This is a genomic window from Bacillus aerolatus, assembly GCF_009183655.1.
GTDB classification, from domain to species: domain Bacteria; phylum Bacillota; class Bacilli; order Bacillales; family Domibacillaceae; genus Pseudobacillus; species Pseudobacillus aerolatus.
This window is the reverse complement of the sequence record NZ_WEIO01000011.1, coordinates 55,985-113,655: the sequence shown is the minus strand read 5'-3', so window position 1 is coordinate 113,655 and position 57,671 is coordinate 55,985. Positions and strand designations below refer to the sequence as shown.

Annotated in this window: 52 protein-coding genes and 1 pseudogene (2 of these 53 running past the window's edge); 17 read left to right on the top strand and 36 right to left on the bottom strand. The window is 43.2% G+C overall.

Annotated features, from left to right (window positions below; all coding sequences use genetic code 11):
* Positions 1-920, bottom strand: the 5' portion of a protein-coding gene (locus F9802_RS16525; protein ID WP_318636121.1) for a diacylglycerol/lipid kinase family protein. The gene continues 241 nt to the left of window position 1, outside the view; 920 of the gene's 1,161 nt are visible here — the first part of the coding sequence; the start codon lies at positions 918-920; the stop codon falls past the left edge of the window.
* A gap of 235 nt (positions 921-1,155) precedes the next feature.
* Between F9802_RS16525 and F9802_RS16520 the strand changes: the two genes are divergently transcribed.
* From F9802_RS16520 to F9802_RS16510, 3 genes are all read left to right on the top strand, one after another.
* Positions 1,156-1,683, top strand: coding sequence for a helix-turn-helix domain-containing protein (locus F9802_RS16520; RefSeq protein WP_152153925.1), 528 nt, complete (start codon positions 1,156-1,158; stop codon positions 1,681-1,683).
* Positions 1,684-1,768: 85 nt separating this feature from the next.
* Positions 1,769-2,563: an HAD family hydrolase gene (locus F9802_RS16515; RefSeq protein ID WP_152153923.1), complete on the top strand. Its 795-nt coding sequence runs from the start codon at positions 1,769-1,771 to the stop codon at positions 2,561-2,563.
* Positions 2,564-2,654: 91 nt separating this feature from the next.
* Positions 2,655-3,083 (top strand): hypothetical protein, encoded by a 429-nt coding sequence (locus F9802_RS16510; protein ID WP_152153921.1) that lies wholly within the window; start codon positions 2,655-2,657, stop codon positions 3,081-3,083.
* 33 nt (positions 3,084-3,116) lie between these two features.
* Here the strand turns inward: F9802_RS16510 and F9802_RS16505 are convergent, their stop codons facing one another.
* Entirely contained in the window at positions 3,117-4,781 is a 1,665-nt protein-coding gene (locus F9802_RS16505; protein WP_152153919.1) for a thiamine pyrophosphate-dependent enzyme, read from the bottom strand.
* A gap of 148 nt (positions 4,782-4,929) precedes the next feature.
* Between F9802_RS16505 and F9802_RS16500 the strand changes: the two genes are divergently transcribed.
* Positions 4,930-6,141 (top strand): CdaR family transcriptional regulator, encoded by a 1,212-nt coding sequence (locus F9802_RS16500; protein WP_152153917.1) that lies wholly within the window; start codon positions 4,930-4,932, stop codon positions 6,139-6,141.
* Between the two features lie 102 nt (positions 6,142-6,243).
* Here F9802_RS16500 and F9802_RS16495 read toward each other — a convergent pair whose 3' ends face one another.
* Positions 6,244-7,770, bottom strand: coding sequence for an aldehyde dehydrogenase family protein (locus F9802_RS16495; RefSeq protein ID WP_152153915.1), 1,527 nt, complete (start codon positions 7,768-7,770; stop codon positions 6,244-6,246).
* A 13-nt stretch (positions 7,771-7,783) separates the two neighbouring features.
* Positions 7,784-8,959, bottom strand: a complete 1,176-nt coding sequence (locus F9802_RS16490; protein ID WP_152153913.1) for an LL-diaminopimelate aminotransferase — start codon at positions 8,957-8,959, stop codon at positions 7,784-7,786.
* Positions 8,960-9,203: 244 nt separating this feature from the next.
* On the opposite strand from F9802_RS16490, the gene F9802_RS19800 reads away from it, so the two are divergent.
* Positions 9,204-9,377 carry a hypothetical protein gene (locus tag F9802_RS19800; protein WP_191992025.1) on the top strand — a complete coding sequence of 58 codons (174 nt, stop codon included), beginning with the start codon at positions 9,204-9,206 and terminating at the stop codon, positions 9,375-9,377.
* A 37-nt stretch (positions 9,378-9,414) separates the two neighbouring features.
* On the opposite strand, the gene F9802_RS16485 is transcribed toward F9802_RS19800, so the two are convergent.
* The 10 genes from F9802_RS16485 to F9802_RS16440 form a co-directional block, all read right to left on the bottom strand.
* Positions 9,415-10,047, bottom strand: coding sequence for a response regulator transcription factor (locus F9802_RS16485; protein WP_152153911.1), 633 nt, complete (start codon positions 10,045-10,047; stop codon positions 9,415-9,417).
* Positions 10,044-11,126, bottom strand: coding sequence for a sensor histidine kinase (locus F9802_RS16480; protein WP_152153909.1), 1,083 nt, complete (start codon positions 11,124-11,126; stop codon positions 10,044-10,046). The genes F9802_RS16485 and F9802_RS16480 overlap by 4 nt, the downstream gene beginning before the upstream one ends.
* Complete coding sequence (liaF, locus tag F9802_RS16475; RefSeq protein WP_191992024.1) at positions 11,123-11,866, bottom strand: cell wall-active antibiotics response protein LiaF; 744 nt, start codon at positions 11,864-11,866, stop codon at positions 11,123-11,125. Before liaF ends, F9802_RS16480 begins: the two co-directional genes overlap by 4 nt.
* 197 nt (positions 11,867-12,063) lie before the next feature.
* A complete protein-coding gene (locus tag F9802_RS16470) occupies positions 12,064-12,708 on the bottom strand; it encodes a PspA/IM30 family protein (protein WP_152153905.1) in 645 nt (214 codons plus the stop codon).
* Between the two features lie 12 nt (positions 12,709-12,720).
* Positions 12,721-13,080: a lmo0954 family membrane protein gene (locus tag F9802_RS16465; RefSeq protein ID WP_152153903.1), complete on the bottom strand. Its 360-nt coding sequence runs from the start codon at positions 13,078-13,080 to the stop codon at positions 12,721-12,723.
* Positions 13,081-13,351: 271 nt separating this feature from the next.
* Positions 13,352-14,425: an ABC transporter substrate-binding protein gene (locus F9802_RS16460; protein ID WP_152153901.1), complete on the bottom strand. Its 1,074-nt coding sequence runs from the start codon at positions 14,423-14,425 to the stop codon at positions 13,352-13,354.
* Positions 14,418-15,224, bottom strand: coding sequence for an ABC transporter permease (locus F9802_RS16455; protein ID WP_152153899.1), 807 nt, complete (start codon positions 15,222-15,224; stop codon positions 14,418-14,420). The genes F9802_RS16460 and F9802_RS16455 overlap by 8 nt, the downstream gene beginning before the upstream one ends.
* Before the next feature lies 1 nt (position 15,225).
* A complete protein-coding gene (locus tag F9802_RS16450) occupies positions 15,226-16,029 on the bottom strand; it encodes an ABC transporter permease (protein ID WP_152153897.1) in 804 nt (267 codons plus the stop codon).
* A complete protein-coding gene (locus F9802_RS16445) occupies positions 16,019-17,125 on the bottom strand; it encodes an ABC transporter ATP-binding protein (protein WP_152153895.1) in 1,107 nt (368 codons plus the stop codon). The genes F9802_RS16450 and F9802_RS16445 overlap by 11 nt, the downstream gene beginning before the upstream one ends.
* 19 nt (positions 17,126-17,144) lie before the next feature.
* Positions 17,145-17,687 carry a helix-turn-helix domain-containing protein gene (locus F9802_RS16440; protein WP_152153894.1) on the bottom strand — a complete coding sequence of 181 codons (543 nt, stop codon included), beginning with the start codon at positions 17,685-17,687 and terminating at the stop codon, positions 17,145-17,147.
* Between the two features lie 211 nt (positions 17,688-17,898).
* On the opposite strand from F9802_RS16440, the gene F9802_RS16435 reads away from it, so the two are divergent.
* The 3 genes from F9802_RS16435 (at position 17,899) to F9802_RS16425 (ending at position 19,386) form a co-directional block, all read left to right on the top strand.
* Positions 17,899-18,516, top strand: a complete 618-nt coding sequence (locus F9802_RS16435) for a TetR family transcriptional regulator (RefSeq protein WP_152153893.1) — start codon at positions 17,899-17,901, stop codon at positions 18,514-18,516.
* A 220-nt stretch (positions 18,517-18,736) separates the two neighbouring features.
* Positions 18,737-19,075: a DMT family transporter gene (locus F9802_RS16430; protein ID WP_152153892.1), complete on the top strand. Its 339-nt coding sequence runs from the start codon at positions 18,737-18,739 to the stop codon at positions 19,073-19,075.
* Positions 19,072-19,386: a DMT family transporter gene (locus F9802_RS16425; RefSeq protein ID WP_152153891.1), complete on the top strand. Its 315-nt coding sequence runs from the start codon at positions 19,072-19,074 to the stop codon at positions 19,384-19,386. Before F9802_RS16430 ends, F9802_RS16425 begins: the two co-directional genes overlap by 4 nt.
* A gap of 225 nt (positions 19,387-19,611) precedes the next feature.
* Here the strand turns inward: F9802_RS16425 and F9802_RS16420 are convergent, their stop codons facing one another.
* From F9802_RS16420 to F9802_RS19795, 13 genes are all read right to left on the bottom strand, one after another.
* The gene (locus F9802_RS16420) at positions 19,612-20,991 is read right to left on the bottom strand and encodes a putrescine aminotransferase (RefSeq protein ID WP_152153890.1); all 1,380 of its coding nucleotides are present in this window, start codon (positions 20,989-20,991) and stop codon (positions 19,612-19,614) included.
* Positions 20,992-21,014: 23 nt separating this feature from the next.
* A complete protein-coding gene (locus F9802_RS16415) occupies positions 21,015-22,472 on the bottom strand; it encodes an aldehyde dehydrogenase family protein (protein WP_152154036.1) in 1,458 nt (485 codons plus the stop codon).
* 263 nt (positions 22,473-22,735) lie between these two features.
* On the bottom strand, positions 22,736-24,865 hold the full coding sequence (locus F9802_RS16410) for a sigma 54-interacting transcriptional regulator (RefSeq protein ID WP_152153889.1): 2,130 nt from the start codon (positions 24,863-24,865) through the stop codon (positions 22,736-22,738).
* A gap of 108 nt (positions 24,866-24,973) precedes the next feature.
* Positions 24,974-25,222, bottom strand: coding sequence for a hypothetical protein (locus tag F9802_RS16405; RefSeq protein ID WP_152153888.1), 249 nt, complete (start codon positions 25,220-25,222; stop codon positions 24,974-24,976).
* Positions 25,223-25,442: 220 nt separating this feature from the next.
* Positions 25,443-26,738: a Glu/Leu/Phe/Val family dehydrogenase gene (locus tag F9802_RS16400; protein WP_152153887.1), complete on the bottom strand. Its 1,296-nt coding sequence runs from the start codon at positions 26,736-26,738 to the stop codon at positions 25,443-25,445.
* Between the two features lie 439 nt (positions 26,739-27,177).
* Complete coding sequence (gene glaH / locus F9802_RS16395) at positions 27,178-28,119, bottom strand: glutarate dioxygenase GlaH (RefSeq protein WP_152153886.1); 942 nt, start codon at positions 28,117-28,119, stop codon at positions 27,178-27,180.
* Between the two features lie 291 nt (positions 28,120-28,410).
* Positions 28,411-28,719, bottom strand: a complete 309-nt coding sequence (locus tag F9802_RS16390) for a DUF3870 domain-containing protein (protein ID WP_152154034.1) — start codon at positions 28,717-28,719, stop codon at positions 28,411-28,413.
* A 37-nt stretch (positions 28,720-28,756) separates the two neighbouring features.
* On the bottom strand, positions 28,757-29,971 hold the full coding sequence (gene lhgO, locus F9802_RS16385) for an L-2-hydroxyglutarate oxidase (RefSeq protein WP_152153885.1): 1,215 nt from the start codon (positions 29,969-29,971) through the stop codon (positions 28,757-28,759).
* Between the two features lie 32 nt (positions 29,972-30,003).
* Complete coding sequence (locus tag F9802_RS16380) at positions 30,004-30,678, bottom strand: GntR family transcriptional regulator (protein WP_152153883.1); 675 nt, start codon at positions 30,676-30,678, stop codon at positions 30,004-30,006.
* Between the two features lie 883 nt (positions 30,679-31,561).
* A complete protein-coding gene (locus F9802_RS16375) occupies positions 31,562-32,779 on the bottom strand; it encodes an alanyl-tRNA editing protein (RefSeq protein ID WP_152153880.1) in 1,218 nt (405 codons plus the stop codon).
* Positions 32,780-32,972: 193 nt separating this feature from the next.
* Complete coding sequence (locus tag F9802_RS16370) at positions 32,973-34,466, bottom strand: peptide MFS transporter (RefSeq protein ID WP_191992023.1); 1,494 nt, start codon at positions 34,464-34,466, stop codon at positions 32,973-32,975.
* Positions 34,467-34,861: 395 nt separating this feature from the next.
* Complete coding sequence (locus F9802_RS16365) at positions 34,862-35,800, bottom strand: manganese-dependent inorganic pyrophosphatase (RefSeq protein WP_152153876.1); 939 nt, start codon at positions 35,798-35,800, stop codon at positions 34,862-34,864.
* Between the two features lie 294 nt (positions 35,801-36,094).
* Positions 36,095-36,241 carry a hypothetical protein gene (locus tag F9802_RS19795; RefSeq protein WP_191992022.1) on the bottom strand — a complete coding sequence of 49 codons (147 nt, stop codon included), beginning with the start codon at positions 36,239-36,241 and terminating at the stop codon, positions 36,095-36,097.
* A gap of 141 nt (positions 36,242-36,382) precedes the next feature.
* Between F9802_RS19795 and F9802_RS16360 the strand changes: the two genes are divergently transcribed.
* Positions 36,383-37,687, top strand: a complete 1,305-nt coding sequence (locus F9802_RS16360) for an MFS transporter (RefSeq protein WP_152153874.1) — start codon at positions 36,383-36,385, stop codon at positions 37,685-37,687.
* On the opposite strand, the gene F9802_RS16355 is transcribed toward F9802_RS16360, so the two are convergent.
* The 6 genes from F9802_RS16355 to F9802_RS16330 form a co-directional block, all read right to left on the bottom strand.
* The gene (locus tag F9802_RS16355) at positions 37,682-38,341 is read right to left on the bottom strand and encodes a uracil-DNA glycosylase (RefSeq protein ID WP_152153872.1); all 660 of its coding nucleotides are present in this window, start codon (positions 38,339-38,341) and stop codon (positions 37,682-37,684) included. The two genes, F9802_RS16360 and F9802_RS16355, sit on opposite strands and share 6 nt — an antisense overlap.
* 58 nt (positions 38,342-38,399) lie before the next feature.
* Complete coding sequence (locus F9802_RS16350; RefSeq protein ID WP_191992021.1) at positions 38,400-38,831, bottom strand: DUF4064 domain-containing protein; 432 nt, start codon at positions 38,829-38,831, stop codon at positions 38,400-38,402.
* 140 nt (positions 38,832-38,971) lie between these two features.
* The gene (locus F9802_RS16345; protein WP_152153868.1) at positions 38,972-40,948 is read right to left on the bottom strand and encodes a TRAP transporter permease; all 1,977 of its coding nucleotides are present in this window, start codon (positions 40,946-40,948) and stop codon (positions 38,972-38,974) included.
* Positions 40,949-40,971: 23 nt separating this feature from the next.
* Positions 40,972-41,973, bottom strand: coding sequence for a TAXI family TRAP transporter solute-binding subunit (locus tag F9802_RS16340; protein WP_152153866.1), 1,002 nt, complete (start codon positions 41,971-41,973; stop codon positions 40,972-40,974).
* 146 nt (positions 41,974-42,119) lie between these two features.
* On the bottom strand, positions 42,120-43,496 hold the full coding sequence (locus F9802_RS16335; protein WP_152153864.1) for a sigma-54-dependent transcriptional regulator: 1,377 nt from the start codon (positions 43,494-43,496) through the stop codon (positions 42,120-42,122).
* A gap of 1 nt (position 43,497) precedes the next feature.
* Positions 43,498-45,540: a transporter substrate-binding domain-containing protein gene (locus F9802_RS16330; RefSeq protein WP_152153862.1), complete on the bottom strand. Its 2,043-nt coding sequence runs from the start codon at positions 45,538-45,540 to the stop codon at positions 43,498-43,500.
* Between the two features lie 360 nt (positions 45,541-45,900).
* On the opposite strand from F9802_RS16330, the gene F9802_RS16325 reads away from it, so the two are divergent.
* Positions 45,901-46,518, top strand: coding sequence for a TetR/AcrR family transcriptional regulator (locus F9802_RS16325; protein ID WP_152153860.1), 618 nt, complete (start codon positions 45,901-45,903; stop codon positions 46,516-46,518).
* Positions 46,515-47,021: a GNAT family N-acetyltransferase gene (locus F9802_RS16320; protein WP_152153858.1), complete on the top strand. Its 507-nt coding sequence runs from the start codon at positions 46,515-46,517 to the stop codon at positions 47,019-47,021. Before F9802_RS16325 ends, F9802_RS16320 begins: the two co-directional genes overlap by 4 nt.
* A 24-nt stretch (positions 47,022-47,045) precedes the next feature.
* Here F9802_RS16320 and F9802_RS16315 read toward each other — a convergent pair whose 3' ends face one another.
* Both F9802_RS16315 and F9802_RS16310 read right to left on the bottom strand, forming a co-directional pair.
* Positions 47,046-48,179 carry a TcaA second domain-containing protein gene (locus F9802_RS16315; RefSeq protein ID WP_152153856.1) on the bottom strand — a complete coding sequence of 378 codons (1,134 nt, stop codon included), beginning with the start codon at positions 48,177-48,179 and terminating at the stop codon, positions 47,046-47,048.
* Between the two features lie 12 nt (positions 48,180-48,191).
* Positions 48,192-49,253, bottom strand: a complete 1,062-nt coding sequence (locus tag F9802_RS16310) for a DUF5105 domain-containing protein (protein ID WP_225435384.1) — start codon at positions 49,251-49,253, stop codon at positions 48,192-48,194.
* 445 nt (positions 49,254-49,698) lie between these two features.
* On the opposite strand from F9802_RS16310, the gene F9802_RS16305 reads away from it, so the two are divergent.
* The 6 genes from F9802_RS16305 to F9802_RS16280 all read left to right on the top strand — a co-directional run bounded on the left by F9802_RS16305 (position 49,699) and on the right by F9802_RS16280 (position 57,426).
* Positions 49,699-51,078, top strand: coding sequence for a sigma-54 interaction domain-containing protein (locus F9802_RS16305; RefSeq protein ID WP_152153854.1), 1,380 nt, complete (start codon positions 49,699-49,701; stop codon positions 51,076-51,078).
* Positions 51,079-51,179: 101 nt separating this feature from the next.
* Positions 51,180-52,496, top strand: a complete 1,317-nt coding sequence (locus tag F9802_RS16300; protein WP_152153852.1) for an aspartate aminotransferase family protein — start codon at positions 51,180-51,182, stop codon at positions 52,494-52,496.
* 15 nt (positions 52,497-52,511) lie between these two features.
* Positions 52,512-53,897, top strand: coding sequence for a YjiH family protein (locus F9802_RS16295; protein WP_152154030.1), 1,386 nt, complete (start codon positions 52,512-52,514; stop codon positions 53,895-53,897).
* Positions 53,898-54,153: 256 nt separating this feature from the next.
* Positions 54,154-55,509 carry an arsenic transporter gene (locus F9802_RS16290; RefSeq protein ID WP_152154028.1) on the top strand — a complete coding sequence of 452 codons (1,356 nt, stop codon included), beginning with the start codon at positions 54,154-54,156 and terminating at the stop codon, positions 55,507-55,509.
* 395 nt (positions 55,510-55,904) lie between these two features.
* Entirely contained in the window at positions 55,905-56,213 is a 309-nt protein-coding gene (locus F9802_RS16285) for a PadR family transcriptional regulator (RefSeq protein WP_152154026.1), read from the top strand.
* A 19-nt stretch (positions 56,214-56,232) separates the two neighbouring features.
* Positions 56,233-57,426: a chromate transporter gene (locus tag F9802_RS16280; protein ID WP_152154024.1), complete on the top strand. Its 1,194-nt coding sequence runs from the start codon at positions 56,233-56,235 to the stop codon at positions 57,424-57,426.
* A 102-nt stretch (positions 57,427-57,528) separates the two neighbouring features.
* Here F9802_RS16280 and F9802_RS16275 read toward each other — a convergent pair.
* Positions 57,529-57,671 (bottom strand): annotated as a pseudogene (locus F9802_RS16275) (efflux RND transporter permease subunit); its annotated part runs 562 nt beyond the window's last position; the annotation flags it as partial.

The window sequence follows — 57,671 nt, the reverse complement described above, 5'->3', positions numbered from 1 at the left end:
TTCACTTCTGCTTCTGGCGCCATTTTCTCAAAGCCGCCGACGGAATTCGTCAGAGCGGCGAGAAAAAGCAAAGCTTCTTCTTCATACTGATTGTCATTTGTCCGGATTCGTAAATCGAATGACTTTTTATTGACGAGTGTTTTCGCCCCCTCCAAAAAATAAGCTAACGAACCGAGGGCCGTTTTTTGCCCGGATGACACATCTGCAGTTGATTCAGCAATATCGCCGAGAGCAGCAATATTCAAAAAGTAGCGGTAGTTGATTTTACCGATGTCGACTTTTTTCAACTTTCCTGTTCCAATCGCTGTGATGGCTTCTTCTGCTTCAAGCGGTATGTTCAGTGCCCTGGCAAAATCATTCACTGTACCGAGCGGAACGATGCCGAGAACCGGCCTATGACCTTTTTCAGCTAGGCCATTAATGGTTTCATTCAGTGTACCGTCACCCCCAATAGAAATGACTAAGTCATATTTATTCGCGCAAGCCTCTTCAGCAAACGCTGTAGCATCGCCCCCTTTTTCCGTGAACCGTACATCTGTTTCATACTCCATCTTTCGCAATTGCTGCTGAACTTTTTCCACGTACACTTCCGCTTCTTCTTTCCCTGAAGCGGGATTAACAACAATCATTGATTTCCTCAACTGTAGTTTCCCCCGTTCACTCTCTTCCATGTTTCCCAACTCTGCCCGCGACTTTCGCTGGCGATAAAAAAGGGACGTCCCCATCTCCCTGTTTAACAAGAGTTCCATTTCTTCCAAGTCTTCTCTTGTGACCACTGGATCCTTTTCCGACCAATTTACGATATAAATAAAATAAAATTGATTAATAATCCGGAAAATTACATTGGAGTTTGGAAATTTATCATAAACCGCTTTAATGTTGTAACGGCGGGAATAAGTCCATTTCGTTAACTTCATCATCAGCCCACCTGTTTTTGTTAATTGTGCTACTTGTATATACCCTTTATACAGTTTTTTCAACTCTAACTGCAGGCAAACATGTCTCTTCTTTTTTCCTCGACAAAACTACTGATCAATCAACAAAACTAGTGAAAGGAATTTGCGGATTCGTATGGAAACTAGTTAATAACAGTCTATTGTCCCGGAAGCAGCCACTCGAGAAAGTCACAGACGACTATTTAACGGAGGGATGAAAATGGAACAGGCTTATTTCAGTTCAGAAGTAGCAAAAAGCCTTGGAGTCGGCGCCAGTACGTTGCGAAAATACTCATCTGCCTTAGAAGCAGCCGGGTACCACTTTGATAGGGGATTGAATAATTCCCGCGTCTTTTACCAAAAAGATATTATAACAATCCAGCGTTTGCTGCGATTAATACAAGATCAGAACATGCCACTTGAAGCAGCCATTGAATTGGCCATAAAAGCGGAACTGCAAAAATATGATCAAACACCTGCTGAAACGAGCGAATTATGCGAGCGGATCGCCCGGCTTGAACAGCAGCAGGAAACGTTGATTGAGGTGAACAAAGAACTTGTGAAAGAACTGGCCCAATATCAACGGTGGATGAAAGAAAAACTGGAACACCAGGAAATCGCTATCCGCGATCGCCTGCTTTTAAATAACATGCAGCCCGCAGCTATTAAAAGAGAACCTCCGAAATATCGGCTCCCTTCATTATTTTCCATATTTAGAAGCAAAAAGAACGAAGCCACATTTAATTAAGCGGCTTCGTTCTTTTTTGCAGGAGTTTTTAAGAGTTTGTCGAATACAGTTCAACATTACGCTATAAAAGGGAGTACTCATCATCATGAAAAAAGCCGTTTTTTTTGATTTAGACGATACACTTGTGAATGACCGCAAAAGCATTCAAACAGCATTTGATGTAACATGCGGCGATTTAGAACAAAAATACGGAGTGAATGGAAAAACAATTGAGTCATCTGTCAGGGAAGCAGCCCGGGAACAATATGAGCGCTATTCTTTTTATCCGGTCACTCTTCACCTCGGTATTAATCCGTTTGAAGGTCTTTGGGGCGACTTTGGCGATGTGCACCATTGGCAGCTGCGCCAAATGGGTAAAGACATTAGCGATTACCAGTTTCAATCGTGGGAAAAGGGGTTAAAGGCGGTCGGCATCGAAGGAGCAGCCGACTGGGCGAAAGAGCGCTTCCGGGAAGTGCGCCGATTTTCTCCATTTTTATATGATGACACGTATGCCGTACTCGATCAGTTAAAAGAAAACGGGGTTCGTTTGTTGCTTTTGACAAACGGCGCACCTTCTCTTCAGTTGGAAAAGCTAACAATGATTCCGGAGCTGCCGTCTTATTTTGAGCATATTGTTATTTCCGGAAACTTTGGATTTGGTAAACCGGATCCGGCCATTTTTGATCATGCGCTGAAACTGATGGACTTAACTCCTGAAGCAGTAATTATGGCTGGCGATAATTTAGGAACAGATATCCTTGGCGCCACCCGTGTCGGCATGGATTCGATTTTTATTGACCATGGTGACGGCCGGCAAGTAGAAGGAGCCAAACCTACTTATACCGTTAAGTCTCTTCGTGAATTAATGGACGTTTTCCAAACATTGGCAGACACTTAACAGGTTTCTTTCTCCTCAAAACGGGAATAGATTATAGAAGCTATTCCAATACACATTAAGAGAGAGAAAGAAAAAGGAGAGGGAGAGAATCATGACCAGCCATTTGCATCAAGCTTCTAAGCTAGATATTCAAGTCTTCGATGAACAAGGAAGCTTTCCATTTAAAGAAAAAAACTTGTCATCTAAACGCATATATGAAATTCACGATGAAACATTGCGGACACCGCTCGAAAAAGCAGAAGTATTTGAACAGCTGCTGAATATTCCTAATGAGTGTGAACTGTGGATTGTTCCGGTGACAACAGAAACGTCTGCATTGACGAAGTCCATTAAAGAAGAGAAAACGAGCGCTTTATTCGATATGCTCGCTTCCATTAGAGATAAAATGCAGTTTGACCGGACGTTTATCGTTGCTGAAAACAACCTTTGCGATAATGTGTGCAGCCAGTTAAAAGAGCTTGGCTATACATTTACGGAGAAAACAGAAGAAGAACTGCAACAAGTGCAAGTAGAATTTTAAAAGTGCCGGGCTTTTGCCTGGCACTTTTTTAGATCAATTAAACGTTTTCGCACTTAAATGAACAGCTTTCGACTGGCTGGCAGATAAAATCTCCGGATTCGTTAATACTTCAATGACGGCCGGACGCCCGCTCGCTTTTGCTTTTTCCAATGCCGGCAGAAAGTCTTCATTTTTCGTCACTTGCTCGCCGTGACAGCCAAATAATTTGGCCAGCTCAGCAAAATTTGCATTTGATAGTTTGGTTGCAATGACCCGATCTGGAAAGTGCTTTTCTTGATGAGCCCGGATCGTCCCATACATATTGTTATTTACCACGACAGCAATGACCGGAATTTGAAAGCGAACAGCTGTTTCAAGTTCCTGCATCGTCATCATAAATCCGCCATCCCCGGAAAAAGAAACGACCATTTTATCCGGGTGGGCTACTTTGGCGCCAATGGCTGCCGGAAGCCCGTAACCCATCGCTCCTGATGTCGGGCCAATGTATGTTTTTTCGCGGTCAAAGCGGTAATATCGCGATAACCAGCCGAAGAAATTGCCGGCATCACTCGTCAAAATCGCATCTTTTGGAAACGCCTGCATAATATCGTGCAGCAGGCCATCCATATCCACATACTGCTCGGCATAGTCTTTTGGAGCGGAAGAAAAAGTTAAATACGCCGCATGCAGCTTCTTGACTGCCTGCTCCTTCACTTCATCCTTCACTGGCTCCGCAAGCTCCAGCGCTTTTTGTAAAAATTGTTTCACGTCCGAGGTAATTCCGAGAATAGGAGAATACACTTTGCCAATGCTGTCAGGGCAAATATCTATTTGCACAAGTTTCGTCTGATCACCGAGCAATGTGTAATCCTGAGTAGTCACTTGCGAAAAACGGGTGCCTAAAGCAACAACGAGATCGGCTTGTTTAATATAGTTAAGCAGACCTTTCTCTGAACCAAAGCCGAGCCAGCCTGCATAATGCGGGTGGCTGTTTGGAAAAGCGTCAAACCGGCGGAAAGAAGTCACCACAGGAACGTTCAGTGTTTCAGCAAACCTGACGAGCAAATCAGCTGATTTCGTCCGTGTTACGCCCCCGCCGGCAATGACGACAGGGCGCTTCGCTTCCTTAATTTTCACGAGCGCTTCCCGGACAGACTCTTCTGCCGGCAGTGGTACTTGCTCACGCTGCACATGCTGTTCTATATATTCTGCTGTATCTTCAAGCATATCGTGCGGAAGCGACACGACGACCGGACCCGGCCGTCCAGACCTGGCCATATAAAACGCCCGGTGCAGCAGCTCGGGAATTCGTTCTGCCGATTCAATTTCCACTGTCCATTTGCACAAGTGACTGAAGAAAGAAGTAAATTCCACTTCCTGAAAAGCTTCTTTTCCTTTGAACGGCCGCTCCACCTGCCCAATTAATGCTACAAGCGGGGTTGAGTCCTGCATCGCCGTATGCAGCCCAATGGCCAGGTTTGCCGCTCCCGGGCCTCTCGTTGCCATGCACACCCCCACTTCACCCGATGCTTTTGCATAAGCTTCCGCCATAAAAGACGCTCCGCCTTCATGGCGGTTTGAAATGAGCTGGATTGACGGATGTTCATAAAGGGCATCGATCACTCCAAGGTAACTCTCGCCCGGTACACAAAAAGCTTTTTTCACCTTTTCTTCTTCCATTACTTTTACTACAGCCCGGCCTCCTGATAATTTCACCATCTTGATTCCTACTTTCCGCTTTAATTTATACATAAAATTCTAAATATTTTGTTTATTTTACCTAAAAATATGTTATAATTTGGGTAGTATTTTAGTTCTTTTAACTAGCAAATGAGCTATCACTTTTTGAAGCAAGGGGGTGCTGCCAGTGAAAATATTGGAGCATATTGCTCAAGATATCGCAGAGAAAACGAGTTCAGTCTTAGGCTATCCAATCAGCATTACTGATAATGAAGGGTACATCATTGGTTCGACTGATAAAGAAAGGCTGGGAATCTTTCACCGTCCTTCGCTCGACGTCATTAAAAAAAAGAGCTTAATTAATTGCCGCAATGAAGATATCAGGCAAATCCTTCCTGGTGTTTCCGTACCAATTACGATCAACAACAAAGCCATCGGTGTTCTCGGGATTGTAGGTGAGCCTGAAGAAGTAGAAAAATACGTTCATCTCGTGAAAAATCAAGTGGAAATGATGTGTCAGGATGCCTTTCGAAAAGAAATGAAGGAACTTGAATCCAAAATGGTAGAAGTGTTTATCCAGCAAATCATTCATTACGACACAGATGAACAGGATGAACGAATTATTCAATACGCCAAAACACTCGGTTATAACCAGGAAATACGCCATGTGTGTATTTTAATAGATATTCATCGTCCTTCACACACACAGGATAATCCGCCCGAACTTCATGATCCTTACTCGTTTCCTTACTTTCAAAGGGATGTATTGGACTTTATTCATTTAATCTTCCATGATTCGGAAGAAGACATCCTTTCTTTTATTAACATTGAACGATTAATTATCGTGAAGCCGATAGCTACAGAGCAAGCCTATTCCACCCTCGTCTCCTCCCTGGAACAAAGGCTTCATAAGCTGAACAACTTTTTGCAGGCGAAATATAATTTATCCGCTTCTATCGCAGTGGGAGATGTGCAAAAAGGTGTCAGCGGCATGGCTGAATCCTTTCGCAATGCGGAAAAGACGATGGTTCTTGGAAGAAAAGCAGATATGGATTCGAACATTTTCCTTTACAACGAAAAACATACGACCTTTCAGTTACTGCCCAAAGAAATTACACCAGAATTGCAGAAAAAGCTGCTGAGCATCATTCAGCCTTTGACCAGGCTGGACAACTACGATGTTCTGTCTTCCACTTTCCTGGCATATTGCCGGCACAATATGAATTTAAGTGAAGCAGCGAGAAACATGTTTATTCACCGCAACACCATTATTTACAGACTTGAAAAAGTGAATGAAGCCACCCATTTGGATACAAGCAGCTTTCAGGACTGCATGCTTCTTTATATGGCGATCAGCTGTTACGGAGAAACGAAAGAGTGCCCGGTCCGCACGCCATAAATTTATCTTATTTTTTTCAAAAACAAGCAGAAATGCATTCGCCGCTTTTCATGCGAGGCACTTCTGCTTATCTTTTGCATTCAAGGCGTGGCCTTGTTCAAATTAATAGTTATCAATTTGCGCCCGCTGGATTTTGCCGCTATAGTCGATATACACAGACTTCCACTCTGTATACACATCTAACGAAGCCACTCCTGAATCCCGATGCCCGTTTCCAGTTCCTTTCGTGCCGCCAAATGGCAAGTGAATTTCCGCTCCAGTTGTTCCTGCATTGATGTAGACGATGCCCGTATCCAAGTCTCTCATCGCCTGGAACGCACGGTTCACATCCGCTGTGAAAATGGAGCTGGATAAACCGAACTCAACACTGTTGTTCACTTCAATCGCTTCTTCCAGGCTTTTGACCGGAATGATGGAAGCGACCGGGCCAAAAATTTCTTCTTGGGCAATTCTCATGTCAGACTTTACATTAGTAAATAAAGTAGGTGCATAGAAGTTTCCTTTATCCAAACCGTTTTCAGTAACAATTTCGCCGCCCTTTAATAGCTTTGCCCCTTCGTCTTTACCGATTTTGACATATTCATGGATCTTCTCAAGAGACGAGCGGTTAATGACAGGGCCAACATCAATGGATTCATCCAGTCCGTCGCCAAGCTTTAACATTTCCATGCGTTTCATCAGCTTCTGCTCCAGCTCTTCTTTTACCGACTCATGGACGATAATCCGGCTGCACGCTGTACATCTTTGCCCGCTCGTCCCGAAGGCACTCCAGACAATGCCGTCTACAGCAAGATCAATATCCGCATCTTCCAGTACAGTTACCGCATTTTTCCCGCCCATTTCAAGCGATGTCCGTTTCAGCAGTTCACCAGCGCGTCCGTTGATTTTCTTCCCTACTTCGTTAGAGCCGGTAAAAGAAACAATGTCAACGTCCGGGTGTTCCACGATGGCATTTCCTACTTCACTTCCTGAGCCGTAAACGAGGTTCACGAGCCCTTTTGGCAGTCCCGCTTCCTCATAAATTTTGACAAACTCTCCCGCCAAAAATGGTGTTTCAGAAGCCGGCTTCCAAACGACGGCATTTCCTGTCACGAGCGCCGGCAGTGACTTCCAAGAAGCGATTGCGATCGGAAAGTTCCACGGAGTAATCAAACCGGCAATACCGACAGGAACGCGAACGCTCATTGCAAATTTATTGCGCAGCTCGGAAGGAACCGTATCCCCGAACATGCGACGGCCTTCACCTGCCATATAGAACGCCATGTCAATGGCTTCCTGGACTTCCCCCCTCGCTTCTGCAATGACTTTTCCCATTTCTTTCGTCAATACTTGTGCGAGCTCTTCTTTACGCTCTTTTAATAAATAAGCAACCTTATATAAAAAGTCTGCACGCTCAGGCGCCGGCACATTTCTCCACTTTTTTTGCGCTTCTTTTGCTGCCTGGACCGCTTTCTCTACATCTGCTTTCGTAGAGGCAACAACTTCGCCTAATACTTCGCCATTCACCGGATTCGTATTTTGAGTATACTTTCCTGACTCTGAATCTACCCATTCGCCATTAATAAAGTTTAAGTATTTTTTTACCGCTGTGTCTTTTTTAGCTGTTTCTTGTACTGTTTGATTGTTCATTATTTTTCCCCTCTCAATTCGTAATAATTGTCAGCTCTTTTTTCATGCGGTTAATCGCTTCCGTCAGCCGGTCTGTCGGCACCGAAAGCGAGATGCGGAAATACCCTTCACCCGCTGTTCCGAACGCATGGCCCGGAGTGATGATCACACCCGTTTTTTCCAGTACGGTGTTCGCGAATTCAGCCGATGTATACCCCCTTGGCACAGGTGCCCATATAAAGAACGTACCGCGTGCCGGCGCCGTATTTACACCAATTGAAGCGAGTGCATCTGTCATGGCTTTCATTCGTCCAGCATAAATGTCATTGCTTGCTTTCACGCAATCCTGGCTGCTCTTTAAAGCATGGGCAGCAGCTTTTTGAATAGGCGTAAATTGTCCAGTGTCTGTATTGCTTTTATAAACAGATAATGCCTTAATCACTTCTTTATTGCCGACAACGTAGCCGATCCGCCAGCCGGTCATGCTGTATGTTTTAGATAAAGAACCAAACTCCACAGCTGTTTCTTTCGCTCCTTCTGCCTGCAAAATGCTCGGTGCCCTATAATCATCAAATGTGACCATATTGTAGGCGGCGTCATGGGCGATGACGATTTTGTTTTTTTCAGCAAATGAAACCGCCCGCTGGAAGAAATCAATGTCTACAGTGGCAGAAGTCGGATTGCCTGGATAATTTAAAAACATGAGTTTTGCTTCGTTGGCGATATTTTCAGGAATATTCTGAAATTCGGGTTCGAAGTTGTTTTCCTTCAGAAGCGGCATCGTGAACAGCTGTCCGCCAGCGAGCGAAACAGCCATTCGGTACGGTGGATAGCCAGGATCCGGTGCCAAGACGATCTCTCCTGGATCAATGACAGACGGGACTAAATGGGCGAGCCCCTCTTTGGAGCCGATCAGCGCGAGAACTTCTGTTTCCGGATCTAAATCGACATTAAACTGCTGCTTATAAAAATCAGCTACTGCCTGCCTAAATTCAAAACAGCCAATGAAACTCGGATACTTAAAGTTTTCCGGATAAGCCATTTCCTCTATTAGTTTATCCCTAATATGCTTTGGCGTCGGAAGATCCGGGTCACCAATGCCTAAATCAATCACATCAACTCCCGCTTTTTGCATCATTAATTTCTTTTTTTTGAATTCAGCAAACATGTATGGCGGTATTTGAGCTATTCTTTGCGATTGATAGCGCATGACACTTGATCACCATCCTTTACATTCACGATCTTTTAAATAGTAAGCTCTTTTCTACTTTAACTTTATCTTCTTTCACTTTTATAAACTATGGGCTTTTTGTACAAAAATACCTGAAGAATAACCGTAAATATCCGTACACTTTTCACAAAGGTCTTTTTTCATCAAATAGTGATGAATGATAGGAACTTTTTTCTAACTCCATTCGTATATAAGGAAAAAAGACGCAAAGGATTGAGGAGACATGCCTAAAAAACCGGCAAAAAAGAAAAAAAGACGCCAGGAAGATTCCACGGCGGCTGATATATTTGATGCGGTATTTGGAAATATCTGTTACGAAATTTTATTTTGGCCTTTGCGAATGCTTTGGAGGCTCATCCGCTTCTTCTTTCGTTCCATCGGCGATTTGATTCCGTAATCAGTAACGCGCTGCACGAAAGACTTCTAAAGGCAGTTTATTGCACAAGCCGGTTTTGAAAGGCATAAATGACGGCCTGCGTCCGGTCGTTCACTTCGAGCTTGGACAAGATATTGCTGACGTGTGTTTTTACCGTTTTTAATGAAATATATAATTCATCAGCAATGTCCTGATTCGCTTTTCCTTGCGCAATAAGCAGCAGGATTTCTCTTTCCCGTTCTGTCAGTTCTTCATGAAGCGGTACTTTTTGACCCTGGCGCATGCGCTTCATCATTTTCCCCGTCACTTCAGGCTCAAGTACCGGTTCGCCTCCGTGCGTTTTGCGAATGGCTTCTGCAATCGCGCTCGCTTTTGACGTTTTTAAAATATAGCTGACGGCCCCTGCTTCAAGTGCCGGATACACTTTTTCGTCATCAAGAAAGCTTGTCACGATAATGATTTTAGCTTCGGGCCATTGCTCCACAATTCGCTTTGTCGCTTCAATGCCATCCATTTTCGGCATCACGAGGTCCATTAAAATAATATCCGGCTTTAACTCCAAAGCAGCTGCCACCGCTTTTTCCCCATCTTCTGCTTCTGCTTCCACTTTGATATCAGGCTGCGCCATTAAATAAGCGGATACACCAATGCGCACCATTTCATGATCATCTACGAGAAGAACCCTTATCATTCGTCCGTTTCCACCTCTTCTTCCAATTTTTCTGTTTGTGTTTGATCTGAATGCTGCTGTGCGAGCGGTACTTTTACTTCCAATTTTGTTCCTTTGGATGGCAATGAAATAATCTTTAACGTTCCACCAATTTCAATGGCACGCTCATGCATGTTTTGCAAGCCATAAGAGCCCATCTTCGTTGTTGTCGTATCAAAACCAATTCCGTCATCGCTGATCCGCAAAATAACAAAGCCATCACGCCACATGTTGAGCACGTCGAGACGGTTCGCCTTTGCATGGCGCAGCGTATTGGAGATTGATTCTTGGACAATTCGGAATAAGTGATCTTCCATACCACGGTCCATGCTGATTTCTTCTGTCTTCCAGTGAATGGCGAGCGGTACTTTTTGAGTCAATTCAACGAGTAAATCATCGATTCCTTCTTTTAACGATTTGCCGTTCAACGGTACAGGCCGCAAATGCAATAACAGCGCCCGCATTTCCAGTTGCGACTGCTGAATCATTTCTTCCACCATAGCCAGCTGTTTCGTTTCCATTGAAGGAACTGCCTCGCGTTTTTCATTAATGGCTGACATCATCATGGAAGCGGCAAACAGCTGCTGGGATACTGAATCATGCAGTTCACGAGCGAGACGCTGCCGTTCTTGTGACACCATTTCCTGAATGAGCGTTTCCTGGTTTTCTGCTTTTTCCTTGGCGAGGCGCCGGGCAGTTTGTTTTTGTTCAGCAACCGTCCGTTCCAGCTGCTGAAATTTTTGCTCGATACCTGAAAAATCAGCTGTCAACATCTTGTCTTTTCCTTCAGCGGCCTTCCCTGAAATAAGAGAATCGAGCCGCTGATCAAGCGTTTTTAAAGAAGACCATTGTCCCCATCCGTACAGCGCGCCAAATAAAAAAGCCACGCCGACAGCCACTGCTGCGACAAATACGGCAAAAGGAAGACCAAACAGCTCCTTTTCGAAATAATTCCGCCATCCTGGCTGCGGAAAACTTATTTCAAAAGCAGCGATCACGACAACTGTCACAAAAAGAACCGCCAGAAAAACTTGCCTGAATTGCTTCGCAAAAATGTTCATACCCGATTCACCTCCACATCGCCAATGACGGTGGAAATAAGGAGAACGATCGTTGTTTCTGCTCCTTCCTGTTCGCTGTGATGTTCATCTTCGAAATAAAATGTATCATTCCAGACTGGGATCGGAAAACGCTGAAACAAATGGACGTTGCCGACAAGCGTGGCAAAGCGGATGCGCACCGGGATTTCATAAGGAATATCTACTTTCACTTTTCCCATCATTTGTCTGACCGAGATGACAGCTGTTCCTTTCGGCAGCACCGTATTGCTTACATCAACAGTAATGTCGCCAAGCATGCCCTGGATGTGGATGTCTTTCCATTCATATGAATGCTCCGGCGTTGATTGAACAGAAAATAGTTTGTTTTTCAAAAAAGAATGCTTAATGGACTCGCCGGGATTAAGCGGCGTGGACGAGATATTTTCCGCTGACAGCGAAAAGCGAGCAGGCTCTTTTTTCGATTGTAAATAACGGTACAGCATATAAATAAGACCTGCCATAACGAGCATTCGCAAACTTGTCATGCTAAGAATCATCATGACAGTCATAAATAAACCGAACCAAAACAGCAGTTTGCCAAACCAGCTGGCGTTCCACTTTCTTCCGAAATACATCATGGCTATTCCGAAGAAGAGGGAAAATACGAAATCGCCATGAAAAAATGTCGCTTCAATTAAAACAATTAATAAAGCAGCAAGTAAAAACACAGTCAGCATATCCGTTCTTTTTAATGAAGGCATTCTTTTTTCCCCTTTCCTCGAAGCAGCAATGATAATAATGTGAAGCCACCCTAAACGAAAAGTGCCAAGCACCTCCGCCGCCATCTTTAGTATAAAACGCTTGGTAATATACTGTATTCAGGCTTGCAGAGGAGGAACCAGGCACTTGTGGGACAGCCTCCACGCTCTTCAATTGTTAATCATAGCATGTTTTACGCTTACTGTGCGCTCTTTTCTTTTAGCTGAAATTGCCGCTCCAGCTCTGCAAGACGAGCGTCCATTAAGGAAGATTCGTAGCGTTTGTTTACTTTTCCTTCTAATTCGTCAATATACTGTTCAAGTTCTTCAAACCGGCCAAACGGACGATTAGCTTCGGAACTTTCATCGAGCACTTTGCTCATGCTGTAGTGGGCTCTTGCCGCATTTTCACGGCCCATTAATTCAAGGCGGCGGACATTCATGTCTTTCAACTTATGCTTCATTTCTTCTGCCTTGCTTTCAAGCTTCATGATTTGCTCTCCAACAATGGCAACGGACTGTTCTAAACGGACGGCCCGCTCTTTATATACATCCGCTTCACGCACTGCAAACTCCTCAAGTTCCGTTTCTCCCGCTTCAGCAGCGAGAACAGCCTGCTTGCTCCGCTTCTCCTGCAGGCGGACAGCTTCCTGCCATTCACTCTCAAACTCTTTTTTCAATAATTGCTGGCGCTCCAACAATTTCACTACTTTTTCCGTTTCCTTCTGTGCTTCCCGCAAATATTGATTCAGCATGGCAATCGGATTCTTTTGCTCTTTTTTCTCCACGATATCAAACAACTCTGCTTCCACTGTACGTTTAATTTTTGTAAAAATCCCAGTCATATTTATCTCTCCTTAACCATTTATTTTTTTTAGTTGATTCCATTGTTTTTCAAAGTTCACGAACGGATCCTCTTCTTTCGCATCTGCCATCGGTTCATGATCGTCTTCTTGCCACTTTTTATAAACGATGTAAAGTACACCTAAAGCCGCAATGCCAAGCAGTGCCGGAACATTGCCGACTGCTGCCAAAAAGGCAATCAGTCCAGCTGCTCCCCAAAAGAATTTGATCGCTTTCGAGGAAGCTTGCCCATACTGTTTCCATGCCACATACATGATAGCTGCGCATAATACAAGTCCGAGCACCGGTCCCACACTTGCAATCGCGACTAAAGCAGCCAGCCCTCCAATACAAAACAGCATCACCTTTTTCATTTATTTTTCCTCCTTTCGATATCTTGATTTCATCTTACCTCGCCATCCCTTTTCTTATAACGAGCCGCAGATGGAACTTAGTCTCAGCCTTAAGACTGAGACTAAGAAAAGCGGAAGCGCCTTGATCAGCCCCGACAAGCACAAGACGAGCCTCCCAGAAAGGTGTTCTTTACCTTTCCGGGAGGGTTGGCTTGTGACCTCGAGGGGCTAGGCGCCTGGAGCTGGACAAGAAGAAAAGCGCCGCGAAACAAAGTTTCGGGCGCTTTCACTTTTACTTTTTATGCATTTTAAATTCAAGGAACAGTTCATTGTAGTAGGCAAGCATATTCGGTCCCAAGTTTTCATATACTTCAAGCCGTTCTGTTTGTTCAGGATCCGGATAAAAGCGTTCATCGCTGACAATTTCTTTCGGCATGTATTCGAGCGCTTTTTTATTCGGCGTGGAATAGCCAACGTATTCTGTGTTTTGTGTTGCTATTTTAGGATCAAGCATAAAGTTGATAAACTTGTGAGCAGCTTCTACATTTTTCGCTGTTTTCGGAATAACCATATTATCAAACCAGAGGTTCGAGCCTTCTTCCGGTACAACATATTCCAAGTTTTCCTTTTTCCACATGAGCTCTGAAGCGGTACCAGACCATACAACGCCGATCGTTGCTTCATCATTTTCCATCAGCATACGGATTTCATCTCCAACGATCGCTTTAATGTTAGGAGTCAGTGTATCAAGCTTTTCTTTTGCTTCAATAAGATGCTGTTTATTCGTATCATTCAGCGAATAATGAAGGGAATTCAATCCCATCCCCATCACTTCACGGGCACCGTCAACAAGCAAAATTTCGTTGCGCAGTTCAGGGCCCCACAAATCATTCCAAGCTGTAATTTCTTTCCCTTTCATTAAATCTTTATTGTAAAGAATGCCGACCGTACCCCAAAAATAAGGAATCGAGTACTTGTTACCCGGATCAAAAGCAAGGTTCATAAAGCGCTCATCTATAAATTTTAAATTAGGAATTTTTGAATGATCAACAGGCAAAAGCTGATTTGCTTTCTTCATTTTATCGATAGCGTATTCGGAAGGCACGGCAACATCGTACGCCGTGCCGCCCTGCTCAATTTTCGTCATCATCGCTTCATTCGAATCAAATGTTTCATAGATCACTTTTATCCCTGTTTCTTTCTCAAACTGATCAATCAGTTCGGCATCAATGTAGTCACCCCAGTTAAAAACGGTTAACGTATTGCCCGCTGTTTTCCCTTCAGATTCGTTCAGTTTAGAGACGGTATACATCAAGAGAAAAGCGACTGCAAACACAGCAACGAATGCACGTATTAGTTTATTCATTTCCGCCCCCCGCTCCAGCCGTCCGGCCGTTTCGTTTCGTAATAAAGTAATAGCCGATGACGAGCAAAATAGTGAACAAGAATAACAGCGTCGACAACGCATTAATATTTAAGGAAATGCCGCGGCGGGCCAATGAATAAATCTCAACAGACAACGTTGTAAAACCGTTCCCAGTAACGAAAAACGTGACAGCAAAGTCGTCAAGAGAGTATGTCAATGCCAGAAAGAAGCCGGCAAAAATCCCTGGTGAAATGTACGGCAAAATGACTTTTGACAATACGTCCCAGTGGCTTGCCCCCAAATCACGCGCGGCATCAATTAATGATAGACTCATTTCTTGAAGCTTCGGAAGCACCATGATGACAACAATCGGGATTGAAAAAGCGACATGGGATAATAACACAGATGTAAAACCAAGTTTAATGCCAATTATCGTAAATAAAATCAAAAAAGAAGCGCCGATAATGACGTCAGGACTGACGATTAATACGTTATTTAAAGACAGGAGCGCATTTTTAGCTGCTCTTTTTTTCATATACACAATCGCTAAAGCACCGAGCACACCAATAATCGTTGAGATAGCAGCTGATAACAGGGCAATAATGATCGTATTTAAAACGATAATGAGTAGTCTCGTATCCTGAAACAGCTCTTTATACCAATCGAGCGTAAATCCTTCAAAATCATTCATCGTGCCGCCGCTGTTAAATGAATAAAATGTTAAATAAAAAATCGGGGCGTATAAAACGATAAAGACAAAAGCTAAATATACTTTTGGCCATAATGACTTCTTTTTCATTTTATTGAACCCCCCGCTTTCTTGTTCCCGTCACGACCATGATCACAACCATCGTAATAATTAAAAATACAGCAATGGCCGAACCCATTCCCCAGTCTTGCGTGATAAGGAAATGCTGCTCGATCGCTGTACCGAGTGTAATGACCCGATTGCCAGCAATCAGCCGGGTAATCATAAACAGGGATAATGCCGGAATAAAGACTGCCTGTACACCTGATTTAACTCCATCAATTGTGAGCGGAAACACGACTTTTTGAAAGGTTATCCAGGCAGATGCACCAAGATCGCGCGAAGCATCGATTAACGTCGGATTAAGCTTATCAAGCGCATTGAAAATCGGCAGCAGCATAAATGGAATAAAGATGTAGACCGCAACAAACACAAAACTGAAATCCGTAAACAAAATTTGCCGGGTACCGATGCCCACTGCTTCCAAGAAGCTGTTTGCTGCCCCGTACGTGCTGAAAATGCCAAGAAATGCATAAGCCTTCAGCAGCAAGTTAATCCACGAAGGCAAAATAATTAACAATAAAAGCAACTGCTTATACTTTGATTTTGTTATAAAGTAAGCCGCAGGATAAGCAATCAGTAAGCAAAAAGCCGTAATTAAAAACGCATACCAGAAAGAACTTAAAATCATTTTGATGTACACAGGTGTAAACAGCTTTTCATAATTAGCAACTGTAAAATTCCCGTTCAAGTCAAAGAAAGAATAATAGACTACAAGCAAAATAGGCGTAACAACAAACAGTCCAATCCACAAAACATAAGGGATCAAATATAACTTACGAGCTCTATTTTCCATAACCGGCCCCTTGGTACGCTTCTAACCGCTTATCAAACTCTTCTTCCGTTTCGCCGAGACGCATGACGTGGATCGCCTCGGGGCCAAAATTAAGACCGATTTCATCACCCACTGTTGCTTTCTTCGTTGAATGGACAAGCCACTCATTCTTCGATTCATCATAACAAAGCATTTCATAGTGAACGCCGCGGAACAGCTGGGAAGCGACTTTCACTTGAATTTTGCCTTCACTCCATGTAGTAATCTCTAAATCTTCCGGACGGATGACTACTTCGACCGGTTCATTTTGGTTCAGTCCCTGATCCACGCATTCAAACCTTTTCCCGGCAAATTCCACTTCGAAATCTCTTATCATTTTGCCGGGAACGATGTTGGATTCACCAATAAAGTCAGCGACAAAACGATTGATCGGTTCATCGTAAATATCGGTAGGCGTGCCGCTTTGCTGAATTCTGCCTTCATTAATGACAAATATTTCGTCGGACATGGCAAGCGCCTCTTCCTGGTCATGAGTCACAAAAATAAATGTAATGCCGAGGCGCTTTTGCAAGTCACGAAGTTCATATTGCATTTCCGTACGCAATTTTAAATCGAGTGCAGATAACGGCTCATCCAGCAAAATCACTTCCGGTTCATTCACGATGGCCCGGGCAATCGCCACACGCTGGCGCTGACCTCCGGACATCTCCGTAATCTCTCTGCTTTCGTAGCCGCTCAAATTCACAAAACGAAGCGCTTCATTTACTCTCCGATCAATCTCCGCTTTTTTCATCTTTTTGATCCGCAGCCCGAATGCCACGTTTTCATACACATTTAAATGCGGAAACAAGGCATAATCCTGGAATACCGTATTTACTTGCCGTTCATTCGCAGGTACGTTGTTCATTCTTTTGCCATTGAAATAGATGTCTCCTTTAGATGCTTCCGTAAAGCCGGCAATTAAACGCAGTATCGTTGTCTTTCCGCAGCCGGAAGGCCCAAGCAGCGTATAAAATTTCCCCCTCTCAATTTCAAAACTTACATTATTCAATACAATTGTATCATCATCGTATTGCTTCGTTACTTGATCGAAGCGGATGATTGCTTCCTCAGCCATAATAATCCTCCTCTACCGTTTACAAATATGATTCAGTGACGGTTAAAATAATTTCAGACGTTCCATCAAAGTCATTGATGATTTGATGCTCTTCAGATGAATGAAAATAAATCGCTTCTCCTGCTTTCGCCTTATATTCCCGTTTGCCGAGCTGCACAATGACCTGTCCGCTCAGCACATAACCGAACGTTTCCGCTAAAGACGGCTCAAACCGCTTGAACCCGCCGCCTCTCTGAAACACGAGCTTGACCGGTTCCATTTCTTTTTCATTCGACTCAGGCACAAGCCACTGAATCTCGTAACCTTTTTCTTCGTCTGCATAATCTGTTTGATCTTCTTCTCCATACACTACTTTTTGTTCCCGTTTCTCTTCATCAAAAAATTCTTTCGGTGAACAGCCGAGCACTTCTAATAAGTGAAAAAATGTTTCTATCGAAGGAGAGCTTAAATCCCGCTCCAGCTGAGAAATATACCCCTTGCTCAAATCTGTACGTTCACCAAGTTCTTCTTGCGTTAGCCCCTTCTTTAAGCGTAAGTTTTTGATTTTTTTCCCGATTTCCATTCTCATGATCCTCAATTTTGTTTATATTTAGTAAACTTTCAGTAAATAAAGTTTAGTGTTACAAAACTTCAAGTTTACTCATCAGCTTTTCATTATAATACGGAAAATATAAACTTCAAGAAAAATTTGGCTTTTCTCGACTGGCTTGCCGCTTAGAATGATTTGTGCTAAAATGAATGACATTCATTCATTTGCAACGGAGGGATTTGATATGCCGGAAAGAATAGACGGAAAATATAATAAAATTCTTCAAGCCGCTATTCAGGTGATTTCTGAAAAAGGGCTGGACCGCACATCCATCACTGATATTGTGAAGCAGGCGGGCATCGCCCAAGGCACGTTTTATTTGTATTTCCCTTCAAAAAAAGATTTAATTCCCGCTATTGCCGAGAACTTGCTGAGTTTGACATTGGAAAAAATCAAAGCAGAAACAAAACAAAAACATGGCTTCTGGGAAATCATTCAAACAATCATTGATGAAACATTTGAACTGACAAACTCTCATAAAGAGGTTATTATTTTATGCTACTCAGGACTTGCTATTGTCCACTCCATGGAGAAATGGGAAACGATTTACGATCCATATTATAAATGGCTGGAAGAAGTGTTAAAAGCAGCCGCCGATCATGGAGAAATCATTGCGGAAATTGATATTGGCTGGACCGCCCGGTTAATTATTAACTTAATCGAGAGCGCAGCCGAGCGATATTACATTGCCGAGGAAAAAGGAGATCTGGCAGCATGCAAAAAAGAAACCTTCTCTTTCTTGCAGCGGTCACTGGACAACATGAAAAGCGGAGCCGGCTGCCACAGGGCGACAAGTATATGACAAGCTGGCGAAGTGGTGCTTTTTGCCGCACAGCCAGATTGGCATATGACCTCGAGCCCTAGGGAGGTGGAGCTAGACACAGACCCGCCCCTTAGCAAAGTTATCCACAAAGTGATTATTTTATCGTTTCCTAAACAAACTAAAATCGGAACGTCACATTCAGCGTTCCCTTTCTTTTTTATAAAATGAATGACATTCATTCATATTTGAGGTGTATAAATTGAACTGGTTTATTGTTTTACTCGCAGGTTTATTGGAAATCGTCTGGGCCACAGGTTTGAAATACGCAGATTCTCTGGCAGACTGGGTTGTCACTGTTCTGCTGATCGGCATCAGCTTCCTTCTGCTCATCCGTTCTTATAAAACAATCCCGCTCGCAGCCGCTTACACTGTATTTGTCGGCATCGGTACGGCCGGCACGTATTTTATGGGCATTTATTTAGGAGAGCCCTTTTCTTTCATTCAGCTGATCTTTATTGCTTTGCTTCTGTCAGGGGTGCTCGGCATGAAACTGTCTACAACAACGAAAACAAACGAAGCCGGAGGTGAACCTTCATGAGCTGGATCTTTTTGCTTCTTGCCGGCATCGAAGAAGTCATCGCCACGATCGCAATGAAATACGTGGACGGTACAAAAAGAAAATGGCCGATCGCCATCATGGTCATCGGCTTCATCTTCTCCTTCTACTGTTTATCGAGAGCGATGCTCGAACTCTCTGCTGGTATCGCCTACGCCGTCTGGACCGGTATCGGCACTGTCGGCATCACCATCGTCAGCATCATCTGGTTTAAAGAAAAACTGAATAAATTCCAGGCTTTGTCGCTCGCTTTTATTATAATTGGCGTAGCTGGTTTAAGGCTTACGGCTTAATTTGAACAGAAAAAATCCGCTTTGAAGCGTCACTTTCAAGCGGGTTTTTGACTATTCTTAGGTGTTATTTATCATTTTGTTGAGTTTGTTCACGATTATTGGATGTTGTTCATGATTTGAATGACTTTGTTCACGATTCCTCGCGGTTGTTCATCACTTTGATCGCTTTCTTCACGACTTCTAGCCACTGAAAAATCCCCAGCTTAAAAGCCGGGGATTTTCACTTTACTGCGCTGCTACGTTAGACAGCACTTCTTTAAATGAACGGATAACTGTATCCACTTCTTCATAGCTCATTGTCAATGGCGGCTCGATACGGATTGTTTTCGAGTTAACGAGTGTGCCGGCAACGAGGATACCTTTGTCAAACATCCCTTTTGATACTTCATAGCCGATTTCGTCTTTGTGGAACTCGATGCCAATCATTAAGCCTTGGCCGCGGATTTCCAATACTTTATCTTCATGGCCTGCTGCTGCTTCTTTCAAGCCTTTTAAGAAATACTCGCCAACTTCAGCCGCTCTTTCCGGAAGCTTTTCCTCAAGCAAGACACTGATCGTCGCAATGGCTGCCGCACAAGCAAGCGGATTGCCGCCAAACGTTGTTGTATGCATGAATGGATTGTCAAATAAGCTCTTAAATACTTTTTCGTTCGCTACGACCGCTCCAGCCGGCATTACACCGCCGCCGAATGCTTTCGCGAGACATAAAATATCCGGCGTGACATCAAATAACTCAGAAGCAAACATTTTCCCTGTGCGTCCCATACCCGTCTGCACTTCATCAAAAATTAAGACGACGTCGTATTCATCACAAAGCGCTCTTACTTCTTTCAAGTAGTTTGCAGGTGGGATAATGATGCCGCCTTCACCTTGAATCGGCTCTAAAATAACTGCTCCTACATCTTCACCGACGAGCGCGCAAGATTCAAATGTTTTTCTCATCATGTCAATATCGCCAAACGGAATGTGGCGGAAGCCTGGAATTAGCGGTAGGAACGGCTTACGGAATACGCCTTTCGCTGTGCCGGATAACGATCCTAAGCTTTTTCCGTGGAAAGAACGCGTTGTAGAAATAATCGTCGACCGATCACTGTACATTTTCGCCAGTTTCAGCGCCGCTTCCACACTTTCTGTTCCGCTGTTCGTGAAGAAAGAATATTTTAAATCTCCCGGTGTAATATCTGCTAAAATTTTTGCCAGCATCGCACGCAGCGGGTCGAGCAAGTCTTGGCTGTGCAGCGCCTGACGTTTCAGCTGATCAGTGACTGCTTTCACGACTTTTGGATGGCGGTGACCGACGTTGTAAATACCAAATCCGCCGAGACAATCAATATACTTTTTGCCGCTGATGTCAGTGAAACAAGATCCGCCGTCCGACCACTCGACCGCTGCGAACTGGCCGCCTTCTGTTACAGTTTTTCGGTAAGAAAGGAAACCTGGGTTCACGTGTTCACGGAAACCATCGACTGTTTCTTTCGTTACCCACTGTGCTTCTTCTTCTGTTACTTCCTCTTTTTCTATTAAAGCGAGTACTTGTTTAATATACTCATTAATCTCTGACACTTGCTCATTGTTTTTTACTTCTGTTTTCAAATCTGTACTCATTTATCTCCACTCCTGTAAGTTAATTAGTTTTTAAACCAGCCCACTGGTTCTACTTCTAAGTTAATGTTGATTTGTTTAATTTCCTGGAATTCATCAAGTCCATATGTTCCAAGACTGCGTCCGATACCGCTTTGTTTGTAGCCGCCCCACGGCGCTTCGTTATAAGTTGGATGATAAGAATTCACCCACGTAATGCCGGCACGCAATTTTTTAATCACACGCAACGCTTTTGCCCCGTCAACCGTAAAGACCGCTCCCGCCAGTCCGTAATCTGTGTCATTGGCAAGACGAATCGCTTCCTGCTCGTCGCTGAATTTTTGAATCGCCACGACCGGGCCAAAAATTTCTTCCTGAACGATTCTCATTTCTTGTGTTACATCGGCAAATGCCGTTGGTGCAACGAAGTAACCTTTGTCCATTCCGTTTTCTTTCAAACGCTCTCCGCCAAACAGCAGATGTGCGCCTTCTTCTTTCCCGATTTCAATGTAGCCCAACACTTTTTCCATATGCTGCTGGCTGACGAGCGGACCCATTTCTGTCTCGGGATCTGTACCGTCGCCTACTTTGATTTGCTTAGCGCGCTCCGTGAATCTTTCAATAAATTTATCATAAATGCTTTCTTCTACTAATATTCTTGATCCAGCTGAACACACTTGTCCTGAGCCGCAAAAAATGCCAAATAGCGCATAGTCGACAGCTACTTCAAAGTCAGCATCAGCAAAAATGATATTCGGGGATTTCCCGCCGAGTTCAAGTGAAATCTTCTTCATATTGTCAGCTGCTGCTTTCATAATGTGCTTGCCTGTTTTTGTTCCGCCTGTAAAAGAGACCATATCGACATCTTTATGAGCGGCGACTTCGTTTCCAACAACCGGACCTGCGCCGTGTACCATATTGACTACGCCTTTAGGCAGCCCGACTTCCTCAAAAATCTCCATCAATTTCGTCGGTGTCACCGGCGTTACTTCAGACGGTTTGAAGACAATCGTATTGCCCGCTGCCAGTGCCGGTGCGAGTTTCCAGACGCTCATAAGCAGCGGGAAATTCCACGGAACGATCAATCCGCACACACCGACCGGTTCTCTAACAACCATCGCTTGCATCGGGTCTGCTACGTGATACGTTTGGCCATCCGGCTGAGTAATCATGCCTGCATAATAGCGAAAGCAAGCAGCAGCATCTCCCACATCAAAGCCTGCTTCACGAAGCGGCTTGCCGTTGTTCATTGTTTCCAGAGCCGCAAGTCCTTTTGCTTTTTCATCAATTTTATCCGCAATTTTTAACAAATAGGAAGCCCGTTCCACAGCCGGAAGATCTGACCAAACACCGCTTTCAAACGTTTCTTTAGCAGCAGCAATGGCAGCTCTTGCATCTGCAATTGTGCCTTCTGCTGTTTCAGCAATAACCTCTCCAGTAGCTGGGTTGATCACTTGGCGTGTTTTACTTTCGCTTCCGCTTGTCCATTTACCGTTAATATACATATTCAATTGAAGGGTACCAGTTTCTGTTTTTACCGCTTGTTTGTTTTCTGTCTCTAACATGCTTCTCATCCTCCTATTTTCCGTTTGCCTTATATAATGCAATTGCTGTGCCAAGTTAAAATATTTCAAATCTTCCAAAAACCCTCGACGATTAAGCTTTTATCTTGAAGAAGGAGACAACATCCCTGCTACACCTATGCATTTTTGCATAATGTATGATTTTTCGCATAAAAAAGAAGACCCAACTTTCATCGGGTCTTCTTTTAGTAGAAGGAAGGTTCACTTTCTATTTTTTTATTGCTCATGATCTTCTGGTATTTGCGGCTGACAGATGACTGACTCACTCCGAGTGCTTTTGCCGCTTTTGTCGTTGTTTTGTGCTGCTTCATAGCAAGTATAATCAGTTGCTCTTCCACATCTTCGAGCGCTTCTTGCAGCGGAACGACTCTCGTTATGATAGGCCGCGCCTTTTTAAAATCATAGCCGAGCGATAAAAACTGGCTGACGAATTCAGCGTCAATCGCCTGGTCATCCGCTGAAACGACTAGCCGTTCAATAATGTTTTGCAATTCACGCACATTCCCCGGCCACGAATAAAATTCAAGGACATTGATCGCATCAGGTGTTAAATAAAAACTTTTATCGTACTTTTCATTTAACTGCTGAAGGAAATGCAGTGCCAGCACTGAGATATCTTCTGTTCGTTCTCTTAACGGCGGAATTGGCAGCGGAATAACATTCAAACGATAAAACAAGTCTTCTCTAAACGTGCCTCGTTCTACCATTTGCTCAAGTTTTTTATTCGTGGCCGCAATAATTTGCACATCTACTTTCTCAGGTACAGTGCTTCCGACCGGAATGACCTCCTGTTCTTGCAGTACGCGCAACAGTTTGACTTGCAAATGAAGCGGCATTTCTCCTATTTCATCGAGAAAAAGAACTCCTTTATCAGCCATTTTAAAATAACCGTCTTTTCCATCTTTGTCGGCGCCGGTAAATGCACCTTTCGTATAGCCGAACAGTTCGCTTTCAAGTAAATTTTCCGGAATAGCGCCGCAATTCAATTTTAAAAACGACTGAGCTGATCGCCTGCCAAGCTGGTGAATCGCCTGGGCAATCACTTCTTTTCCAGACCCAGATTCGCCCGTAATTAGCACAGTAGAAGAAAATTCAGCGATTTTTTTCACTTGCAGCATGATTTTCTCCATTTTCGGACTGCGGTACATTAGTTTTTTCAGCGTGCGATCCTGGTTTTTAAAGCTGTCGAGCTCTTTTTTATACCGCTCGGAAATTTTCTTCATTTCCTTTAGCTCATTTTTCAGCCGCGAAGTTTCCGTAATATCCCGGGAAGCAATAATGATCCGGTCAATCTCTCCCTTTTCATTAAACACCGGGTTGCCTACAGCCAGTACTTTTCTTCCGCTTCTAGCTTCTTGTACGAGCGAAACCTTTTTCTTTTTTTCTATGACAAGCCTTGTGACAGACGGGCTGAACATCCCTTTCTCTTCCAGTTCAATGATGTTTTTCCCAAGCATGTCCTTTAAATCAATATCCCAAAACCCGCTGATGACATTTTCACTGTAACGAATGAGTTCAGCTTTATTATTGACAACGAGTATTTCATCGTAAATCGTAGACAATATCGCATTTAAATCTGTATTTAAATTTTTAATATCTTCAATTTCCATCGCCATTTCTTCAATTGTCGGCAAGTCTTGGACAACAATCAGCATGCCTTCAATTTTCTGTTCATCGTTTAAAATAGGGCAGTAATCGAGCAAGACGCCCATTTCATCAGTCAGCTGGATCTGGTTCAAAACAGTTTTTCCCGTGGCAAAAACGCTTTCAATATGTTCTTCGTGAAAAATGGATTGAGCCTGCTTGTTCATTACTTTTTCTGCTGTCGATTTAATCATCTTCAACCCGGCATCGTTGCAATTAATGATCGTCTTTTCTCTATCCACTACAAACATGCCCATTGGAATGGACGTAAGCAATGTTTTAAATAAATTAATGCTTTGGTTTTCCTGCTTAAAGAGCTCAGCCAGCAATTCTTCCCGCTTCAAATAACCGATTGGCGCGCCTCCTTCATCCGTAATAAGCGTCAACGGTTCACCGATTATTTGAAATATTACCGGCAATGAAATGAGTTTATTAACTTGATAAACTTGTTCAGTTGAAATCGATTGAGATAACAGCGTCTGGAAGGTCACTTCACCTTTATGCGCCAGACGGTTGCTTTTTAAATGAATATAGGAAACGAGCTTCCCTTGTTCACTGATGAATATATATGGTTCTTTGATTGTACTAATATCTATATGGTCTTCTTCTTTTTGGCTTTCCATAGCGATAGCAACAATTGGATTAAGCTTGTTTTCATCGATTGTGAACATTCTTCTATCCTCCCCTTCAGCCTTCTCCCTGCCATTATTTTATCAAACTTTTTAAAAAATAATAGAAAAAGAAGATGGGGCTCCATCTTCTTCATTTATACATTTATTTTAATCACACGCACTGACTACTAATTCTTCTTTCACGTAAGCGAGTACCATGCCCGGAACTACGTTATCTCCTTCTTGAACTTCAAGCGACTGGATTTCACCGCTGACGCCCATCTTTACGGAAAGCAATTCTCCCGCTTCGCTTTTAATTAAAAACAGCGGCTCCCATTCATAAATTCTTGTTTTTTCCTTTATTAAAACTTGCTGAATGACTCCGTTATACGGGCTTGTAATCATTTCTTCAAACAATGGTACTCATCTCCTTTTCTTTAGTTAAATAAGACAGCCGCTTTCATTTAAAACATTTACCCGCCCCGGGCCAAATCAGTTTTTCTTCCGCCAGCTCCTTTATTCCCTTTTGTTTCAGCCTTCTGCCAATGATTTCCCGATCATTTTTGCCTTATAGCTTGAGCGGAATGAATCTGATTTAACCTCCTCTTCCCCTGTGTTTAAAGCAGCTGCCTTGTCATTAAAGTTTTATCCAGCCGCGAAGTCCTGAAGCTTCAGCAATTTTGCGAATACCTTCAATATAAGCGGCAGTTTTCATGTTTATGCCGAACTGGTCCGCTGTATGCTGAACATTTAAAAAGCTGGCATGGATTTTTTCCTTCAGCCGCTCCTCCACTGTTTCCTTCGTCCAGTAGTAACCCTGGTTGTTCTGGCACCACTCAAAATAGGAAACGATAACGCCCCCTGAATTGGCGAGAATATCAGGAACGACTAAAATTCCACGATCGTCCAGCAGTTGAATCGCTTCTTTTGTCGTTGGGCCGTTTGCTGCTTCAATCACAATTTGACAATTTAGTTTATGGGCATTTCCTTCATCGATCACTCCGCCGATCGCTGCCGGAATAAGTACATCACATTCTTTTTCAAGCAGCTCTTCATTCGTAATAATGTTGTCAAACAGCCCGGAAACAATGCCGAATGAATCGCGGCGTCCAAGCAAATCGGGAATATCCAGGCCGTCCGTATCGTAAATGGCGCCGAGAGCATCGGCAATGCCGACTACTTTTACTCCGAGTTCATGCAAGTAGTACGCAAGGTGACCGCCTACATTCCCAAAGCCCTGCACAATCACTTTCATTCCCTCGAGCGGCATGTTCTTTAACTCACTGACAATTTGCAATGTATATAAAACACCTTTTGAAGTGGCTGTTTCCCTGCCTTCCGAACCACCGAGAACGAGCGGCTTTCCAGTAATGAAACCCGGCGAGTCAAATTCTCTTATATGGTCATATTCATCGAGCATCCAGGCCATGATTTGCGAGTTCGTATACATATCTGGTGCCGGAATGTCCTTTGTTGGTCCGACGAGCTGGCTCACCGCCCGTACATACCCGCGGCTCAGCCGCTCGAGTTCATTCGCACTCATATTTCGCGGCTCACATACGATTCCGCCTTTTGCTCCCCCGTAAGGCAGCCCGGTAATTCCACATTTTAAACTCATCCAGCCGGCCAACGCTTTTACTTCATCCGCTGTCACATCAGGATGAAAACGGATACCTCCTTTCGTTGGACCATTCGCATCATTATGCTGTGCGCGGTAGCCTCGGAAGATTTTCGTCTGCCCGTTATCCATCTGTACAGGAATATTGACCTCCAAAAATCTCATCGGTTCTTTTAAAAAGTCAAATACATCTTTGGAGTAGCCGAGAATATTTGTTGCTTCCTTTAGAATGCTGCTGAATTCTTTTTGTGGGTTTTTTCGCTCATTATTTACTTTTTGACTTTTAACCTCCGTTGCCTGTAAGTTGCTTCCCATCATAACACCTCATTTTTTATTGTTATAAATATAGAAGCAACTTTCATGCCAACTTGCCAAAAAGCTGTAAAAACTCCGGTATCATCGGGCTTTTACTATGTAACTGAAAAGAGCGTGTGCCATCTCAGACTTTTCCTATTCTTTCATGCATAGGCTACGCAAGAATGCATAATCTGGATATTTGAATGATTCGTTGCATATTGTTCTTCATTTTAAAAAGGTTGTTCACAATTTACGGCTGTTGTTCTGCGTTTTGAAGACTTTGTTCACGGCTGCTGCGTGTTGTTTACCATTTCGAAGACTTCGTTCACGCATTCCCGGCAGTTGTTCAGCATATCACTGATTTTGTTCACACCCCCCGACATCCCTTCAGCCAATCAATCAAAGAATTGGATAAAAAAGAACGCAGAGTGCGTCTGCGTTCTTTTAGAATGTAAGATTAAATTTCTGCAAAGCGTCCACGTTGGCGCAGAAGTTCACGGTTTAATTCAGGGTTCACTTCAAAAGCAGCACGACCGTGCAACCAGAATAAGTTGTTCAGCATGACGAGGTCGCCGATTGGAAGTTTTAATTCCACTACACTTTCGTCGCTTTCCATTGAATCAGAAAGTTCTTTTAAATATTTCGCTTCATCAATTGTATCTGGATAAGCGAATTGATCAATAAAGCAAATGCAAGGTTTATTGTTGTCATTAAAGAACGTAGCGCGCTGAATTTCTTGGCCGACATTTTTACTGCTTGGCGCTTTGTACGTAAATTTGTGAGTAGCGAGCGGATGAGTCGAAAATTTTTCAAGCTCTTTCCAGTCATCCAAGTGAAGCAAACGGGATTCGCCGCCTACTGCGTTTTCTTCTTTCATTTTCATCATTAACAGCCAGTCAGTCGGCTCGTCAACGAATGTTCCATCTGTGTGCATTGTGAACAAACGATATGCCTGGCGAAGATAGGAGTCACTATTATCTGTATGGCCCACTGTAAACCTCGCATAATACTTTCCAGTCATCGAGTCAAAGTTTGGCGTTCCAGCAAGGTGCGATAATGCCGTGGAGAAAATAACGTATTCATCTGTGTCGACTGTTTCGTCTTGAAGACCGATCGTATAGCCGCCTGTTTCACGGTCATGAAGAATGCCTCTCAATACATCCTGGAATCCTTCTCCAGTCAGCTGCAGCAAATAGTCGGCAACGATCCGTCTTGCATAAGGAGTGTACTCCAAGTGCTGAACTGAAATATTTTCTTCTTTTACTTTCGCTAAAAAGTCTTTAATTACTTGACGGTCGATTTCAATATGGTAGAGACGATCACTTTGTGGATGTGGCTTTACTTCGTAGCCGGCTGTTTTTTGAACGAATTTTTTCCCTTGCTTTTCTAAAGTACTCATGAATAATTCCTCCTATAATTTGCATAATGCGCTGTCTTTCCAGAAAAATAAAAAAGCCAGTTTACGCCCTTCTCGTCCAAGGGAAGTAAACTGGCTAATACTCACTTCATTGCTCCATGGAAATGGAGTCACAGTAAATATTTCAGTTAATTATTTTATTTTTCAATTCAAACAGCTTTTCTATGATATTACCCGCGTTTTTGAAAAGGCAGTTTCCAAAAGGCGAGTATCTATTTCTAAATTAATATCATTATACGATGCCGCTTTTAAATTGTCAATATATTTTGATTATTATTTCGTAATTTTTGATACTTGCTGGTAATGCAAGTGCAAATCATTCAAAGCTGCAGCCAGCGCATTGGCCGCTTTCCCTTTGTAATATTGCTGAAGCTGCTTAAGCGGTTCGTCGATCCCGTCTTTTAAGCTTACTCCCTTTAACAGCTGCCCGATGAAATTTCTTCCATGCTCGGTCGCCAATGTACAGGAGGCTTCAATGATCACACCGTATTTAACATCCACTTCTGCAGTGATCGTTAATGTATCAAATACACTTTTTGCTGCCATTCCCTGCGGCAGACGCGCATGTCCGGCGATAAACATTACTTTTGAGTTAACCACAAAAACTGCCCCTTTCCTCTCATGAACTGACTGCACTTATTAAATGCTGTTGATCAGCAATTTGATTAACTATTTCTTTGCCGATTTCAATAGAAGCTGTAGCAGCTGGCGATGGTGCGTTACAAACGTGAATACTGTTTTCTCCGGAAATAATGTGGAAGTCATCAACGAAGCCGCCGTCCGTTTTTACCGCCTGAGCGCGCACCCCTGCCGGGCCTGGAACCAAATCTTCCGCCTGAACTTCCGGAATTAATTCTTGAAGACTCGCTACAAATTTCGCCTTACTTATCGAACGGGCCATTTCTTCCAATCCTTCACCCATGAATTTGCTTGCAAGCTTCCAAAAGCCTGGATAGCCCATTACTTCCGCAAAATCTTTTAAATTAAAGTCAGATATTTTGTATCCTTCCCGCTTAAAACTAAGTACTGCGTTCGGCCCTGCATCCACTTCGCCGCCGATCATCCGCGTAAAATGAACACCAAGGAATGGAAATTTAGGGTTTGGCACGGGATAAATTAAGTTTTTCACTAAGTGCCTTTTTTCAGGTATCAACTTATAATACTCTCCGCGAAATGGAATAATTTTCACGTCTGTTTTATAGCCCGCAAGCTTTGTCACCCGATCACTGTGAAGTCCAGCACAATTGATCAAAAACCTTGTTTTAAAGGTGCCTTTGTTTGTTTCAATTGTGATTTCATCATTTAGCTCTGAAATATTCTCCACTTTTGTGCCGAGACGAATGTCACAGCCTTGACCGCGGACAATTTCCCCAAACTTTTCCGTCACTTGCTTGTAGTTGACGATGCCGGCTGCCGCTACTTTAACGGCTGCTTTTCCGTTAACGTGCGGTTCAATTTCCTTTAATTCTTCTTTGCCAATCTTTGTCACATCTAGCTCATTTTCAAGGCCGCGCTTGTAAAGATTATCTAAAAGCGGCAGTTCCTCATCTTTTGTTGCGACAATAACTTTCCCGCAAATGTCATGCTCAATATCATATCTTTGGCAAAACTCAGTCATCGATTTACTGCCTTGGCGAGCGAACCGGGCTTTGTAGCTTCCCGGCTTATAGTAAATCCCTGAATGGATGACTCCACTGTTATGTCCTGTTTGATGGGCAGCCAGCTGATCTTCTTTTTCAAGCAAAAGAACTTTTGCGTTTGGATAGCGTTCATATAGCGCTTTTGCGGTAGACAATCCGACGATACCCCCGCCGACAATACTAAAATCATACATTGTATTTCCCCCTCTATTCTTTTTCATTTTTTCTATTCTTGATAACTTTGTTTTTCCAGCTCAGCCATATAAGAAATTAAATTGTTTTTCGTTCGCAAAATGTGGTACTCAACAGCTGCTCTTAATTCAGCAGGATCGTTCCTGGTAGCTGCTTCATAAATAAACCGATGCTCCCGCTGTGTCTCTGAGTAATAGTCAGCGAGTAAACTTGGAGCAATCGGTGATATCCCGAGGTTTTCGACCGCCTTTGTCACTCTTGTCCAGGGGCAGCCTTTTCGCAGCAGCTTATGAAAGTTTTCATTTAAAGCAATGTAATAATCATTTGTTTCATCTGTCAGCTGTAGTGATTCCATCTTTTCTACCGTTTCTTTCAATTCTCGCTTATCTTCTTCTGTTAAAAACGGGAGAGACTTTTCTACAGCAAGACCTTCCAAATAAGACCTTAAGTGATAAATTTCTTCAATATCTTCTTTCGTTATAGGAGTGACGATTGCTCCTTTATGAGGAACAATTTTCACTAATCCTTCCGACTGCAGCTGAGCCAGCGCTTCTCTAATCGGCATCCGGCTTACATTCAGCATATTCGCCCAGTCTTCCTGGATCAGTCTTTCTCCTTTTTTAAAGGTGCCGTTTAAAATGGCCTGCCGCAAATTTTTCGTAACATAACTGACGACAGTTGTTTTATCTTTCGAAGGCTGAAAATTCATTGACGAACACTCCGGTAAAAAATGATTTCAATATTTATTGGATATTGGATACAAAAAATCTATCACACAAAACGCTGAATTGCAAGAATATTTTTAAAATCCTTTCAATCAAGGTGTTTAACCATGATTTCATTATCGCAATCTCCAATACATTGGATACAATTTTATTTTTTCTTTTCTAACAGGCTGGCTACTTTTTGCTCTATTTTTCTTTCTTGAATAGCAAACGCCATTGGATATTTTTTACATTTTCCGCAGCTGGATGTTTTTTTGCACATCGTTTTTTTCCTCCTCTATTTTTTTATGATTGGAAAGTGAAACGAAAAAAAGCCAGCAATATCTATCCATAGGGAAAGATACTACTGGCTTAACCTGCGCGCCTGTCTCCTTTTCTTGAGACTAAAGCAGATTTGACAGTTTCTACATATGTCACAGCAGAATGGCCATTTCACTTGATCATAAAGAGGAAGTCTTTAAGGAAGTGACTTTCCATGCCCGCTTACTAGTTAATACTACTATCTTACGGATTATTAACTATTCTGTCAATTGTTTTTTATGAATTGGACGAGACAGCTGCAGCCGTACTCACAGAAACAGCCGCTATCATCGCTGTTTGCTGTGCTTGGCTTACATAATCGCTTCGATTGAAACAGCAAGACTTGCGGATACAACTTCACTGTTGGCTGTTTTTTCCCGTACAATCATTTGGCCCGCGATTAACAGCTCCATATCTTTACATCATTTAAATATTTTTTCCTGATTGAATGCTTCTGTTAATAAAAGGACGTCCTCCATTTCCCCTTCTTGATCCACATCCCGCTGAGCTAGGAGAACAGCTAGCGTTTTAGATAAAAGACTCCGTTACACAAACACCCTTTCTTTATCACTTTAAAGCACCGGGGGTCAGACCCCCTGCAAAAGACCTAGCCAATTCTGCGCCGGACATGGTGCGCCGGCCGCCGCCTTGTATGAAGCGGGGATTGCCGCCGCCTTTTCCTTCGATGAGCGGAAAGGTAGCTGCGGCCGTTTTTTTCAAATCAACATTCGTGTCGTTTCCGCCAGCGGCTGTGATTTGAAGTTTGTTTTCGCTTTCTGATACGAAGATCACAATAGCGTTGCGTTCTTTCTCCACAGTAATCCTGGCCAGTTTTTGCAGGGCTTGTATCGGGCGGTCTTTAAACACTTGCACGAGAAGCTTCTGCCCTTCTTTATTTTCAGATTCTCGCAGAAGTGCCGCAGCTTCGCATTCCAGCAATTGCCCTTGCGCTTCATCCAGCGCCGATTGCAGCGCTTTTTTTTCTTCCAGCAACTGTCTCGCAGCTTCCGCTATTTTTCCCTGCGGGCTATTCAATAGACGGGAAAGTTCCTTGATCACCGTCTGCTTTTCACCTAGCTGCTTTAATACCCGGCTGCCGCATACAAATTCCAGCCGGACTTGTTTGCGCTGACGCTCCCAATTCAACAGTTTCACTGCCATCACTTCACCTGTAACGCGCGGATGAGTTCCTCCGCAGCCATTGTAGTCAAACTCAGGAATAATGACGAGTCGGACGTTGCCTGTCACAGCCAGCTGTTTTCTCAGCGGATAACGGGAAGCTTCTTCTAAAGTAACCCACTTCACTTCAATTGGACGATTTTCCAATATGATTTGATTGGCTTTTTCCTCAGCTTGTTTGAGGATCTCTTCCGTTAAAGTTTCCGCAGCCAAATCAATGGTCACTGTTTCTTCACCTAAATGAAAGCTCGTTGTTTGAATGTCGAATAATTCTTCAAATGCGGCGGATAAAATATGCTGGCCTGCGTGCTGCTGCATATAGTCGTAACGGCGCGGCCAATTGATCTCCCCGCTTACTTCGCCATCCGTCGTCTCAAGCCCTCTTTCAAGGTAATGCCGAATTTCACCATCCACAGTTTGCACATCCATGACACGCACTCCGTTTAATGTTCCTGTATCAGACGGCTGACCGCCCCCTTCCGGATAAAACGCGGTTCCGCTCAGCACAGCGAATATTCGACTCTCCTCATCTACCCCTTGCTTCACAATATTTGCCGTAAATGACTTTGTATAAGCATCCTCATAAAATAATTTCTCCGTCACCATCACCACTCCTTTTGCCTAAAGACATTCTTTCATTCAGCTTGTTTCGTTATGTTTAATATAACAAAATCCGCACAAAAAAAGCCATTTGTCACCCAAACCTGACAAATAGCTTACTTTAGTGCTTTAAAGAAATGGGGGTCAGTCCCCCGCCGCTTTAAAGCGGCAAAGGGCTGACCCCCGTCTCATGTTAAAGTTAGTTAACGCCTTTCATCATTCCGTGAATTCTTGTTGATACGAGGTAAAGAATTAGGCCGAGAATAATGGAAATACCACCGATGACACCGAAGTAAATAATTTCTGTTTCCGGTTTATAGAAGCGGACGATTTGAGCGTTGATCGCCTGTGCGGATGCATTCGATAGGAACCACAAGCTCATCGTTTGCGCTGAGAAGGCCGATGGTGCCAATTTCGTTGTCGCTGACAAACCAACAGGAGATAGGCATAGTTCGCCTAACACAACAAGGAAGAAGCTGAGCACAAGCCACATCGGATTAACGAGTGATTCTGTACCATTCACGTAAGCAGGCACGATCATTACAATGAATGACAATCCGGCAAACAGCAGCCCAAGTGAAAATTTCTTCGGTGTGGATGGCTGGCGGTTGCCAAGTTTCACCCACAGCCAGGCAAACACAGGTGCAAGCATAACAATAAACAACGGGTTCAACGACTGGAACCACGAAGATTGCAGTTCTATTCCCGCAAAGCTCAATTGTGTACGCTCATCGGCATATCTTGCTAAAATGATGGAACCTTGTTCTTGAATCGCCCAAAACATCATCGCCGCAATAAACAGCGGGATATAGGCAAGTAACCGGGACTGTTCCACTTCTGATGTTTTTGGACTGCGGTACATGACGAAGAAATAAACAGCCGGAATAATAATTCCAAAAATACTGACCATGAAAATAAACCGTTCGATTGTGAGCAGTCCAGTCGTAATTCCGACAGCTCCCAAAATAACAATCACTACAGCCCCAATACCAAGGCGGCTGAATACTTTTTTCTTTTCTTCTCCAGTCAGCGGGTTAGGAACATAAGTCCCAGCTAAACCAAGATTTTTCTTTTTCGTAACAACAAATACAACAAGACCGAGAAACATTCCAATAGCTGCCAGGCTGAAGCCGAGATGGAAGTTGTACTGCTGGCCAATCGTCCCGATAATTAGAGGAGCAAGCAACCCTCCTGCGTTGATTCCCATATAAAAAATACTAAAACCTGAATCGCGGCGCGGATCCTCATCGGAATACATATCACCAACAACACTCGATACATTCGGCTTTAACAGGCCGGTACCGATGACGATGAACCCCATAGAAACAAATAAAGCCGTCACACCCGCGGGCAAAGCGAGAATAATATGACCGAGCATAATGAGCACGCCGCCGTAAAACACAGTTCTTGATGTACCGAGCAGGCGGTCAGCAAGCCAGCCTCCGATAATCCCTGACATGTAAACGAGCGAACCGTAAATGGCCATAATGGAAGCGGCCGTTCCCTGATCCAGCCCCAAACCGCCTTTAGACACTTCATAATACATATAAAAGAGCAGGATCGCTCTCATTCCATAATATGAAAAACGCTCCCAAAACTCTGTGAAAAACAGCGTGAATAATCCTTTAGGGTGCCCAAAAAAACCAGTTTGCGGAACACTTTGGACAATTTTCTTCTTATAGTTACTGTCCAACTGAAGCTCTCCTTCCTTTTTTCTGTCCTTTATTATTTGCAGTATTATCAAAAAATTTAACAAGGCAGAAGTTATTCGAGAAAAATGAAACCACTCTATCATAATTTGACTGAACTTTCTTGTCAATCAAACAATACTATTTCAAAATAGTTATAATTTTTTATTTACTTTAACATTTCAGAACAGATGTGCAAGCTCCTTGATCAGCCTTAGGCAAAAATGTTCTTTCACCAATGTCTAGCTGCGTCTCCTTGGAGCTCGAGGGGCTAGGCGCTGGAGCTGGGCGTAGACCCGCTTATTAGCAAAGTTATACACAATGCGATTATTTTATAGTTTCCTAAACAGGAAAAAAAAGCATGACCGGAAGCTTTAGCCCAGTCATGCTTTTCACTTTATTATTGCGACATTTCTTGAAAAATATCCGTTAACACAGGAATGATTTGTTTCTTGCGGGAAACGACACCTTCTAATACGATCGTCCGATCAGAAATTGGTGTATTATATGCTTTTTCAACAACGGCGGCTTCCTGACCGGCCACAATAGCGACAGAGTTGCTGTTCAATATATCCGTTACAACGAATAAAAACAAATCAAGCTCTTTTTCTGCAATCGTGCGTTGCAGCGCTTCTTCAATTTCTTCCTTGCGGGCAAGAATATCTAATACATCAATCGCATTTACTTGCGCCACTTCCACTTGATAATTTCCCATTGCGAATACTTTAGAATCGAGTGAAATTAATGTTTCTGTTGTTTCTCCACTTAAATCAGCTCCCGCTTTCAACATGGCAAGACCGTATTCTTCCGCATTGACACCGGCAATTTCTGCAAGCTCTTGTGCGGCTTTTATGTCTTCTTCAGTGCAAGTCGGCGATTTAAATAAAAGTGAATCCGAAATAATAGCTGACAGCATTAGTCCCGCTACGTTTTTCGGCACAGCTACACCGTTTTCTTTATACATTTTATTTAAAATAGTTGCTGTGCAGCCAACTGGCTCCGCACGATAGTACAGCGGGTCGCTCGTTTCAAAGTTAGCGATCCGGTGATGATCAATGACTTCCAGTATACGAACAGCATCAATATCATCAACGCTTTGCTGGCGCTCATTATGATCTACTAAAATGACTTGTTCCACTTCAGGAGCAGCCTTTTTAATCAAGCGTGGCAGCTCGGCACCAAATTGCTTTAATGCATATTCCGTTTCTCCGTTCAAACCGCCAAGACGCACAGGCTCAGCGTCCACACCCAATTCTTTTTTCAAGGCTGCATAAGCAATAGCAGAACAAATAGAATCTGTATCTGGGTTTTTGTGTCCGAAAATAAGTACTTTACTCATCGTTTAACTCCTCACTTGTCTAATTAATAGATAGCGGTACTTCCAGGCTCCGCTTTTATTCCATGTTACTATTTTAACGCAAAACACTTCAAATTTCTCGTTTACTTTCAAAAATTCATTAAATTAATAAGATTAGTCGGATTAAACTTCAATTACTATTTTCTCTATTGATGATTTTCGATAACAGTTTTTTCTCATTTCCTCTGGTCATTTGTCAAGTAAAATAAATAAGCCGCTCCTAATCTCTTGTTACCGAGAGAAGACCAAGTGAACATTCACTTGGTCTTCTCTCCTTTATTTTTTCATGTTTTCCTGGTCTTTTAACCGGTTTTGCTGATCGGACTCGCGGGCTTGATTCTTAAACTCATTTTCTCGTTTTTGTTCTTCCTGTTTTTTTCTTTCCTGCTCCATGAGACGATCGTGGTCATTATTGTCGGCCATCTTTTTTCCTCCTCTCATTTTATCAATTTGTTTCCCTCATTTTGTTCCTTAAAACTCTTTTTCGTATTCGACAAAATTCTTGCCGCTTCCAATTAAGTTTCAACTACAATAAGAGAAACCGGTGAAAAGAGGGTGAGGTTGATGGCTCAAACCGAAAGAAACGAATCAGCGGCAAAGCGGCCGGCCTGGGGGTTATACTTTTCGCTTCCAGTTCTGTCCTGGGCACTTTATGACTTTGCCAACACAATTTTCTCTTCCAATATTATTACCATCTTCTTTCCTTTTTACCTTCAGGAAGCAATTGGCGGGAATGAACAGCTTAACCAAATAGCGAGCACGTTCATTTCTTACGCGAATGCGGCAGCGAGTTTTTTTCTCGTATTATTTTCTCCGCTGTTTGGTGTTTTGATTGACCGAACCGGCAAGAAAAAACGCTATATTATTCCGTTTACGCTTATTTGCGTGTTATGTACTGTTCTTATGGGGCTTGCTGCTTCGTCCGATTTACAAAAAACTGTGTTCGGTCTGCCCGCTTCCCTTGTTTTTGTCGTTCTACTATTTGTCGTGGCTAAGTTTTTCTATCATTCCAGTTTAATTTTTTACGATACGATGCTCGCAGACTTAGGATCGAAAGAAGAAGTGCCGCTGCTATCCGGATTCGGCGTGGCCGTCGGTTATATCGGGACGCTGGCAGGACTTGCCGTCTATCCATTTATCGGCGACGGTGACTTCCATCGCGCCTTTATTCCAACGGCTGTTTTGTTCCTTATTTTTTCATTGCCGCTCATGCTCACCGGACGGGAAACAAAGCTTTCCCCTCCTGTAGAAAAAAAGTCCTTTATTAGCGGCTACCGTGAAATTATTTCTACTTTTAAAGAGATGAGACAGCACCGGGTTATTTTTCTGTTCATGATCGTGTACTTTTTCTTAAATGATGCGATTGCTACGGCGGTGGCGATGATGGCTGTATACGCAAAAGCCATTGTCGGCTTTAGTTCCGGACAGTTTATTTTGCTTTATCTCGTTTCAACTATTGCAAGCATTATCGGCTCTTTTCTCTTCGGCTACATTACAAAAGCACTTGGCGCGAAAAGAGCGGTCAATATTGTCGGGATCATTTTGCTAGTTGCGCTGTTTATTGCCACATTTGCTGTCAACGAAGCGATGTTCTGGGTCGCTGGCAGCTTGTTCGGCGTATCGCTCGGAGCTGTATGGGTCACTTCAAGAACATTTATTATCGAAGCGACGCCGAAAGAAAAAAGAGGACAGTTTTTTGGCCTATTTGCTTTTTCGGGAAAAGTGTCCGCCATTGTTGGTCCATTTATTTACGGCACAATTACACTCGTTCTCGCCGGCTATGGCAATGTAGCCAGCCGTACAGCACTCGGTTCTTTAATGATTCTTGTCCTCATCGGCCTGCTCGTTCATCGTCGCATTCGTTTATAAAACAGATGTATCATTCGGGTTTTCCAAATAGCGTCTCAGCTCGTCCATATCGTCGTGGATAAGCTCAAGCAGCTGGCGGTTGTAGAAAATGGAGGCAGGGTGAAACGTCGGAAAAATGAGATACTCTTTTTCTGTCCATTCATATTCACTGCTCTCTATGTCCTTCAGCCGTCTGACAGGCTGCCGAAAGAAACGGCCGTGCACTTCGGTGATTTTCATATCCGGCCCGCACAATCGTTTCAGACCAATGTTTCCGAGAGCCACGATCAAGGGAGTATCGACATGCTCAATTTCATAATCAAGCAACGGGGCATGAGCCAGAATTTCTCTAGAAGTCGGCGCCCGATTGTATTTTCTTTTCACCATTTCTCCCGCTCTCGTCCGCTTTTCTCCCCATTTATACGGCCGGCTTCTGACCGCACTCGTAATATACACTTCTCCCCTTGAGACTCCGGCCCGTTCTAAAAACTTCATCAATTCTTCGCCCGCTCTGCCGCTGAAAGGAATGCCGTTGTGAATTTCCGTTTCTCCCGGCGCTTCCCCCACGAGCATTAGCTTTGGTTTTTCAGGACCCATCCCGTAGACAAAGCCTTCGACAGGATAAGGATCAATTCGCTTTTTGCCAAGTTCAGCAAGCCACCCCGGTATTTGCATTGGTGGTTCTCCTTTCTGAGTCGTTGAAAAACAGGCTGCCTTTAAGACAGCCCGCCTGTTAAGTTGTTTTTGTGATCGTTTTAACCTTTCTTGCAAAACATAAAATACCGGCAATTAAAAAGAGAAGAGCCGGCAGCCAGCCGATTAATATCGTTCCAATGCCGACAATAAGCGCACTCGCTATTAACAGCCCTCCGGCAAGCTTTGGCCGGCGATTGCCCCGAACGGAAAAAGCAGCAGCCAAACTTAAAACCGTACTAAGAGTGACAATGGCAACAAAGCCCCAGCCGACACCATTGATCGTATTCATTATTGCAGTCATATCGAGACCCGTACCCGCTATTTGCGGATCATTCATTAGTTCCATTTCTAACTCTTGTCGAAGTGTGGGATCTTTCAAAAGATTAATGATCAGCACGCCGCCCGCGATAAGCAAAAGGTTAATGATAATACCGATAACCGTTAAAATTAATTCTGCCGTTCGTTTCATGTCACAACCTCCTTTCTCATGATTAATATATACCCTTAGGCACATATCCTACTCGAAAAAGAGTGAACTGGCCTAAAGTTTTCATTTCCAGCTGCTTATACATAAGAAAAAGACAGGTATGCGACCTGTCTTCTTCTTAATTATATCGCTTTTGTACCTGAAATATTCTGCCGGGCTTTCGCTCGGGAAAAAAGCTGCTGGACAAGAACGATGGCAAGCACACTGAGCCCAATAATATCTGTCCATATGCCCGGAATAATTAATGTGATGGAGCCGGCAAGGCATAAAGCGGCAAGCGGCAGCGGCAAATCTGCGATTAAATATCTTTCAAGCGCTGCACTCAATCCGAGTATGCCTATGATCGCCGTGATCGTCACCCAGACTACTTCTAGCGGGCTTGTTACGTCCTGCATCAATAAAACAGGTGAAAAAACAAAAATGTACGGGATGATAAAGCCGGACAACGCAAGCCGCAGTGCTTCAAAGCCTGTCTTATTCGGACTGGCTCCGGCAATACCCGCTCCCGCAAAAGCAGCCAATGCAACCGGAGGTGTTACGTTCGCTAAAATACCGAAATAAAAGACGAACATATGAGTGACAAATGGCGCGACTCCAAGTTCGAGCAAAGCCGGTGCGGCCATCGTCGCTGTAATAATATACGTCGGAATAGACGGAAGCCCCATTCCCATAATGATACAAGCGACCATCGTGAAGATTAGCGTTAAGAACATTTCTCCCTGGCCGAGCACAAGAATGGATTGAGTGAGCTTCGGTCCGAGACCTGTCAATGTGCTCACACCAACAATCAAGCCGACCATCGCACACGACATCGCCACGCCAAGCGCAGCCCGGACACCGTCTTCCATCGCTCCAAGAATTTCTTTAATTCCCATTCGCGTTTCTTTATTGAACCAACTGACAACGACAGAAAGTACGATGGCGTAAAAGGCGGCAAACAGCGGAGTTCTCCCGGCAATTAGCAGGCCAATCAGTACAATGATTGGAATGAGCAAATGGCCGCCATTTTTAAACACTTGCCATAAATTCGGCAGTTCTGCTTTGGACATTCCGCTGAGACCGAGCTTTTTTGCCCGGAAATGAACGATACAAATAATGCCGAGATAATAAAGAAAAGCCGGCAATATAGCGGCAAGCGCAATCTGGTTGTACGGCATGCCGAGCGTTTCCGCCATAATAAATGCCGTTGCTCCCATGACCGGCGGAATAATTTGTCCGCCGACAGAAGCTGTTGCTTCAACGGCACCGGCGAATTCCGGCTTATAGCCGACACGCTTCATTAATGGAATCGTAAAAGCCCCTGTCGTTACAACGTTGGCAAGTGCACTTCCGTTAATGGACCCAAGCAGTCCGCTTGACACAACTGCCACTTTTGCCGGACCCCCGGTAGTGTGACCCGCTAAACTGAGCGATATGTCCGTGAAAAATTGGCCCATGCCAGAACGATTTAAAAAAGCGCCGAATAAAATAAAGAGAATAATATAAGAAGCGGAAACAGAAATAGCAATTCCGTAAATCCCTTCTGTAGATAAATACATATATGTGACAATATCTTCTAAATCTTTTCCTGAATGCTTGAACATATTCGGAAAGTACTGTCCAAAGAACGCATACACAAGAAACAGCACAGTCAGAATAGTCAGCGCATTGCCTGCTACCCGGCGGCCGCCTTCAATGACGACAGCAATAGTGAGCAGTCCGAACGCAATATCAACTCCGCTCGGCATATAGATGGACATCCTCTCAGCAATGCCTTCATAATCAACAATCATGTATCCACCTGTGGCGATTGCTGCCGCCATCCAGACAACGTCAATCACAGTGACTTTATTCGTTTTCTTTTTATAAAAGGCTGGATATAAAATAAACACAAGAGCGGCAATAATAGCTGTGTGCAGCGAGCGGTGACGCAAAGCATCAAGCGGCCCGAAGTAAGCTGTATATAAATGATAGCCGGCAAGGCCCACACTTAAAATAAAAATGGCCCAGCGCCAAAACCCTTGGTCTATTTTGCGAAATCTCGATTCACTGTCATATTTCTGGAGAATGTCTTCTTGTCCTTCAACCGTTTCTGGTATTTCTTTAGCTGTATTAACCATTCATCGATCCCTCCCTTTTTCTTTTACTGTAAAACGCCTTTTTCTTTATAATACTTTTCTGCACCCGGATGCAGTGGCAGCGGCAGTTTTAAAGCTGCTTTTTCAAGTTCAATATGCTTAGCCGAGCTGTGGGCATTTTGCAAAGCGTCTAATTGTTCAAACAGTGTTTTCGTCAGCAAGTACACTTCTTCATCCGGCAAATCTTTGTGGGTGATTAACAAATTATTAACTTTGACGGTTTCTTTGTCTCTTTTCACACCTTTGTACGTATTGGCTGGAATGCTGCCGACTTCAAATGCCGGGTATTTCTTTTGAAGACTTTCGGTAATTTCTTTTGGTACTGGAATGATTTCTACTTCATCTGTTGCTGCCAATTCCATGATGCCTGAGTTCGGATAACCGGAAGACAAGAAAGCAACATCTGTCGTGCCGTTTTTGATGCCTTCAATTCCTTCTGAAAACGATAAAAAGTCTGCATTCACATCATCATACGTAATACCCGCTTCTTCCAAAATCCGTTTCGCCATAATTTCTGTTCCGCTGCCGAGAGCACCGACCGCGAGATCTTTATCTTTTAAATCTTCCAATGTCTTAATTCCAAGCTTTTTCGGAGCAACGATTTGCATATAGTTAGGATAAAGTGAGGCGACTGCCCTCACGTTAGAAAGGGCGCCTGCTTTAGCAAAGTTCCCTTCCCCCGTGTAAGCATCCGTCACCGTGTCAGCCATGGCAAACCCGAGTTCTGCTTTTTTTCTAGAGATTTTAGCTGTGTTTTCTGCAGAAGCTCCTGTCGTTTGCGCACTCGTTTGGGCCCCAAGCTCTTCTCCATAAATTTTGGCCAGTGCATTTCCGAGCTGAAAGTAAATGCCCGATGTGCCGCCAGTTAAAATGGTCACTGGCTGACCGGCCAGCGGACCCGCTGCTTTTCCTTCGCCCTCTGCCTTTTCATCAGCGGAGTTTCCGCAAGCGGATGTAATGACAAGCAGTAAAATTAAAATAAAAACTAACCGTGTACGTTTCTTCATTTCCCCACCTCTTTTTCTTTTCTTTTATTTATAATGCAACATTCATACCATTGTTAAAATTGAGTTAAATCAAGGGAGTAAACACGAAAGCGGCAAAAAATGCCGCTTAGGAACGGCAAATTGTTCCTAAACGGCACTTTTTTCTGCTATAGATTCCCTTCCCGATAAAGCTGAAGCTTATTGCGGAGACTGCGTTCACTAATGCCGAGCAGCCGGGCTGTTTCTCTTCTGCTTCCTTCGCAATCCTTTAGCACTGCTTCAATTATTATTTTCTCCGCTTCTTTCATTGTGGCTCCGATCGGCACATGAATGACGTTCGGGGAAAAATCAGACGCTTGAGTTTGCCTGCCATTTTCAGAACGGATAATCATCGGTAAATCCTCTTCTGCAATGGTTCCACCTTTTGCCATAGCTACCGTATATTCAAGAATGTTGCTGAGCTGTCTAATGTTCCCTGGGTAATCGTAAGCGAGCAGCCGGTCGAAAGCTTCTTGAGAAAGCACAGGCAGCGGCCGCTGCATTTCTTCTGCGTACTTTTGCAGAAAATAAGGAATCAATGCAGGCAAATCTTCTTTTCGCTCACTTACAAGCGGCAGCTCGATTGGGATCACATTCAAGCGAAAAAACAAATCTTCCCGGAAAGTTCCTTCTTCGACCATTTGCAGCAAATTTTTATTTGTCGCACTAATAATCCGGACATTTACTTTTGTCACTTCCGTGGAGCCAAGCGGCGTAAATTCTTTTTCCTGCAGCACACGCAGCATCTTCGCCTGCAAAGAAGCTGGCATGTCGCCGATCTCATCGAGAAATAATGTCCCGCCGTCTGCCGCAGCTACTTTCCCCTCCCGGCTGCTAAGGGCGCCGGTAAACGCGCCTTTCGCATAGCCGAACAGTTCACTTTCCAGCAGTGCTTCAGGGATAGCGGCGCAATTTACTGAGATAAACGGCCCTTTTTTTCTTTTTCCCTGCCTATGCAAAGCACGCGCCACAAGCTCTTTGCCTGTGCCGCTCTCGCCAAAAACAAGCACGCTCGAATCAATGTCTTTCACTCGCTCAATAACTGAAAATACTTTTCTCATGGCAGGACTTTCCCCGATCATTTGGTCGTACCCTTTTATTTTTTCGATCGTTTCGTTTAATTCGCGGATTTTACTGTATAAGTTTTGATGTTCCAGTGCCTTTTCAATTAAAAGATGAAGCTCGTCTATATCAAGCGGCTTCGTAATATAGTGATAAGCTCCCCGCTTGATTGCTTCTACAGATGATTCAATTGTACCGTAAGCAGTCATCATAATGACAGACGTCTCGGGATATGTGCTTTTCACGTTCTTCAGTACTTCTAAACCATCTGCCTCGCCAAGGCGCCAATCAAGCAGCATTACACGCACCCTGCCATGATTCAGAATATCCATCGCTTCACCTACTTGTGTAACCGCTGTCACTTCATACTCGTTTTCAAGCGCAAAACGCAAGGAAGATCCTATAGCTGGTTCGTCATCTAAAATCAATACAATAGGCTTCACTTTATGTACCCTCCTTCTTCCCGGCAGGCAATATCACGGTAAAGGTCGTCCCTTTCCCTTTCACAGTCTCTATTTGCATATCGCCGTTATTTTCTTTGATCCATTGATAACAAAGCGTTAACCCCAGTCCGACGCCGTGCGGCTTTGTCGTGTAAAAAGGTTCAAAAATATGAGAAACATCTTCTTTTTCCATGCCGGCGCCGGTGTCAACAAATTTGATGACGGCTCTGTCTTCTCTTTTCCCAGCCTTGATTATTAATTGTTTTTTCATAGTAGTTTCCATTGAATCCAGGGCATTTAACAAAAGGTTCAGCATCACTTGTTTCAGTTGGTCTGGATCGCAAATAAGCTTTAGTCCCGGCTCCACTTCTAATCGTAAATGGACACTTTTCTTTTTAACAGTCGGTTCAATAATCGCTGTCACAGACTGGATAAAAGAACTTGCCTCCAATCTCTTTTTCTGCGGAAGTTTCGGCCGGGAATAGTCCAACAGCGACTCGACAATTGTATTCATCCTCCTCAATGCTTCCGGCACGTATTTAATCAGCTCCTGTCGAAATTCAGGATCTTCATATTTACGCGGCAGCAAGTCAATAAATGTTTTCATTGAAGTGAGTGGATTGCGGATTTCGTGAGCTACTCCCGCGACAAGCTGGCCGAGTGCCCGCATCTTCTCCTGGGTTGCCAGTTTTTTTTCGAGCATCTTTGCTTCCGAACGGTCAGCGAGTGTCAGCAAGCAGCCATTCCTCTTTCCCTGCTCTTCATACAAAGGGATAAGACGGTATAAAATAAACCTTGTTTCTCCCTTCAATTCCAGCTCTACTTCTTCTGAAATCAGCTGCGGCTCGCCTTTACTTTCTCGGAAAGTTTCATAGTTATCGATGATCCGGGCAATGAGCGGCAGCTTAAGGACATCTGCCGTCTGCACTTGCTCTTTTCCTTCGAGTGCAAGCATTTCTTTCGCCCGTTCATTTAAGCTTGTCAGCTGCAAAGACTCGTTAAATGTTAGAATCCCGTAATACATATGATGAATAATCTGTGTTTTAAACGCATTCGCTTCAGAAATCGCGTGCTGCTGAATTTCCAATTGACTATTTGCCTGGGCGAGTGCAAATGTCCGCTTAGCCACTTCTTTCTTCAGCCGCTTATTCCATAAGTAAATGAAAATAAGGACAATAAGAGCACAGCCGATAATGACAAGCAGAAAAATAATCCAATTGCGCATTTCTTTCAAGCGGCCGTCCGGATTCAAACCAAACCACTGCGCATACAAAATTTGATATTCACCGTTTGCCTGCATCCGGGCCAGTGAATCATTAATAAGCGAAAGCAGCTCTTTTTCTCCCGGACGGACAGCAACTGCAAAGTCAGAAGGCACTCCTATATGTTCAAGGAGACGGTAATTTGCTTTTTCTCCCGCTTGCTCCAAATAAAAGTCAGCTGTCCACTTATTCGTTAACAAGGCATCAGCTCTTTCCATGAATAAAAAATCGAGCCCGTCCTTTGCATTAAGCGCTAATTGAAATTCCACCTGCCTTACATTTAACAGCAAATCAAACGCAACTGGCTCTTCCTGCATCACAATTGTCTTTCCGCGCAAATCTGTTAAGCTTTTTACTTCACCTGGCTCCTCTTTCGGTACGACGAGCGCATCCGTCATCGTAAAGTACGGCTCTGAAAATTGAAAACGTTCACTTTGTTCTGCGGAGTATTTCAATCCCATAATCGCATCGATCTTTCCTGATTTCAGTGCACGCGTCGCTTCATACAAATTCATTGGATAAAATTGAAACTCCACACCTTCTTCTTTAGAAATATAGTTAAAGAGCTCTACACTGAAGCCAGTAAACTTTCCTTTTTTATTTATATAAGAAAAAGGAGGCAAATGCTTTTCACCGGCAATGCGGTACACTTTTTTTGCCGGCGGCTTATCCAGCTGCTTTGATGGACTGTCGACCAAATTAGCGGCAGCCGGAGCCGGAAAGGACACAGCGAGCACAGGCAAACAGATAAGAATAAGAAATAATCGAACAGAAAAGAACATATCGTGCTGCGGCTCCTTTTAAGAATTTTGACACTATTGTATCACATTCAAAATGTCGTGAATCTTAGCAACGGAGGCTGGACCGCTGTTTTCACTCTTAATTTTGCCCATGAAAAAGAGCCGGTCTGCAAGTAGCAGCCAGCGATCAGTCATATTTATTTCTCTTAAGCTCTTACTCTTTTCGGCCAGACAAAGTTGCTGACAGCAATAAGCAAATCAATACCTACACGCAATAAAACTCATATATCTACTCCTTTTTAATACGAATGTATTATTTAATGTTATTTTACCACTCGCCTTTTTGTAATACAACTGTATTATAAAATTGCTTCTTTCTTTTTTTCTTGATAAGATGAAGCTATGCCAAAACTAGTCGATCATGAAAAAAGAAAAAAACAAATTGCTGAAGCTACATGGCGAGTCATACTTGAACGAGGCATGGAAGGAGCCACTGTAAGAAACATCGCAAAAGAAGCAGGGCTTTCTTTAGGAGCCTTGCGTCATTACTTTTCTGCACAAGATGAATTACTCGTTTACGCGATGGAACTCGTTAAAGAACAAGCGGAAGCAAGAATCAAACGAGTCGCGGCTGAGAATTTGCCGCCAAAAGAAATGATGTTAAAAATTTTGCTAGAAATCGTGCCGACGACTAAAGAAACGATGGCGGAAATGGAAGTATGGTTTGCTTTTACCGCCCACGCCCGGCACAAAAAAGACGTGTTTGACGCCAGCCACGATGGCATCTTCACCGCTATTGCCCGGTTGATTCACTACTTAGACGAAATGAAACTCTTTAAAAAAGAGCTTGATAAAGACGTGGAAACAGAAAAGCTGTATGCCATCATTGATGGATTAGCCCTCCATGCCATGCTGGAACCCAGCCGTGTGGATCGGAATCGAATCATCCATATACTTACGAGTCATATCCATTCGATTTGTAAAGAAGAACAAGAAAATTCGGGAGTCGGCCATTTATGAAGAAAAATATCAATGACCAGTTGTCTATCAAAAAATTAGACATTACAAACCTTGCTGCTGCCCAAATGGTATGGAATATCCAAATTCCCGCTTATGAAATGGAGGCAAACCTTATCCAATTTTGGGATCTCCCGCCGTTAAAAGAAACGGTCCAGTCATTGCAGCAGTGCGGAGAATTATTTTATGGTGGTTTTCTTCGTGGAGAACTGGCCGGGGCCATTTCTTTTAAAATGACTGATGATGTCCTTGATATTCACCGGCTGATGGTGCATCCAGATTTTTTTAGACGAGGAATTGCCCGGGCTTTTATAAAGTTTATTGAACAGCTGGCGCTCAGTAAGAAAGAAATCATCGTTTCTACCGGGTCAAAAAATACTCCGGCTATTCAACTCTACAATCATTGCGGATTTACGGAGATTGAACAGGTTACTGTCGCAGACGGCCTTTCTCTTACCTTCTTCAAAAAAGACATAGCCGTTAGACGAGAAAAAGAGCGCAGGTGATTCGTCACCTGCGCTCTTTCATCGTTATAGCTTTATTCCCCCGCCTTCTCGTTTCCACTTTAAGACAGGAGGGTTTTTCACTTTCATTTCCCGTTTATTTTCCCAGTATTCTTCTTCTGACCCGACAGGATCGCGGTGTTTTACATCATCGATCAGCCATCTTTTCTGCTTTTTATCATAGAAAAAGGAATACGTGCTGACGGACCGGAAAGAATTATCTTTAAATTCTTTAATGTCTCTATACTTCACTTTGTTGTTGTAGGCGACAAGAGCTGTCACATCAGCTGTCCACCGCCCATCAAAATAATGGATCGCCAAGTCATCAAGATTAATGACTGCCCCTGCATATTGAGCATGAATTTCATCAATATAGTCTTTCACAGTTTCAAAACTTTCCTCAAGCAAAAAAGATCCTTCGAGAATTGTATCCGTTACATTCGTCAGTTTGCTTTTATTAAATCCGGACGTTTGATAAACAGCGATATCACGGTTGAACGTATCCATGGCTTTCATAATTTCTTTTTGAACACCTTTATCGGAACTTGCCAGCGCATTGCCATCAATCACAAGGCTCACTTCCGGACTGCCCCACACGTCTTTTTCTTCTTCTTTCAAAAACGTGCCCAGTTCATTCGTTACCTTGACTTCTAAGTTGTATTTTCCCGGAAGAACAGGTCCATACTGACCGTCTTTTTGCTTTTTAAACGGCTTGCCAGATTCATTGACAGCAAGGCTGATTCGGTCAGCCTCGCTTTGGCCGGTCACTTTAATAGCGGCAGTCTTCACTCTTAACTTGTAATTGGGAAACATGCCCCATTTTTTGCCGTCTTCAGTCAATGTAATTTGTTGAGTCGTCGTCGCATAATCGTTTTCTTTGATTTGCTCTTCAAGTCCGGCTTTAATAACGTCATAGCTGCTGCTGTTTTCTTTTAAATAAGCAATCATCGCCTGAATGGAGGCTTTGTTCACTGCCGCCTGCTTGTTATCCGTTACGATGACGTCTTGCAGTATAGCTGGATCGTCCTTAGCAATGGCTTCTTTTAACGTTTCAACAACCTTTTCCGGCGCAGCCGCCTGCTTCACAGCAAAAAACACGCCGCCAAGCACAATGAGCAATATAGCTGCAGGAACAATCACTATTAAGCTTTTTTTATTCATAACTTCCGCTCCCTAGTAGGCTTTCCCTTTCGCGAATCCTTCTACAAGATAGTCGCTGTAATGATCGGAAGTATCCACTGTCCATTTTCCGTCTTTTTCTACCATTTTAATTTCTGCGCCATTCTGGCTTTTCACTACTTCCAAAGATTTGGCGATTGCATCGAATTTTGAAAATGCATATTGCTTTTCTTTCTCTGTATCGTATCCGCCAGTGTTTTCCCGATACTCTTTTTGATAATTATAAAGCTTGTCGTAAACGTTTCTTAATGAAACGGTAGAGTAATTCAGCTTAACTACGGCTTTTCCACCTGCGTTAGCGATTGTGTTTGCTTCTACTTTAGCCTTTTCACCAAGAGCCGCCTTATAACTATTGTAATATTTTTCAATTTCAGCATCCGTACTGTTCTCCGGTAAAGAAGTGCTCAATTGCTTTTTAAACTCGCCTTTGGCCTCTTCTTGAATAGCTTCCTTATCTGCTGTTACGTATTTTTCATAATCACTGTTTTCTTTTCCAAGATAGATAGTGTCAATGTATGCCGTTAATGCTTTAGCAGGGTCTTGAAGCTTATTAAAGCTTTTCCCATATTTCGTTGTGTCGAGCTCGAGCAAAACTTCATCCGCTTCTTCACCAGGATTTGACAAGCGCGGCGTAATACCAATTTCATATTTTTTATCTTTATCAACATTGAAATAAAAGGTCATCGTCTTCACTTTTCCAGCACCGATGTCTCCGTTTCCTTCATCTTTCAAATCGATTCCTCTAACGTATACACCTTTTTCCGGGCTTAGCTGCTCGTCACCATCATATAAATACACGCCGTCATACGATGACACATTGATTGAAGATTTGGATACGTTCTTCACTTTCAAATCAACAGCGAGCATACCGCTCGTTTCATCCACGGCTTCACCATCTTCGCCCGCCAGTATGTATTCAGCTTGATCAATATTGACTTCTATTGTTTTGCTTTTTCCAGATTCTCCACTGGCTTCCTTAGCACCCGATCCGCCGCATGCAGCCAATACGAGCATAACGGAAATAATAAGTGCCAATATGCCTATCTTCTTATTCACAACTGTTCCCCCTATTTTAAAAATAAATGCCTCTTCCTTAGTCGGCTTTTTTCTTTCTCTTTCAATGATAGGTAATTATTACAAATAGAACAAGATGGAATATATAATCATTTTTTCCTGTTTTGGAAGGTGAAAACTGATTGCAGAAGGTCCATTTAACTAACTATTAAAAATCCCTCCTTGAAATGCGTGACATAAGTCCTTTTTTGGCCAGTTCGCTTTTTATTAAATAGTTTGTCTTCTCTGCTGGGACAAGACAAACAACATGCCATGCAGCAAGCTAAAGTAGTGAGCTTTGTATTTCGAAAGGTTTGTTAATGTTTCTCAATTATACAAAATCGAATAATTATTCATTAATAAATAAATCAGTCTTTTCAATATTTTCATATGATAATATAAAAACATTCAATTTTTTTATTCATAAATGAATAATGGAGGCTGTTGTATGTACGATTTTTACATGGATCCGAGCAATAAAGCGGAAGTTCTTCATTCTCTCGAAGAAGATATTATGGTCACAAATGCAAACGGCATTGTTTTAAAAGTCAGTAAGGGAAGCGGCAGCCATTACGGCCTCGAACCCGAAACACTGCTCGGAAAATCTGTCTATGATCTAGAGCAGGAAGGCGTGTTCAAACCGGCAATTACTCCCGTAGTTCTTCAAAAAAAGAAAAAAGTCATTCTCGTTCAGACAACTCCATCCGGCAAAAAAATATTAATTACTGGCATACCGGTTTTCGGGGAAACAGGAGAAATCGAGCATATCGTCAGCTATTCTTACGACATTTCCGAACTGCTTGTGATCAAGGAATATTTAAATAATTTGGAAGAAGAAATGGCTCGCGTAAAAAGCGAACTTGCCTTGCTTCGTCATCAAAGTATAAAACTTGATGGCATGATTGCTGACAGTCAAGCGATGAAAAATATTGTGGATACCATTCAAAGAATAGAAGATATTGACGTCACAGTTTTGCTGTTAGGAGAATCGGGCGTGGGCAAATCGGCACTCGCTAAGCAAATTCATCTGAAAAGCCCGAAAAAGAACGGCCCCTTCATCGAAGTTAACTGCAGTGCTATTCCGGAAGCGTTATTCGAAGCTGAATTTTTCGGCTATGAAGGCGGATCATTTACCGGTGCCAAAGCGAAAGGAAAAATTGGCTATGCTGAAATGGCACAAGGCGGGACGCTATTTTTAGATGAAATCGGCGAGCTTCCGATTCACTTACAAGCAAAGCTCCTTAAGTTTATTCAAAATAAACAGTTTTATCGTGTAGGCGGAACAAAGCCGGTTTCAGCAGATTTTCGTTTAATTGCTGCCACTAATCGCGACTTGAAGAAAGCGGTGGAAAAACAGGAGTTTCGGCAGGATTTATATTTCCGCTTAAATGTTGTTCCCATTCACATCCCACCGCTTCGTGAACGGAAAGAAGATTTGCTGGCGCTTATTTACCATTTTAAAAACCGTTTTGCAAAGCAGCACAATCGGCAGCGCGAATTGGACAACCTTTTAGTCGAGCACTTACTAGGACTGGAGTGGAAAGGCAATGTCAGGGAACTCGAAAATTTAATGGAAAGACTAATGATTACGAGCCGTTCCCCCCTCATCAACCTGGAAGAACTGCCTGCCGAATATCAATTACAGTTAAAAAGCGACTCGCTGTTTAACCTAGAAAGAACTGGACAAACTCTCGCAGAAGTGTTGGAACAAGTAGAAAAGAAAATGCTTTTTCATGCACAGGAAAAATACCGAACGACGACCGAAATGGCAAAAGCACTCGGCATTAGCCAGCCTTCTGTCGTTAGAAAATTAAAAAAATATAAATAAATATACACAAGTTGGCATGAATATTGCATAATAGGAATAATCAAAGGCAGCAAGTCTTCCAGCTTTGCCTTTTACACCATTGCTTATCAGGAGGTTTCACTATGAAACAAGAAAACTGGACTCATCTCGTTGGAAATATTTCAAACTTGCTGGCGCCAAGCATGGCGAAAGATCATCCGAATTTACCGGTCGTTAAAGCAGAAGGCTGCTACTACTACGGAGCTGACGGAAAAACGTATTTAGATTTCACGTCAGGTATTGCTGTTGAAAATGTCGGCCATCGCCACCCGAAAGTTGTGCAGGCCATTAAAGACAGTGCCGATCACTTAATTCACGGTCCTTCAGGCGTTATTATTTATGATTCGATTTTAACGTTAGCCAAACGGCTCGGTGACATCTTGCCTGGTGATTTAGATTGCTTTTTCTTCGCCAATAGCGGAACGGAGGCTATCGAAGGTGCGATCAAACTGGCTAAATACGCAACGAAAAGACCATATGTCATTTCTTTCACTGGATGCTTTCACGGCCGATCAATCGGTGCTTTGAGCGTATCTACATCAAAAAGTAAATACAGAAAGCATTTGCAGCCTTCTTGGCTGACGTATCAATTGCCGTATGCCAACCCAAAAGATTGCCCGCCGCAGATGGATCCCGAAGAATATTTCTCCGAAAAGCTGGAGAGAGACGCTGAAACACTGTTTAACCACCAAGTCGATCCAGAAGAAGTCGCCTGCATGATTATTGAACCTGTCCTCGGTGAAGGCGGCTACATTATTCCGCCGGCCGGCTGGCTGAGAAAAATCCGTGAAATATGTGACCGCCACGGCATTTTGCTTATTTTTGATGAAGTGCAAACAGGGTTTGGCCGAACAGGCGAATGGTTTGCTGCGCAAGCATTCGATGTCACACCGGATATTATGGCGATTGCTAAAGGCATAGCGGCCGGGCTGCCTTTAAGTGCGACCGTCGCTTCGAAAGAGCTCATGCAAAAATGGCCGCTCGGTGCGCATGGAACGACATTTGGCGGCAATCCAATGGCTTGTTCAGCCGCTCTTGCTTCACTGGAAATCATTGAGGAAGAAAGCCTGCTGGAAAACACAAAAGAAATGGGCAAATACGCTTTAGCCGAACTGCAAAAATTAAAAGAAAAACACCCTGTCATTGGCAGTATTAGAGGAATCGGGTTAATGATCGGGATTGAAATTACAGATCCTGCTACAGGAATGCCTGATGGTGAAGGCGTGATGAGAATCCTCGATGCTGCATTAGAAAAAGGTGTGCTTTTCTACTTATGCGGAAATTCAGGTGAAGTGATCCGGATGATTCCTCCGTTAATTGTCACAAAGGAACAAATTGATGAAGGATTAAACATTTTAGATGAAGCGCTGACAGAGTATGAAGCGGTTCTCGTCAAATAAAAAGGAGGAATTATGATGAAAGCACAACCGGATTCACTGACAGAACCAAATGGCCGCCCGGTATCAACCGACGCCAGCTACTGGAAATTTATCATCCCATCGTTGATCGGGGTCTTACTGTTTCTTGTGCCAGTAAAGTATGACGGTGCTGTCACGATCGGCGTCGGAATTATGGCTTCGTTCGTTCAGTCCGCGGTCGGAGATTATTTGCCGGGCTTTATCGTCTTTATATTAGGTTTGTCGGCCGCCATGTCTGCCATCACACTCGTATTTAAACCTCGTGCCATCTTGGAAAACCATTTGCTAAACACTTTGTTTCACACTGGGGCTGCCGGTTTTGCGATGAGACTCATCGGCTTTCTTATTGGCTTAATGACTATTTTGAAAATTGGTCCTGAATTTATTTGGTCGGACACTACGGGAGGTGTTGTTCTTTATAGCCTGGCCCCCGTATTAATGACCTGGTTTTTATTCGCCGGGCTTCTACTTCCGCTGTTAGTCGAGTTTGGTTTGATGGAATTTGTCGGAGCCCTCGTCATTAAATTTATGAGACCGCTGTTTACTTTGCCAGGCCGCTCTTCCATCGACTGTTTAGCTTCTTGGATGGGCGCGGGAACAGTAGGTGTACTCGTTACAACGAAACAGTATGATGAAGGCTATTATACGAAAAGAGAAGCGGCAGTTATTGCTACGACTTTTTCCATTGCTTCAGTTGCTTTCAGTCTTGTTATTGCCAATGTCATTGGCATCGGCCATCTATTCGTTCCTTTTTATTTAGCTGTCGCGGCTGCTTGTATCGTTGCAGCTGTTATTATGCCGAGAATTCCTCCGCTTTCAAGAAAGCCTGACACATATTACGAGCCAGTCGGCCAACAAATTGATGAAACGATCCCTGAAGGTGTTTCGCAATGGAAATGGGGCTGGCAGCAGGCCGTCCACACAGCCAATAAAGCAAAAAGTCCGAAGAAACTGTTTTTAAGCGGAGTCGAAACGGTATTTGATATTTGGTTCGGGCTCATTCCGCTCGTAATGAGCCTTGGAGCAGCTGCTCTTATCGTGGCGGAGTTTACGCCTGTATTCCAAATTATTTCATCGCCGCTCGTCCCGATACTAGAATGGATGCAACTGCCAGAAGCCGATGCTGCCGCCCAGACGATGCTCGTCGGCTTTGCTGATATGTTCCTGCCAGCCGTCATTGGCAGCGGAATTGAAAGTGAATTGACACGATTTGTCATCGCTGGCATTTCACTGACACAACTCATCTACATGTCTGAAATAGGTATTTTAATTTTGCGGTCGAACATTCCGCTAAACTTTTTTGAGTTATTTATTATTTTTGTACAGCGTACGGTCATTACGTTACCTGTCATCGTGTTAATTGCTCATTTATTCGTATTTTAATGCAAAGAGGCGATCTATAAGTGCCAGTCACTTATAGACCGCCTCTTTGTATTCATTCTCTATAAAGCGGTTACTTTATTTCTTCCACTTTCTCTCGAAAGATCTAGTGCTTTATCTCCAGCTAGGGACAAACACATAATTTTATAAACTAGTTAGCTGCCTAGTCCGCATTTCAGTGAAAAGAATATAGATAATAGCAAGAGGTTAAGGAGGGGCGCCATAGGTACATTATTTTAGCGAAAAGGAAGAGTTGATGATGAGTTTTGAAATGGGAATTACAGTATTTGTATTCTTCATGACGATGACGGTCATATTTTGGAGGCCAGGAGGATTAAACGAAGCTTGGCCAACTTCGATCGGTGCAGGGATTATTTTACTAATAGGGGCTGTGTCCCGTGGAGATATTGTGGATATTATCGATAAAATAGGCGGTGCCTCTATTACTATAATAGCTACGATCGTCATGGCTGTTATATTAGAAAGTTTCGGTTTTTTTCACTGGGCGGCTGCACAGCTTGCAAATTTAGCTAAAGGCTCAGGCTATCGTTTATATTGGTATATTCAGCTTCTATGCTTTTTGATGACACTTTTATTTAATAACGATGGCAGCATTTTAATCACAACTCCGATTTTAATCATACTCTTAAAAAACCTTCACTTAAAGCCTCATCAACAAATACCTTATCTCTTAAGCGGCGCTCTGATTGCCACAGCTTCGAGTGCACCTATTGGCGTAAGCAATATTGTCAATTTAATCGCATTGAAAATTATCGATATGTCCCTTTATATGCACACAGTAATGATGTTTGTACCTGCTACACTAGGATTGTTGTTTATGTCCTGGCTGATGTTCATCGTTGTGAGAAAGCAATTGCCAAAAACATTGCCCGCCCCTTTATATGATATAGAAGAAATCTTTTTCGAGAAAAACTTTCATCCTTTAAAAGGAACTATTTCTGTTGAAACAAAACGGAAACGCACGAAATTTATGTTAAGGGTATTATTGTTTGTCTTTGTGATCCGCTGTCTCCTCTTTGTTGCTTCTTACTTCTCTATTCCAATTGAACTGGTAGCCGTCCTCGGCTCAGTCATCCTACTCGTTTGGAGATGGTACCATTTGCGCACAAACCCTGTCGATATCTTGAAGAAAACTCCATGGCACATTCTTATCTTTGCCTTTTCCATGTACGTGATTATATATGGTCTCCATAACGCAGGGCTGACAGCAATGCTTGTAAAAATATGTGGGCCGATTGTAAACGAAGGTTTGTTAGAGGCGACCTTTATTATGGGAGGATTAGTTTCCATTTTATCTAACTTCTTTAATAACCATCCTGCATTAATGATTGGAACAATCACTCTAACAGAAATGGGTCTGAATCCAATTACTTTAAAAACAATTTATCTTGCGAATATTATTGGAAGTGATATGGGATCGTTGTTATTACCTATCGGAACACTTGCCTCTCTTATTTGGATGCACATCTTAAGAGAGAATAAGATTAAAATAACATGGAAAGATTACTTAAACGTGTCACTGATTGTTATACCCTTAACAACCATCATTACTTTATTTTTATTATTCTACTGGGTGCAAATGGTCTTCACTTAAAATTATCTTATGCGTTAATCGCCTAACCGTTACTAAAACTACCGGGGTTTTGTTCATTCTTTAAAACAAAAACGCTTGCGAACTGAACCTTTAGTCCGCAAGCTGAAAAGAGACCACTCCGTAAACACCAAACTCCTCCTCTAAAGTGTTGGCGGAGGTGCTGGTTCTTTGCTTTTAGAACAACCCCTCTTAGTAATTTAGTTGAACAAACTGAATAAAGAATGGTCAATTTGTTCTCGTGAATGCTCGAAAAAAGGATTTTTAGTGATGATAATTGTAAAGGTTTTGTAAAGGTTTCGGTGAGGAATTGATTCGCATTTAAGAAACATGCTACAATCGATTACAGATTCCGATATCGGGTTTCGAAATCAATGAAATATACAGAGGTGACAACATTGGAAGAAAAAGTTTTGCGCAAACTGTTTCTTGGATTTATACATATTCATGTTTTACACCATGCCCGGGAACATCCGATCTTCGGGGCATGGATGGTGGAAGAGTTGAGGGAACACGGCTATAAAATCAGCCCCGGCACACTATATCCCATCTTGCACACGATGGAACACGACGGACTCTTAACTCGTGAAGATCGCCTCGTGGAAGGGAAAATCCGCAAATATTACGCAGCGACTGAAAAAGGAACAGATATACTCGTCGAAGCCCGCAAAAAAGCATACGAGCTTTTCAAAGAAATTAAGGACTAATAGAAAGTGGGGATAAATGATGGATAAAACAACGAAAAAAATCGGCCTAAACGGCTTATTGGAAATTCTGCTCGTTTCCACACGCCTTGGACTCACTTCTTTCGGTGGGCCGATTGCCCATTTAGGCTATTTTCACGAAGAATACGTGCGCCGAAAAAAATGGCTTAATGAAAAAGATTATGCTGATTTAGTCGCGCTGTGCCAGTTTTTACCTGGTCCAGCAAGCAGCCAGGTCGGCATCGGCATCGGTGCCATGCGCGCAGGCGTTCTCGGAGGAATTCTTGCTTTTGTTGGTTTTACACTTCCTTCTGTACTCGCATTAATTATTTTTGCGCTCGTTTTGCAAGGATTGCAAATAGAAGAAGCCGGCTGGATTCACGGTTTAAAACTGGTGGCAGTGGCTGTTGTGGCTCATGCAGTTGTCGGAATGGCCCAGAAATTGGCGCCTGATTTACAAAGAAAAGCTATTGTCCTTATTGCTCTAGCCGCTACCCTGCTTTGGCAAGAAGCATTCACACAGGTTGGCGTTATTTTATTAGCGGGAATCGCCGGATATATTCTTTATAAAGAACAAAAAAAATCTGACCATTCACCTCTGTCTTTTCCTATATCACGGAAGTTGGGTGCCATCTGTCTGACGCTGTTTTTCGGATTACTCGTTGCTCTGCCTCTTTTAAGAGAAGTCTTTTCATTTAACTGGCTGGCCATGATGGACAGCTTTTATCGTGCCGGTTCATTAGTGTTTGGCGGCGGACACGTCGTCCTGCCTTTGCTCGAACGGGAATTTGTTCCAAGCGGCTGGTTAAGTGAAGAACAATTTTTGGCAGGCTACGGGGCTGCTCAGGCCGTGCCTGGACCCCTTTTCACTTTTGCTGCGTATATTGGGGCTGTCATCAGCGGCTGGCAAGGCGGCTTGCTCGCTACATTCGCTATTTTTCTGCCGGCTTTTCTGCTGATTTTAGGCGCGCTGCCTTTTTGGGATGCTATTCGCCGCAATCCGCACATTCAAGGAGCATTAATGGGCGTGAATGCAGCAGTAGTTGGCATTTTAATAGCCGCTCTCTATCACCCAATTTGGACAAGCTCTGTTTTGAAGCCCATTGATTTTGTCTTTGCCGCCATCCTTTTTAGTATGCTGACGTACTGGAAGCTGCCTCCGTGGATTGTCGTATTGACGGGAGCTGTTGGCGGTATAGTGCTGTTTTCACTTTAGATTCATATTTTAGTGATTATTGAAATAACTAATATTCACTTCTTTTTCACTCTCTCTAAATAAAAATGGAAAAGCCCGACTGCCGGGATTTTCCATTTTTTGTTATACTTTCTTTTTCCGATTCTTAATTTTCATTAAAGTTTCGTAAACGATCGGCACGATCAGCGGTGTGAGCAGCGTGGAACTCGTTAATCCTCCTATTACCGTGACGCCAAGTCCTTTTGAAATAAGACCGCTGCCTTCAA

Coding starts and splice junctions, on each gene's coding strand:
- F9802_RS16365 (WP_152153876.1), bottom strand. CDS start 35,800: ATGAGTAAAGTACTTATTTTCGGACACAAAAACCCAGATACAGATTCT.
- F9802_RS16355 (WP_152153872.1), bottom strand. CDS start 38,341: ATGCAAATACCGGGGTGGCTTGCTGAACTTGGCAAAAAGCGAATTGAT.
- F9802_RS16485 (WP_152153911.1), bottom strand. CDS start 10,047: ATGATAAGGGTTCTTCTCGTAGATGATCATGAAATGGTGCGCATTGGT.
- F9802_RS16495 (WP_152153915.1), bottom strand. CDS start 7,770: ATGAACAATCAAACAGTACAAGAAACAGCTAAAAAAGACACAGCGGTA.
- F9802_RS16505 (WP_152153919.1), bottom strand. CDS start 4,781: ATGGTGAAATTATCAGGAGGCCGGGCTGTAGTAAAAGTAATGGAAGAA.
- F9802_RS16315 (WP_152153856.1), bottom strand. CDS start 48,179: ATGAATAAAAAAAGCTTAATAGTGATTGTTCCTGCAGCTATATTGCTC.
- F9802_RS16490 (WP_152153913.1), bottom strand. CDS start 8,959: ATGCGCTATCAATCGCAAAGAATAGCTCAAATACCGCCATACATGTTT.
- F9802_RS16520 (WP_152153925.1), top strand. CDS start 1,156: ATGGAACAGGCTTATTTCAGTTCAGAAGTAGCAAAAAGCCTTGGAGTC.
- F9802_RS16460 (WP_152153901.1), bottom strand. CDS start 14,425: ATGAATAAACTAATACGTGCATTCGTTGCTGTGTTTGCAGTCGCTTTT.
- F9802_RS16425 (WP_152153891.1), top strand. CDS start 19,072: ATGAGCTGGATCTTTTTGCTTCTTGCCGGCATCGAAGAAGTCATCGCC.
- F9802_RS16360 (WP_152153874.1), top strand. CDS start 36,383: ATGGCTCAAACCGAAAGAAACGAATCAGCGGCAAAGCGGCCGGCCTGG.
- F9802_RS16480 (WP_152153909.1), bottom strand. CDS start 11,126: ATGAACATTTTTGCGAAGCAATTCAGGCAAGTTTTTCTGGCGGTTCTT.
- F9802_RS16300 (WP_152153852.1), top strand. CDS start 51,180: ATGAAACAAGAAAACTGGACTCATCTCGTTGGAAATATTTCAAACTTG.
- F9802_RS16420 (WP_152153890.1), bottom strand. CDS start 20,991: ATGAGTACAGATTTGAAAACAGAAGTAAAAAACAATGAGCAAGTGTCA.
- F9802_RS16450 (WP_152153897.1), bottom strand. CDS start 16,029: ATGGAAAATAGAGCTCGTAAGTTATATTTGATCCCTTATGTTTTGTGG.
- F9802_RS16445 (WP_152153895.1), bottom strand. CDS start 17,125: ATGGCTGAGGAAGCAATCATCCGCTTCGATCAAGTAACGAAGCAATAC.
- F9802_RS16410 (WP_152153889.1), bottom strand. CDS start 24,865: ATGTTCACAATCGATGAAAACAAGCTTAATCCAATTGTTGCTATCGCT.
- F9802_RS16440 (WP_152153894.1), bottom strand. CDS start 17,687: ATGGAAATCGGGAAAAAAATCAAAAACTTACGCTTAAAGAAGGGGCTA.
- liaF (WP_191992024.1), bottom strand. CDS start 11,866: ATGCCTTCATTAAAAAGAACGGATATGCTGACTGTGTTTTTACTTGCT.
- F9802_RS16340 (WP_152153866.1), bottom strand. CDS start 41,973: ATGAAGAAACGTACACGGTTAGTTTTTATTTTAATTTTACTGCTTGTC.
- F9802_RS16470 (WP_152153905.1), bottom strand. CDS start 12,708: ATGACTGGGATTTTTACAAAAATTAAACGTACAGTGGAAGCAGAGTTG.
- F9802_RS19795 (WP_191992022.1), bottom strand. CDS start 36,241: ATGGCCGACAATAATGACCACGATCGTCTCATGGAGCAGGAAAGAAAA.
- F9802_RS16400 (WP_152153887.1), bottom strand. CDS start 26,738: ATGGGAAGCAACTTACAGGCAACGGAGGTTAAAAGTCAAAAAGTAAAT.
- F9802_RS16375 (WP_152153880.1), bottom strand. CDS start 32,779: ATGGTGACGGAGAAATTATTTTATGAGGATGCTTATACAAAGTCATTT.
- F9802_RS16415 (WP_152154036.1), bottom strand. CDS start 22,472: ATGTATATTAACGGTAAATGGACAAGCGGAAGCGAAAGTAAAACACGC.
- F9802_RS16295 (WP_152154030.1), top strand. CDS start 52,512: ATGAAAGCACAACCGGATTCACTGACAGAACCAAATGGCCGCCCGGTA.
- F9802_RS16455 (WP_152153899.1), bottom strand. CDS start 15,224: ATGAAAAAGAAGTCATTATGGCCAAAAGTATATTTAGCTTTTGTCTTT.
- F9802_RS16390 (WP_152154034.1), bottom strand. CDS start 28,719: ATGTTTATCGCCGGACATGCGCGTCTGCCGCAGGGAATGGCAGCAAAA.
- F9802_RS16350 (WP_191992021.1), bottom strand. CDS start 38,831: ATGAAACGAACGGCAGAATTAATTTTAACGGTTATCGGTATTATCATT.
- F9802_RS16435 (WP_152153893.1), top strand. CDS start 17,899: ATGCCGGAAAGAATAGACGGAAAATATAATAAAATTCTTCAAGCCGCT.
- F9802_RS16305 (WP_152153854.1), top strand. CDS start 49,699: ATGTACGATTTTTACATGGATCCGAGCAATAAAGCGGAAGTTCTTCAT.
- F9802_RS16515 (WP_152153923.1), top strand. CDS start 1,769: ATGAAAAAAGCCGTTTTTTTTGATTTAGACGATACACTTGTGAATGAC.
- F9802_RS16290 (WP_152154028.1), top strand. CDS start 54,154: ATGAGTTTTGAAATGGGAATTACAGTATTTGTATTCTTCATGACGATG.
- F9802_RS16325 (WP_152153860.1), top strand. CDS start 45,901: ATGCCAAAACTAGTCGATCATGAAAAAAGAAAAAAACAAATTGCTGAA.
- F9802_RS16280 (WP_152154024.1), top strand. CDS start 56,233: ATGGATAAAACAACGAAAAAAATCGGCCTAAACGGCTTATTGGAAATT.
- F9802_RS16330 (WP_152153862.1), bottom strand. CDS start 45,540: ATGTTCTTTTCTGTTCGATTATTTCTTATTCTTATCTGTTTGCCTGTG.
- F9802_RS19800 (WP_191992025.1), top strand. CDS start 9,204: ATGCCTAAAAAACCGGCAAAAAAGAAAAAAAGACGCCAGGAAGATTCC.
- F9802_RS16510 (WP_152153921.1), top strand. CDS start 2,655: ATGACCAGCCATTTGCATCAAGCTTCTAAGCTAGATATTCAAGTCTTC.
- F9802_RS16345 (WP_152153868.1), bottom strand. CDS start 40,948: ATGGTTAATACAGCTAAAGAAATACCAGAAACGGTTGAAGGACAAGAA.
- glaH (WP_152153886.1), bottom strand. CDS start 28,119: ATGAGTACTTTAGAAAAGCAAGGGAAAAAATTCGTTCAAAAAACAGCC.
- lhgO (WP_152153885.1), bottom strand. CDS start 29,971: ATGTATGATTTTAGTATTGTCGGCGGGGGTATCGTCGGATTGTCTACC.
- F9802_RS16380 (WP_152153883.1), bottom strand. CDS start 30,678: ATGAATTTTCAGCCTTCGAAAGATAAAACAACTGTCGTCAGTTATGTT.
- F9802_RS16320 (WP_152153858.1), top strand. CDS start 46,515: ATGAAGAAAAATATCAATGACCAGTTGTCTATCAAAAAATTAGACATT.
- F9802_RS16465 (WP_152153903.1), bottom strand. CDS start 13,080: ATGAAAAAGGTGATGCTGTTTTGTATTGGAGGGCTGGCTGCTTTAGTC.